Origin of the sequence: Micromonospora sonneratiae, from assembly GCF_042679305.1 — a bacterium.
Taxonomy (GTDB): domain Bacteria; phylum Actinomycetota; class Actinomycetes; order Mycobacteriales; family Micromonosporaceae; genus Micromonospora_H; species Micromonospora_H sonneratiae.
Genome location: NZ_JBHTMP010000044.1, coordinates 1 through 56459, shown reverse-complemented (window position 1 = coordinate 56459; position 56459 = coordinate 1). Strand labels below are relative to the sequence as shown.

The 56459-nt window shown below is 68.3% G+C and carries 52 protein-coding genes, 3 rRNA genes and 2 pseudogenes (1 of these 57 running past the window's edge); 35 read left to right on the top strand and 22 right to left on the bottom strand.

What is annotated here, in order from left to right; all coding sequences use genetic code 11:
• Positions 1 to 1126, bottom strand: the start of a protein-coding gene (locus tag ACFQ4H_RS24495) for an ABC transporter permease (protein ID WP_377574558.1). Its footprint begins 1181 nt before the window's first position; 1126 of the gene's 2307 nt are visible here — the first part of the coding sequence; the start codon lies at positions 1124 to 1126; its stop codon lies beyond the left edge, outside the window.
• Entirely contained in the window at positions 1123 to 1833 is a 711-nt protein-coding gene (locus ACFQ4H_RS24490) for an ABC transporter ATP-binding protein (protein ID WP_377574555.1), read from the bottom strand. The genes ACFQ4H_RS24495 and ACFQ4H_RS24490 overlap by 4 nt, the downstream gene beginning before the upstream one ends.
• Positions 1834 to 1996: 163 nt before the next feature.
• On the opposite strand from ACFQ4H_RS24490, the gene ACFQ4H_RS24485 reads away from it, so the two are divergent.
• From ACFQ4H_RS24485 to ACFQ4H_RS24435, 11 genes are all read left to right on the top strand, one after another.
• Positions 1997 to 2815, top strand: coding sequence for a sensor histidine kinase (locus ACFQ4H_RS24485; protein ID WP_377574576.1), 819 nt, complete (start codon positions 1997 to 1999; stop codon positions 2813 to 2815).
• Entirely contained in the window at positions 2812 to 3492 is a 681-nt protein-coding gene (locus ACFQ4H_RS24480; protein ID WP_377574552.1) for a response regulator, read from the top strand. The genes ACFQ4H_RS24485 and ACFQ4H_RS24480 overlap by 4 nt, the downstream gene beginning before the upstream one ends.
• 106 nt (positions 3493 to 3598) lie before the next feature.
• A complete protein-coding gene (argC, locus tag ACFQ4H_RS24475; protein WP_377574550.1) occupies positions 3599 to 4603 on the top strand; it encodes an N-acetyl-gamma-glutamyl-phosphate reductase in 1005 nt (334 codons plus the stop codon).
• 40 nt (positions 4604 to 4643) lie between these two features.
• On the top strand, positions 4644 to 5816 hold the full coding sequence (gene argJ / locus ACFQ4H_RS24470; protein ID WP_377574547.1) for a bifunctional glutamate N-acetyltransferase/amino-acid acetyltransferase ArgJ: 1173 nt from the start codon (positions 4644 to 4646) through the stop codon (positions 5814 to 5816).
• 139 nt (positions 5817 to 5955) lie between these two features.
• The gene (argB, locus tag ACFQ4H_RS24465; protein WP_377574544.1) at positions 5956 to 6867 is read left to right on the top strand and encodes an acetylglutamate kinase; all 912 of its coding nucleotides are present in this window, start codon (positions 5956 to 5958) and stop codon (positions 6865 to 6867) included.
• Entirely contained in the window at positions 6864 to 8072 is a 1209-nt protein-coding gene (locus tag ACFQ4H_RS24460) for an acetylornithine transaminase (RefSeq protein ID WP_377574541.1), read from the top strand. Before argB ends, ACFQ4H_RS24460 begins: the two co-directional genes overlap by 4 nt.
• A complete protein-coding gene (gene argF / locus ACFQ4H_RS24455) occupies positions 8069 to 9034 on the top strand; it encodes an ornithine carbamoyltransferase (RefSeq protein ID WP_377574539.1) in 966 nt (321 codons plus the stop codon). Before ACFQ4H_RS24460 ends, argF begins: the two co-directional genes overlap by 4 nt.
• A complete protein-coding gene (locus ACFQ4H_RS24450; protein WP_377574536.1) occupies positions 9031 to 9546 on the top strand; it encodes an arginine repressor in 516 nt (171 codons plus the stop codon). Before argF ends, ACFQ4H_RS24450 begins: the two co-directional genes overlap by 4 nt.
• The gene (locus ACFQ4H_RS24445; protein ID WP_377574533.1) at positions 9543 to 10754 is read left to right on the top strand and encodes an argininosuccinate synthase; all 1212 of its coding nucleotides are present in this window, start codon (positions 9543 to 9545) and stop codon (positions 10752 to 10754) included. Before ACFQ4H_RS24450 ends, ACFQ4H_RS24445 begins: the two co-directional genes overlap by 4 nt.
• Before the next feature lie 8 nt (positions 10755 to 10762).
• The gene (argH, locus tag ACFQ4H_RS24440; RefSeq protein WP_377574573.1) at positions 10763 to 12226 is read left to right on the top strand and encodes an argininosuccinate lyase; all 1464 of its coding nucleotides are present in this window, start codon (positions 10763 to 10765) and stop codon (positions 12224 to 12226) included.
• A gap of 207 nt (positions 12227 to 12433) precedes the next feature.
• On the top strand, positions 12434 to 12697 hold the full coding sequence (locus tag ACFQ4H_RS24435) for a hypothetical protein (RefSeq protein ID WP_377574531.1): 264 nt from the start codon (positions 12434 to 12436) through the stop codon (positions 12695 to 12697).
• 114 nt (positions 12698 to 12811) lie between these two features.
• On the opposite strand, the gene ACFQ4H_RS24430 is transcribed toward ACFQ4H_RS24435, so the two are convergent.
• Entirely contained in the window at positions 12812 to 13447 is a 636-nt protein-coding gene (locus ACFQ4H_RS24430) for an HD domain-containing protein (protein WP_377574528.1), read from the bottom strand.
• A 141-nt stretch (positions 13448 to 13588) separates the two neighbouring features.
• Entirely contained in the window at positions 13589 to 14407 is an 819-nt protein-coding gene (locus ACFQ4H_RS24425) for a class I SAM-dependent methyltransferase (protein ID WP_377574525.1), read from the bottom strand.
• Positions 14408 to 14475: 68 nt separating this feature from the next.
• On the opposite strand from ACFQ4H_RS24425, the gene ACFQ4H_RS24420 reads away from it, so the two are divergent.
• The gene (locus ACFQ4H_RS24420; protein ID WP_377574522.1) at positions 14476 to 15063 is read left to right on the top strand and encodes a TetR/AcrR family transcriptional regulator; all 588 of its coding nucleotides are present in this window, start codon (positions 14476 to 14478) and stop codon (positions 15061 to 15063) included.
• A 106-nt stretch (positions 15064 to 15169) separates the two neighbouring features.
• On the opposite strand, the gene ACFQ4H_RS24415 is transcribed toward ACFQ4H_RS24420, so the two are convergent.
• From ACFQ4H_RS24415 to ACFQ4H_RS24395, 5 genes are all read right to left on the bottom strand, one after another.
• Positions 15170 to 16081 (bottom strand): SDR family oxidoreductase, encoded by a 912-nt coding sequence (locus ACFQ4H_RS24415; RefSeq protein WP_377574519.1) that lies wholly within the window; start codon positions 16079 to 16081, stop codon positions 15170 to 15172.
• Positions 16078 to 16689, bottom strand: a complete 612-nt coding sequence (locus tag ACFQ4H_RS24410; RefSeq protein WP_377574517.1) for a TetR/AcrR family transcriptional regulator — start codon at positions 16687 to 16689, stop codon at positions 16078 to 16080. The genes ACFQ4H_RS24415 and ACFQ4H_RS24410 overlap by 4 nt, the downstream gene beginning before the upstream one ends.
• A 29-nt stretch (positions 16690 to 16718) precedes the next feature.
• The gene (locus ACFQ4H_RS24405; RefSeq protein ID WP_377574515.1) at positions 16719 to 16940 is read right to left on the bottom strand and encodes a hypothetical protein; all 222 of its coding nucleotides are present in this window, start codon (positions 16938 to 16940) and stop codon (positions 16719 to 16721) included.
• Positions 16941 to 17031: 91 nt separating this feature from the next.
• Complete coding sequence (locus tag ACFQ4H_RS24400; protein WP_377574513.1) at positions 17032 to 17808, bottom strand: GntR family transcriptional regulator; 777 nt, start codon at positions 17806 to 17808, stop codon at positions 17032 to 17034.
• Positions 17805 to 18344, bottom strand: coding sequence for a UTRA domain-containing protein (locus tag ACFQ4H_RS24395; RefSeq protein ID WP_377574510.1), 540 nt, complete (start codon positions 18342 to 18344; stop codon positions 17805 to 17807). Before ACFQ4H_RS24395 ends, ACFQ4H_RS24400 begins: the two co-directional genes overlap by 4 nt.
• Before the next feature lie 31 nt (positions 18345 to 18375).
• On the opposite strand from ACFQ4H_RS24395, the gene ACFQ4H_RS24390 reads away from it, so the two are divergent.
• The gene (locus ACFQ4H_RS24390) at positions 18376 to 18780 is read left to right on the top strand and encodes a hypothetical protein (protein WP_377574507.1); all 405 of its coding nucleotides are present in this window, start codon (positions 18376 to 18378) and stop codon (positions 18778 to 18780) included.
• A gap of 232 nt (positions 18781 to 19012) precedes the next feature.
• Here ACFQ4H_RS24390 and ACFQ4H_RS24385 read toward each other — a convergent pair whose 3' ends face one another.
• Complete coding sequence (locus ACFQ4H_RS24385; protein WP_377574504.1) at positions 19013 to 21190, bottom strand: MMPL family transporter; 2178 nt, start codon at positions 21188 to 21190, stop codon at positions 19013 to 19015.
• A gap of 42 nt (positions 21191 to 21232) precedes the next feature.
• Positions 21233 to 21772: a TetR/AcrR family transcriptional regulator gene (locus tag ACFQ4H_RS24380; RefSeq protein ID WP_377574501.1), complete on the bottom strand. Its 540-nt coding sequence runs from the start codon at positions 21770 to 21772 to the stop codon at positions 21233 to 21235.
• Between the two features lie 184 nt (positions 21773 to 21956).
• Between ACFQ4H_RS24380 and ACFQ4H_RS24375 the strand changes: the two genes are divergently transcribed.
• The gene (locus ACFQ4H_RS24375) at positions 21957 to 24617 is read left to right on the top strand and encodes a phospholipase D-like domain-containing protein (RefSeq protein ID WP_377574499.1); all 2661 of its coding nucleotides are present in this window, start codon (positions 21957 to 21959) and stop codon (positions 24615 to 24617) included.
• A 92-nt stretch (positions 24618 to 24709) separates the two neighbouring features.
• A complete protein-coding gene (locus ACFQ4H_RS24370) occupies positions 24710 to 25342 on the top strand; it encodes a DNA-3-methyladenine glycosylase (protein WP_377574497.1) in 633 nt (210 codons plus the stop codon).
• On the opposite strand, the gene ACFQ4H_RS24365 is transcribed toward ACFQ4H_RS24370, so the two are convergent.
• The gene (locus ACFQ4H_RS24365) at positions 25330 to 25860 is read right to left on the bottom strand and encodes a DUF4232 domain-containing protein (protein ID WP_377574494.1); all 531 of its coding nucleotides are present in this window, start codon (positions 25858 to 25860) and stop codon (positions 25330 to 25332) included. The genes ACFQ4H_RS24370 and ACFQ4H_RS24365 overlap by 13 nt on opposite strands.
• Positions 25861 to 26066: 206 nt before the next feature.
• On the opposite strand from ACFQ4H_RS24365, the gene ACFQ4H_RS24360 reads away from it, so the two are divergent.
• The 4 genes from ACFQ4H_RS24360 to ACFQ4H_RS24345 all read left to right on the top strand — a co-directional run bounded on the left by ACFQ4H_RS24360 (position 26067) and on the right by ACFQ4H_RS24345 (position 29256).
• A complete protein-coding gene (locus ACFQ4H_RS24360) occupies positions 26067 to 26657 on the top strand; it encodes a DUF4291 domain-containing protein (protein ID WP_377574491.1) in 591 nt (196 codons plus the stop codon).
• A gap of 90 nt (positions 26658 to 26747) precedes the next feature.
• Complete coding sequence (locus ACFQ4H_RS24355; RefSeq protein ID WP_377574489.1) at positions 26748 to 27578, top strand: nucleotidyltransferase domain-containing protein; 831 nt, start codon at positions 26748 to 26750, stop codon at positions 27576 to 27578.
• Between the two features lie 14 nt (positions 27579 to 27592).
• The gene (locus tag ACFQ4H_RS24350; RefSeq protein WP_377574486.1) at positions 27593 to 28078 is read left to right on the top strand and encodes a GNAT family N-acetyltransferase; all 486 of its coding nucleotides are present in this window, start codon (positions 27593 to 27595) and stop codon (positions 28076 to 28078) included.
• A gap of 182 nt (positions 28079 to 28260) precedes the next feature.
• A complete protein-coding gene (locus ACFQ4H_RS24345; RefSeq protein ID WP_377574483.1) occupies positions 28261 to 29256 on the top strand; it encodes an ABC transporter permease in 996 nt (331 codons plus the stop codon).
• Between the two features lie 157 nt (positions 29257 to 29413).
• On the opposite strand, the gene ACFQ4H_RS24340 is transcribed toward ACFQ4H_RS24345, so the two are convergent.
• The 9 genes from ACFQ4H_RS24340 to ACFQ4H_RS24300 all read right to left on the bottom strand — a co-directional run bounded on the left by ACFQ4H_RS24340 (position 29414) and on the right by ACFQ4H_RS24300 (position 36793).
• Positions 29414 to 29794, bottom strand: coding sequence for an immunity 22 family protein (locus tag ACFQ4H_RS24340; RefSeq protein ID WP_377574481.1), 381 nt, complete (start codon positions 29792 to 29794; stop codon positions 29414 to 29416).
• 91 nt (positions 29795 to 29885) lie between these two features.
• Entirely contained in the window at positions 29886 to 30110 is a 225-nt protein-coding gene (locus tag ACFQ4H_RS24335; RefSeq protein WP_377574478.1) for a DivIVA domain-containing protein, read from the bottom strand.
• 42 nt (positions 30111 to 30152) lie between these two features.
• Positions 30153 to 31328, bottom strand: a complete 1176-nt coding sequence (locus ACFQ4H_RS24330; RefSeq protein ID WP_377574475.1) for an RNA-guided endonuclease InsQ/TnpB family protein — start codon at positions 31326 to 31328, stop codon at positions 30153 to 30155.
• Entirely contained in the window at positions 31325 to 31747 is a 423-nt protein-coding gene (gene tnpA / locus ACFQ4H_RS24325; RefSeq protein WP_377574472.1) for an IS200/IS605 family transposase, read from the bottom strand. Before tnpA ends, ACFQ4H_RS24330 begins: the two co-directional genes overlap by 4 nt.
• Before the next feature lie 168 nt (positions 31748 to 31915).
• Positions 31916 to 32299: an ArsC/Spx/MgsR family protein gene (locus ACFQ4H_RS24320; RefSeq protein WP_377574469.1), complete on the bottom strand. Its 384-nt coding sequence runs from the start codon at positions 32297 to 32299 to the stop codon at positions 31916 to 31918.
• Positions 32300 to 32373: 74 nt separating this feature from the next.
• The gene (locus tag ACFQ4H_RS24315) at positions 32374 to 33219 is read right to left on the bottom strand and encodes a MerR family transcriptional regulator (protein WP_377574467.1); all 846 of its coding nucleotides are present in this window, start codon (positions 33217 to 33219) and stop codon (positions 32374 to 32376) included.
• Positions 33216 to 33989 (bottom strand): hypothetical protein, encoded by a 774-nt coding sequence (locus ACFQ4H_RS24310; RefSeq protein ID WP_377574464.1) that lies wholly within the window; start codon positions 33987 to 33989, stop codon positions 33216 to 33218. Before ACFQ4H_RS24310 ends, ACFQ4H_RS24315 begins: the two co-directional genes overlap by 4 nt.
• 61 nt (positions 33990 to 34050) lie before the next feature.
• A complete protein-coding gene (locus ACFQ4H_RS24305; RefSeq protein ID WP_377574461.1) occupies positions 34051 to 34353 on the bottom strand; it encodes a hypothetical protein in 303 nt (100 codons plus the stop codon).
• Between the two features lie 211 nt (positions 34354 to 34564).
• Positions 34565 to 36793: a HelD family protein gene (locus ACFQ4H_RS24300; protein ID WP_377574459.1), complete on the bottom strand. Its 2229-nt coding sequence runs from the start codon at positions 36791 to 36793 to the stop codon at positions 34565 to 34567.
• Positions 36794 to 36896: 103 nt separating this feature from the next.
• Here ACFQ4H_RS24300 and ACFQ4H_RS24295 point away from each other — a divergent pair, with 103 nt between their 5' ends.
• From ACFQ4H_RS24295 to ACFQ4H_RS24260, 8 genes and pseudogenes are all read left to right on the top strand, one after another.
• Positions 36897 to 37526 carry a TetR/AcrR family transcriptional regulator gene (locus tag ACFQ4H_RS24295; protein ID WP_377574456.1) on the top strand — a complete coding sequence of 210 codons (630 nt, stop codon included), beginning with the start codon at positions 36897 to 36899 and terminating at the stop codon, positions 37524 to 37526.
• Between the two features lie 60 nt (positions 37527 to 37586).
• Positions 37587 to 38495: an FtsX-like permease family protein gene (locus tag ACFQ4H_RS24290; protein ID WP_377574454.1), complete on the top strand. Its 909-nt coding sequence runs from the start codon at positions 37587 to 37589 to the stop codon at positions 38493 to 38495.
• 154 nt (positions 38496 to 38649) lie between these two features.
• On the top strand, positions 38650 to 39945 hold the full coding sequence (tyrS, locus tag ACFQ4H_RS24285; RefSeq protein WP_377574451.1) for a tyrosine--tRNA ligase: 1296 nt from the start codon (positions 38650 to 38652) through the stop codon (positions 39943 to 39945).
• 657 nt (positions 39946 to 40602) lie between these two features.
• Positions 40603 to 42119 (top strand): 16S ribosomal RNA (locus ACFQ4H_RS24280).
• 346 nt (positions 42120 to 42465) lie between these two features.
• A 23S ribosomal RNA gene (locus ACFQ4H_RS24275) occupies positions 42466 to 45575 on the top strand.
• A 75-nt stretch (positions 45576 to 45650) separates the two neighbouring features.
• Positions 45651 to 45767, top strand: a 5S ribosomal RNA gene (gene rrf, locus ACFQ4H_RS24270).
• The 16S, 23S and 5S rRNA genes sit together here, the layout of an rRNA operon.
• Before the next feature lie 1359 nt (positions 45768 to 47126).
• The gene (locus ACFQ4H_RS24265; RefSeq protein WP_377574571.1) at positions 47127 to 47945 is read left to right on the top strand and encodes a Replicase polyprotein 1ab; all 819 of its coding nucleotides are present in this window, start codon (positions 47127 to 47129) and stop codon (positions 47943 to 47945) included.
• A gap of 5 nt (positions 47946 to 47950) precedes the next feature.
• Positions 47951 to 48778 (top strand): annotated as a pseudogene (locus tag ACFQ4H_RS24260) (HAD-IIA family hydrolase); the annotation flags it as partial.
• Positions 48779 to 48889: 111 nt separating this feature from the next.
• Here ACFQ4H_RS24260 and ACFQ4H_RS24255 read toward each other — a convergent pair.
• A complete protein-coding gene (locus tag ACFQ4H_RS24255) occupies positions 48890 to 49225 on the bottom strand; it encodes an SCP2 sterol-binding domain-containing protein (protein ID WP_377574448.1) in 336 nt (111 codons plus the stop codon).
• A gap of 115 nt (positions 49226 to 49340) precedes the next feature.
• On the opposite strand from ACFQ4H_RS24255, the gene ACFQ4H_RS24250 reads away from it, so the two are divergent.
• The 8 genes and pseudogenes from ACFQ4H_RS24250 to ACFQ4H_RS24215 form a co-directional block, all read left to right on the top strand.
• The gene (locus ACFQ4H_RS24250; protein ID WP_377574445.1) at positions 49341 to 49901 is read left to right on the top strand and encodes a phasin family protein; all 561 of its coding nucleotides are present in this window, start codon (positions 49341 to 49343) and stop codon (positions 49899 to 49901) included.
• A 22-nt stretch (positions 49902 to 49923) separates the two neighbouring features.
• Positions 49924 to 50175 (top strand): hypothetical protein, encoded by a 252-nt coding sequence (locus ACFQ4H_RS24245; protein ID WP_377574443.1) that lies wholly within the window; start codon positions 49924 to 49926, stop codon positions 50173 to 50175.
• Between the two features lie 28 nt (positions 50176 to 50203).
• Positions 50204 to 51082 carry a TlyA family RNA methyltransferase gene (locus ACFQ4H_RS24240; protein ID WP_377574440.1) on the top strand — a complete coding sequence of 293 codons (879 nt, stop codon included), beginning with the start codon at positions 50204 to 50206 and terminating at the stop codon, positions 51080 to 51082.
• Positions 51079 to 51963 carry an NAD kinase gene (locus ACFQ4H_RS24235; protein ID WP_377574438.1) on the top strand — a complete coding sequence of 295 codons (885 nt, stop codon included), beginning with the start codon at positions 51079 to 51081 and terminating at the stop codon, positions 51961 to 51963. The genes ACFQ4H_RS24240 and ACFQ4H_RS24235 overlap by 4 nt, the downstream gene beginning before the upstream one ends.
• 247 nt (positions 51964 to 52210) lie before the next feature.
• Positions 52211 to 53968, top strand: coding sequence for a DNA repair protein RecN (recN, locus tag ACFQ4H_RS24230; protein WP_377574568.1), 1758 nt, complete (start codon positions 52211 to 52213; stop codon positions 53966 to 53968).
• A 117-nt stretch (positions 53969 to 54085) separates the two neighbouring features.
• A complete protein-coding gene (gene steA, locus ACFQ4H_RS24225; RefSeq protein ID WP_377574436.1) occupies positions 54086 to 55264 on the top strand; it encodes a putative cytokinetic ring protein SteA in 1179 nt (392 codons plus the stop codon).
• Positions 55265 to 55295: 31 nt separating this feature from the next.
• On the top strand, positions 55296 to 56237 hold the full coding sequence (locus ACFQ4H_RS24220) for a copper transporter (protein ID WP_377574433.1): 942 nt from the start codon (positions 55296 to 55298) through the stop codon (positions 56235 to 56237).
• A pseudogene (locus tag ACFQ4H_RS24215) lies at positions 56234 to 56459 on the top strand (hypothetical protein); the annotation flags it as partial. The gene ACFQ4H_RS24220 and the pseudogene ACFQ4H_RS24215, both read left to right, overlap by 4 nt.

The window sequence follows — 56459 nt, the reverse complement described above, 5'->3', positions numbered from 1 at the left end:
TGATCGCCCGGGCTGCGGACAGCCGGTGTGCACGCAGCGCGGGGATCAGTGCGGCGACGACGACCAGGGCGGGCATGCCCAGCAGACAGACGACGGACACCCAGGGGCTGAAACTCACGATGGCGCTGCCGGTCTCGACCCCGGAGAACGCGACCTTGAGAACGGGTTGCGCCAGCAGGGTGCCGATCAGGGAGCCGAGGGCGGAGCCGACGACCGCAGGAACGGAGATCATCGCGAGGTAGACCGCGACCACCTGGTTGGGGGTGAATCCGAGCGCCTTCAGCACCCCGATATGCCGATGACCGGAGACGACCGCCCCGCTGACCACGTTTCCGACGATCAGCACGGAGACCACGAGACCGAGGATGCCGAAGATCGTCATGAACGGCAGGAAGGCGTCAGCCTGTTCGGAGAAGGCCCGCTTGAGGGCAAGGTGGGATTGCGCGGCGGTCAGCGAGCCTGCGGGCAGCCCGTCGGTGACCACGCCCAGGCTGGCGCGGGTCTGCTCGTCCGTCGCGGCTGTGGTGAAGCGGTAGAGCATCTGGAAGGTGCTCGGGTGCAGCGCGGTCATCTGCTCGGGGGTGACCCAGGCCCCGGCGGACCTGCTCATGCTGGTGACGAAGCCGACGATGGTCAGTGGCGGGGCACCGACGGCCTTGACCGTCGAGCCGAGCCAATCCGGGTTGGGGGTGCCGTTGATGGGCCAGTTGAGGACTATCTCACCGGGGCCCGTCAACCACCGCCCCGCTACGAGTTCGAGGCGGTCCACCGGACCGGCCTGGTCAGCCCGGCCCACCACGGTGAGGGAACCTGACGGCATCCAGAGCCAGTCCTCGGGCATCTCGAGGATCGCCTGGCCGAAGGGCCCGGCGGCGGCCTGAACGCCCGGCCGCTGGACGGTCCGGGTCAACTGCGCTTCCGAGACCCTGGCCGGGTCGAAGGCGGTCACCGTATGTGCGCCGCGCTGACGGTCGAAGGCCCTGTCGAAGGGAGAGGAGGCGGCGAGGAGCAGCCCCAGGGCGAGTACGACCGTCGTGGCGGAACACAGGACGACGAGTCCGATCACGAACGTCTGGAGCCGGCGGCGTCTCACCGCTGCCCGGGAGGCGGCCCACACGGCGCTCATACGCTGGGCTCCAGTGCGCTCTCGCGGGCCACCCGGCCGTCGGCGATCTCGATCAGCCGGCTGGCGCAACGGGTGGCCAGTTGTGGGTCGTGCGTGACGATCAACAGGGTCTGGCCGATCTGGTTGAGGTCGATCAGCAGGTCCATCACCTGCTCGCCCGAGCGGCTGTCCAGCGCGCCGGTCGGCTCGTCGGCCAGCAGCAGGGCCGGACGGTTCATCAGCGCCCTGGCCACGGCGACCCGCTGGCGTTCTCCACCGCTCAGGGCCGCCGGGTAGATGTCCCTACGGCTGGCGATGCCGAGTTCGTCGAGGAGTTCCAGCGCGCGCTTGCGTGCCTGACGGGCCGAGATGCCGGTCAGCTGCGCGGCCAGTGCCACGTTGTCCAGCGCCGGCAGGTCGTCGAGCAGGTTGAAGAACTGGAAGATCATGCCGATGTGCCGCCGCCGGAACAGCGCCAGCCCGGTCTCGTTCAGTTCGCCCAGGTCCTGGCCGTGGACCTGGACCGTGCCCGAGGTCGGCCGATCCAGGCCGGCGACCATGTTCAGCAGCGTGGACTTGCCGCAACCGGACGGTCCCATCACCGCGACGGCCTCCCCGGCGCGGATCTCCAGCGACACCCCGTCCAACGCCGTGCTGTCGCCGTACTCCTTACGCAGGTCGTCGACCCGCACGACGACCTGCGGTGAGCTGTCATGATCAGTGGTCATGGCACAAACCTAGGAGCGGTACGCGGCCCTGGCGTCGTCCCCCGGATGTAACTGTCCGGGCCCGTCATCCCGGGGATGTACGGGGCTGGACCTGGGGAATGATGCGGATCATGGGGCTGGCTGCGAGGCTGAGAGGGTGTGGGGTTCCGGGGTGGGCTGGCTGATCATTGCCCTGGTGGTGGCGTGCGCTGCCGCCGGCTGGCTGGGTGGGGCGCTCATCCTGGCCCGGCGACAGCACCGGGCGACCGTCGGGGAGCGTGGCTGGCTGCTGGAGCGGGAACGGGAGAGCGCGGCGCGTGCCGCGGTCGACGCCGAGCGCGCCCGCATCGCGGCGGAGTTGCACGACATCGTCAGTCACAACGTGAGTCTCATGGTGGTCCAGGCCGGTGCCGCCCGCGAGGTGTTGGTCACGATGCCGGACGAGGCCGCAGCCGCGATGAGTGCCGTCGAGACCGCCGGGCGGAACACGATGACCGAGCTGCGGCACCTGCTCGGCCTGCTTGCGCCCGCCCCGGACGGCGAGGACGAGCCCTACGACGCGGGCCTGTCACCGCAGCCGAGCCTGAGCCGGCTCAGCGCACTGATCGACCGGATCGCCTTCGCCGGCCTGCCCGTGGAGGTACAGATCTCCGGGGAGCCACGTCCGCTGCCGGCCGGGATCGACGTCACCGCCTACCGGATCATCCAGGAGGGGCTGACCAATGCCCTCAAGCATGGGGACGGAGTGAAAGCGAAGGTGACGGTGCGATACGCGGACCACTACCTGCGGGTCGAGGTGCTGAACAGCGGGCCGACCGTACTGACGGGGGACGGCTCGGCGCCCCGGGAGCGCCCCCGGGCCACGGACCGGGCCGACGGTGCGGGGCGTGGGCTGCTCGGTCTACGGGAGCGGGTCGGCGTCTACGGCGGTGACCTGGACGCCCGTCGCCGGCTCGGCGGTGGCTACCGCGTCCGTGCCCGGATACCGCTGGACCGGCCTTGACGGCCGATGCGCCCGGTCCCCGGGTGGTGATCGCCGACGACCAGGAGTTGGTCCGCACCGGCTTCCGGCTGATCCTGACCGCCCGTGGGATCGACGTGGTGGGTGAGGCCGCCGACGGGGCCGAGGCAGTGGCAGTGGTGCGTAGGTTGCGGCCGGACGTCGTACTGATGGACATCCGGATGCCCGTGATGGATGGTCTGGAGGCCGCCCGCCGGATATTCGCGCAGGCCCCGGACTGTCGGGTGATCATGCTGACCACCTTCGACCTGGACCACTACGTCTACGCCGCCCTCGCCGCAGGCGCCAGCGGCTTCCTGCTCAAGGACGTCACCTCGGACCATCTGGCCGCCGCCGTACGCCTGGTCGACACCGGTGATGCGCTGCTGGCACCCTCGATCACCCGCCGCCTGGTCGAGCGCGTCGCCGCCACGGCGGCCCCCGGAACCCCGGCCGTCCACCGCGACCTCGCCGCGCTGACGCCCCGCGAGCGCGAGGTGCTGACGCTCATGGGCCGGGGTCTCTCCAACACCGAACTGGCGCAGAAGTTGACGCTCAGCGAGGCGACGGTGAAGACCCACGTCGCCCGGATCTTCGCCAAGCTGACCCTGCGGGACCGGGCCCAGGCGGTCGTCATCGCGTACGAGACGGGACTCGTCACACCAGGTGACTCCGGGTAGTCCGGGTCTTCGCATAAAAAATGAATGATCATGCAATTGGCTGTATGTAGTTGCACGGGGCTGGAGCCCTTGCTACCGTCTTTCGCATACAAATGCGGAGGTGGTTATGGGTATCCGGGTCGCGGTGGCCGGGGCGAGTGGCTACGCAGGCGGTGAACTGCTGCGGCTGATCGCCGGGCACCCCGAGTTCGATCTGGTGGCCGCCACCGCCCACAGCCAGGCCGGTGCGCCGGTCTCCGCCGTACACCCGCAGCTCACCGGCATCGACCTGGTGTTCGGCTCGACCGACCCGGCGACCCTGGCCGACGCGGACCTGGTCTTCCTGGCCCTGCCACACGGCCAGTCGGCAGCGATCGCCGCCGCCCTGCCGGAGACGGTCAAGGTGGTCGACCTCGGTGCCGACCACCGGTTGATCGACGCAGACGCCTGGGCCCGCTACTACGGCGGCCCGCACGCCGGCACCTGGACCTACGGGCTGCCCGAACTGCCCGGCCAGCGGACCGCCATCGCTGCGGCCAACCGGGTCGCCGCCACCGGCTGCTACGCCGTTGCGACGACCCTCGCCCTGGCACCGCTGGTGGCAGCCGGTGCCGTATCGCCCGACGACGTGGTGGTGGTCGCCTCCTCGGGCACCTCGGGTGCCGGCCGGGCGGCAAAGATCCACCTGCTCGGCAGCGAGGTGATGGGGGACCTTTCGGTCTACAAGGTCGGCGCGCACCAGCACGTACCGGAGATCAAGCAGGCCACCGGCGCGGCGAGCCTGTCGTTCACGCCGGTCCTGGCCCCGATGCCGCGCGGCATCCTGGCCACCGTCACCGCCCGGCCGGTCGACGGCGGGCCGGATCCGCGTGAGGTGCTCACCCAGGCGTACGCCGATGCCCCCTTCGTGCACGTCCTGCCCGAGGGAGCCTGGCCCCGCACCAGCGCCACCCTCGGCTCGAACTCGTGCCACCTTCAGGTCGGCACCGACGTCGACTCCGGCCGGGTGATCGTGGTCAGCGCCATCGACAACCTGGGCAAGGGCGCCGCCGGCCAGGCCGTGCAGTGCGCCAACCTGATGCTGGGGCTGCCGGAGACGGCTGGCCTGTCGGCGTACGGCGTCATGCCGTGAATGGTCCTGGTTCTCCCAACGAGCAGATCGAGGTGACAGGGTGAGCGTCACGGTGCCCAGGGGATTCCGCGCGGCTGGCGTCGCCGCCGGCCTGAAGAGCAGTGGTGCGGCGGATGTCGCGCTGGTGCTCAACGACGGGCCGGACGCGACCGTCGCAGCGGTCTTCACCGCCAACCGGGTCAAGGCGGCACCGGTGCTGTGGAGCCAGCAGGTCGTCCGGGGCGGGGTGGTACGGGCGGTGGTGCTCAACTCCGGTGGGGCCAACGCCTGCACCGGCGCGCCGGGCTTCCAGGACACCCACGCCACCGCCGAACACACCGCGGCCAGCCTCACCAGCTCGGTGCCCCGGCTGATCGTCGGTGCCGGTGAGGTGGCCGTCTGCTCCACCGGACTGATCGGGGAGCGGCTGCCCATGGACAAGCTGCTGCCCGGCGTACGGGCGGCGGTCCGTGAGCTGTCCCGGGGCGGTGGCCCGGCCGCCGCTGAGGCGATCATGACCACCGACACCACCTCGAAGATGACCGTGGTCGCCGGGTCCGGCTGGACGGTCGGCGGGATGGCCAAGGGGGCCGGGATGCTGGCTCCCGCGATGGCCACCATGCTCTGCGTCCTCACCACCGACGCGGTCGCCGGGTCGGAACTGCTCGACGAGGCGCTGCGCGAGGCCTGCCGGGTCACCTTCGACCGGGTCGACTCCGACGGCTGCATGTCAACGAACGACACCGTGTTGCTGCTGGCCAGCGGCGCGTCCGGCATCGAGCCGACCCTGGCCGAGCTGACCGCTGCGGTCACCGCCGCCTGCCACGACCTGGCCCAGCAGCTCGTCGCCGACGCCGAGGGCGCCACCAAGGAGATCGCCATCGACGTGGTCGGCGCGGCCAGCGAGGACGACGCGGTCGAGGTGGGGCGCTCGGTGGCCCGGAACAACCTGGTCAAGACCGCGCTGTTCGGCAAGGACCCGAACTGGGGTCGGATCCTCGCCGCGGTCGGCACCACGTCGGCCGCCTTCGAACCGGACACGATCGACGTCGCGGTCAACGGGGTGTGGGTGTGCCGCTCGGGCGCCGCCGCGGAGGACCGCTCCAAGGTCGACCTGTCCGGCCGGGCGGTGACCATCCGGATCGACCTGAACGCCGGGTCGTCGGCGGCGACGATCTGGACGAACGATCTGTCCCACGCCTACGTGCACGAGAACTCGGCCTACTCAACGTGAGCGCGAGGAATGTAGCGGAGCGGAGTCCCGCAGTCGCGAACCTGGTTGGTTCTGTGAGCGCGAGGAATGTAGCGGAGCGGAGTCCCGCAGTCGCGAACAAGAGCAGTTCTGTGAGCGCGAACAACGGAAGGTTGGCACGGTGACAGCGGCACTATCCCGGGACCTGAGCCAGGCCCAGCAGAAGGCGGCCACGCTCATCGAGGCCCTGCCCTGGCTGGCCCGGTTCTCCGGTGCCACGGTCGTCGTCAAGTACGGCGGCAACGCCATGACCGACCCGGAACTGCAACGCGCGTTCGCCGCCGACATGGTGTTCCTGCGGTACGTCGGGCTCAAGCCGGTGGTCGTACACGGCGGTGGCCCGCAGATTTCGGCGATGCTGCGCCGGCTCGGCATCGTCAGCGAGTTCAAGGGCGGCCTGCGGGTCACCACGCCCGAGGCGATGGACGTGGTCCGGATGGTGCTGGTCGGGCAGGTGGGCCGGGAACTGGTCGGCCTGATCAACGAGTACGGCCCGTACGCGGTGGGCCTCTCCGGCGAGGACGCCGGGCTGTTCACGGCGGTACGGCGACCCGCGTACGTCGATGGCCAGCCGGTTGACGTCGGGCAGGTGGGGGACGTGGACCAGGTCAACGCGTCGGCGGTGACGGACCTGATCGACGCCGGCCGGATTCCGGTCATCTCGACGGTGGCGCCGGACGCGGACGGGGTGCTGCACAACCTCAACGCCGACACCGCCGCTGCCGCCCTGGCCGTCGCGCTGGAGGCCCGCAAGCTGGTGGTGCTGACCGACGTGCCCGGGCTCTACGCGGACTGGCCGGACACCAGCAGCCTGATCTCCCAGCTCACCACGGACGAGTTGGCGCAACTGCTGCCGGGCCTGGAGTCCGGGATGGTGCCAAAGATGGAGGCCTGCCTGCGGGCGGTGCGTGGCGGAGTCCCGGCCGCGCACGTCGTCGACGGCCGGGTCGCCCACTCGACGTTGTTGGAAGTTTTCACTTCGGAAGGATTCGGAACCATGGTGGTGCCAGGAACGACGGTGAGCGGATCATGAGTACGCTGCTCGACCGCTGGTCGCAGTCCATGATGGACAACTACGGCACCCCGCAGCTGGCCCTGGTCCGAGGCTCGGGGGCGGTCGTCGTGGACGAAGCCGGCCGGGAGTACGTCGACCTGGTCGGCGGGATCGCGGTCAACGCCCTCGGCCACGCCCACCCCGCCGTGGTGGCTGCGGTGTCCAAGCAGGTCGCCACCCTCGGCCACGTGTCCAACCTGTTCGTGGCCGAACCACCGGTGGCCCTCGCCGAGCTGCTGCTGGCCCTGACCGGCCGTACCGGGAAGGTCTTCTTCTCCAACTCGGGAGCCGAGGCAAACGAGGCCGCCTTCAAGCTGTCCCGGCGTACCGGCCGGACCCACATCGTCGCCACCCACGGCGGATTCCACGGCCGGACGATGGGCGCGTTGGCCCTGACCGGGCAGCCGGCCAAGGCTGACCCGTTCCGGCCGTTGCCCGGCGAGGTCACCCACGTCCCGTACGGGGATGTGACCGCCCTGGAGCAGGCGGTCACCGACGGCACCGCCATGGTGATCCTGGAGCCGATCCAGGGCGAGAACGGCGTGGTCGTCCCGCCGCCCGGCTACCTGGCCGCCGCGCGGCGGATCACCGCCGAACACGGCGCGCTGCTGGTGCTCGACGAGGTGCAGACCGGCATCGGACGTACCGGGCACTGGTTCGCCCACCAGGCCGAGGGCGTGGAGCCGGACGTGATCACCCTGGCCAAGGGCCTCGGCGGTGGACTGCCGATCGGTGCCTGCCTGGCCTTCGGACGGGCCGCCGAGCTGTTCGGCCCCGGAATGCACGGCACCACCTTCGGCGGCAACCCGATCAGCTGTGCCGCCGGCCTCGCGGTGATCTCCACGATCGCCAACGAGGGGCTGCTCGACCACGTCAAGCGGGTCGGTGAGCGCCTGCGGCACGGCATCGAGGCGTTGGGGCATCCGCTGGTGGCCGAGGTACGGGGGGCCGGGCTGCTGCTCGGGGTGGCGTTGCATGCGCCGGCCGCCAACGCCGCCGCCGGTGTCCTGCGCGATGCCGGCTTCCTGGTCAACCCGGTCCAGCCGGGCCTGGTCCGGTTGGCCCCGCCGCTGATCCTCACCATCGAACAGGCCGACGCCTTCCTGGCCGCGCTGCCCTCGGCCCTCGACGCCGTGACCCCCGCCGACCTTCCTGCCCCCGACGACCTGGAAAACCCCTCGTGACCACTCATTTCCTGCGCGACGACGACCTGACCCCGGCCGACCAGGCAGCGGTACTCGACCTGGCCGAGCGGATGAAGGCCAACCGGTTCGGCTTCCGCCCGTTGGCCGGTCCCCAGGCCGTCGCGGTGCTGTTCGACAAGCCGAGCCTGCGTACCCGGTTCTCGTTCGACGTGGGCATCGCCGAACTGGGCGGCCACCCGGTCGTGGTGGACACCCAGGTGACCCACTTCGGGCGCGGTGAGTCGCTCATCGACGCCGCCCGGGTGCTGTCCCGCTACGCGTCCGCCATCGTGATCCGGACCCACGGTGACGACCGGCTGACCCAACTGGCCGCCGGTTCCACCGTCCCGGTGGTCAACGCGCTCACCGACGGCTTCCACCCCTGCCAGCTCCTGGCCGACCTGCTCACCATCCGCGAGCGGTGCGGCGGGACCGCCGGCCGGTCCCTGGCGTACGTCGGCGACGCGGCCAACAACATGGCCCACTCGTACCTGATCGCGGGCGCGACCGCCGGAATGCACGTACGGGTGGCCGGCCCCGTCGGTTACGACCCGTCGCCCGAGGTGGTGGCGCGGGCCGAGGAGATCGCCGCCGGTACGGGGGGATCGGTGCGGGTGCTGCGCGACCCGGCCGAGGCGGTGGCCGGGGTGGACGTGGTCGCCACCGACACCTGGACCTCGATGGGGCAGGAGGGCGACGGTCGGGACCGGCTCACCCCGTTCTGGCCGTACCAGGTCAACAAGGACCTGCTGGCCGGTGCGGCACCGGACGCGATCGTGCTGCACTGCCTACCCGCCCACCGTGGCGAGGAGATCACCGACGAGGTGCTCGACGGTGGGCAGAGTGCGGTGTTCGACCAGGCGGAGAACCGGCTGCACGCGCAGAAGGCGCTGCTGGCCTGGCTGCTGTCGCCCGAGTTGGCAGGTTCAGCCGGGACCGGATCGGGGGAGTCAGCGGCATGACCAGCGCGATGACCCGTACCGCACGGCACGCCCGGATCGTGGAGCTGATCCGGGAGAAGGCGATCCGCTCGCAGACCGAGCTGGCTGAGCTGCTGGCCGGAGACGGGGTACAGGTCACCCAGGCGACCCTGTCCCGGGACCTGGAGGAGTTGGGCGCGGTCAAGGTACGCGGTGGCGACGGTCCGGCCGTCTACCTGATCCCGGAGGACGGCAAGCGTCCGTTGCGCGACGCGGAGCAGGCCCCGGCCCGGCTGGTCCGGCTCCTGCGGGAACTGCTCACCGGGGTCGACTCCAGCGGCAACATCACCGTGCTGCGTACCCCGCCCGGCGCAGCGCACTACCTGGCCAGCGCGTTGGACCGAGCGGGCCTGCCCGAGGTCGTCGGCACCATCGCCGGCGACGACACCATTCTCGTCGTGGCCCGTGAGGCCGTCGGCGGTACCGCACTGGGAGCCAAGCTCTCGGCGTGGGCCGCGACTCAGGAAAACATCGAAGGGAGCACCACACCATGACCGAGCGGGTCGTACTGGCGTACTCCGGGGGGTTGGACACCTCGGTCGCTATTCCCTACCTGGCTGAGCAGACCGGCGCCGAGGTGATCGCGGTCGCGATCGACGTGGGGCAGGGCGGCGAGGACCTGGAGGCCATCCGGCAGCGTGCGCTGGACTGCGGCGCGGCCGAGTCGGAGGTGGTGGACGCCCGCGAGGAGTTCGCCGCCGACTTCTGCCTGCCCGCCATCCGCAGCAACGCCCTCTACATGGACCGGTACCCGCTGGTCTCGGCGCTGTCCCGGCCGCTGATCGTCAAGTACCTGGTCGAGGCGGCCAAGAAGTACGGCGGCACGATCGTGTCGCACGGCTGCACCGGCAAGGGCAACGACCAGGTCCGTTTCGAGGTCGGCATCGGGGCGCTCGCTCCCGACCTGAAGGTGCTGGCCCCGGCCCGGGACTTCGCCTGGACCCGGGACAAGGCGATCGCGTACGCCGAGGAGAAGGGCCTGCCGATCGACGTCTCGCACAAGTCGCCGTACTCGATCGACCAGAACCTGTGGGGCCGCGCGGTGGAGACCGGCTTCCTGGAGGACATCTGGAACGCGCCGATCGAGGACCTCTACTCCTACACCGCCAACCCGGCCGAGGCGCGCGACGCGGATGAGGTCGTGATCACGTTCGACGCCGGTGTTCCGGTGGCGATCGACGGCGAGACGGTCACCCCGTACCAGGCGATCGTCGAGATGAACCGGCGGGCGGGCGCCCAGGGCATCGGCCGCCTCGACATGGTCGAGGACCGGCTGGTCGGCATCAAGAGCCGTGAGGTGTACGAGGCACCGGGTGCGATCGCGCTGATCACCGCCCACCAGGAGCTGGAGAACGTCACCGTCGAGCGGGACGTGGCCCGGTTCAAGAAGAGCGTCGACCAGCGCTGGGGCGAACTGGTCTACGACGGCCTGTGGTTCTCGCCACTGAAGAACGCCCTCGACGCGTTCGTCGACGACACCCAGAAGTACGTCACCGGCGAGGTGCGCCTCCTGCTGCACGGTGGCCGCGCGGTGGTCACCGGTCGGCGCTCCGAGGCGAGCCTCTACGACTTCGGCCTGGCCACCTACGACACCGGGGACACCTTCGACCAGTCGCTGGCCAAGGGCTTCGTGCAGCTGTGGGGCCTGCCCAGCCGGATGGCCTCGGCCCGGGACGCCCGGTTGGGTGGCTCCGCGCAGTGACGGACAGAATGGTCGGCGTGGACGACAAGAGCCTGACCGAGAACACTGCCGGTGCCAACCGTACGAGCCTGTGGGGTGGCCGGTTCGCCGGCGGCCCCTCGGAGGCCCTCGCGCGGCTCTCGGTGAGCGTCCAGTTCGACTGGCGACTGGCCCCGTACGACCTGGCCGGCTCCCGGGCACACGCCCGGGTCCTGGCCCGGGCCGGGCTGCTCGACGCCGAGGAACTGGGCAGGATTCTCGCCGCCCTGGACGACCTGGAGGCGGCCTGCGCCTCCGGGTCGTTCCGGCCAACGGTCGACGACGAGGACGTGCACACCGCCCTCGAACGTGGCCTGCTGGAACGCCTCGGCAGCCTCGGTGGCAAACTGCGGGCCGGCCGGTCCCGCAACGACCAGGTCGCCACCGACCTGCGGCTCTACCTGCGTGACCACGCCCGGGGCGTGGCCGCCCGGCTGGTCGAGCTGGCCGACGCGCTGGTCGAACAGGCGGGCCGGCACGTCGACACCCCGGCACCGGGCATGACCCACCTGCAACACGCCCAGCCGGTCACCTTCGGGCACTGGCTGCTGGCGCACGTCCAGCCGCTGCTGCGGGACCTGGACCGGTTGCGGGACTGGGACGCCCGTACGGCGATCAGCCCGCTGGGCGCGGGTGCGCTGGCCGGCTCGTCGCTGCCGCTGGACCCGGTCCGGGTGGCCCGTGAGCTGGGGTTCACCGCCCCGGCGGCCAACTCGATGGACGCGGTCGCCGACCGTGACTTCGTCGCCGAGTTCCTCTTCATCACCGCACTGGTCGGGGTGCACCTGTCCCGCCTCGGTGAAGAGGTGGTGCTCTGGACGTCGCAGGAGTTCGGCTGGGTGGAGCTGGACGACGCCTTCGCCACCGGCTCGTCGATCATGCCGCAGAAGAAGAACGCGGACATCGCCGAGCTGGCCCGGGGCAAGTCCGGCCGGCTGGTCGGTGGGCTGATGAGCGTGCTGACCATGCTCAAGGGCCTGCCGATGACGTACGACCGGGACATGCAGGAGGACAAGGAACCGGTCTTCGACGCGGTAGACACGCTGGAGCTGCTGCTGCCGGCCCTCGCCGGGATGATCTCCACGATGACCGTACGGGTCGACCGGCTGGTCGCCGCCGCGCCGGTGGGCTTCTCGCTGGCGACCGAGGTCGCCGACTGGCTGGTCCGCAAGGGTGTTCCGTTCCGCGACGCGCACGAGATCACCGGCCGGCTGGTGGCGCTCTGTGCGGCCCGGGAGTGTGCCCTGGAAGAGGTCTCCGACGAGGACCTGGCCACGGTCAGCGAGCACCTCGACCCGGGGGTGCGTTCGGTGCTGTCGGTGCGTTCGGCCCTGGCCGCGCGGACCACGCCCGGCTCGACCGGGCCCGGTCCGGTGGCCGACCAGCTCGCCGCCGCCGCCGACAAGCTGGTCAGCTGGCGGGAGTGGGCGGCCGAGGTCGTCGTACCGCGCTGATCGGACCATTTGCGGGACCATCGGTGGTCGGCCTGACCACCGATGGTCCCGTTCGTCGTGCCACGGACGCAGGGGACATTCCCGTGGTTGCGGGGCTCTCATCGTGATCGAGACGGCAGGCCGCGCGTTGGCTGCCGAAGCGGCTCCGAGTGGTCGTGGCGCTGTCGAGGGCGACAGCGATCCGTGGGCATCGTTATGCTCGATGGCGTGCCAGTAGAACCCCGGGCTGCGGAACAGCGGGTGCGGATCGGTGCCTTCGTGGCCGTTGTGGTGACAGTCGTCTGTGCGTGCGTCACGCTGCTGGTTGCCGCTGCCACGGTCTACACCACGGTCTTCTTCGCCACCGATCACGAACTGAGCGGCTCCGCCTGGCTGGCCGTGGCCTTCCTTGTCGCACTCACCGCGATCAGCGGCTTGGCAACGTCGTACCTTGGCCGGCGCGGTATTCGAGAGCTCCGCAGGAATCGTTGAGCAACCTCGTCACCCTCACGCTGAGCAGGTCCACCCATTGTCGCGGGGCGTATCCGCACGCCCAAGGCAGGATTCGAATCTGCGATGCCGGTGCAAGTTCCCGAAAGTGCGGTCTTATCGTTGCCGGCCACCAGGTTGGGAGTAGTCGTCACTGCGGGCAGACTGAATCGGGTAGCTGACTTGGAACGCCAGCCGTGCCTCGGCGTCCTCAGCGATACGGGTGAGAGCGTCGTCGAGATGGAGGAATGCCTCCCACTGTTGCTGTCCGTCGACTGCGGCGAGTCGCTGGACGATGCGCTGTTCGAGGTCGGCGACGCGTTTACCTTTCCAGATCTTGTCAGCGAGGCTGACGAGCAGCTCCTCGGTGGTGACGTCGTCGCGGATCCATTGGGCGTGGGTGAGTGCGAACCGGGCCAGGTTCTCGGCGACGCCGTGGCGGAGTAGGAGTTGATGCCCGGCGGGTTCGTGGGCTGAGCCCGGCCCGGACAACTCCTCGGGATGCTCGACTTTGCCGATGTCATGGGTGGCCGCGCCGAACAGGACCATGTCGTGATCCACCAGGAGGGTCGGATAGTGCCGGTCCAACCAGGCGAGTAGCCGAGCCGCGACGTCGTGGACCGCGCGGAGGTGGGCGGCCAGCCGAGGCGGGGCGTGCAATGTGAACAGCAGGTCCGACACGTAGGCTGGAAGGGGCCGCAGCGGCGGCTCGGTTGGCTCGTACAGCGCTCGGCTCAGGTGGTCGGTGACCATTGACCGAAGATAGCCGCCACGGTTGTTGATCCCGGTCAGCTGCGAGGATCACTTCGACGTCGAGTCGCCGGCCGGAGGCGGTCGACTTCCCTGTCTTGTCGCGGCAGAAACAGTCGAGGTCGTGGTCGGCCGGGTCTATCGCTAGAAGTCGGTCCGGGTCGCGGTGAGGCCCCAGGTGGCGTACGGCAGCGTGATGCTGTCGCCCAGTTCGTCGACCGCCGCGCCCACGGCCGCCAGCACCTCCGCTACCCGGTCCGGTGGCAGGCTGCTGAGGCCGCCTGAGGTCGGCACCAGGTCCATGAGCTCGTCTCGGGTGTAGGAGCGTTCCCAGTCGTACCGCCACAGCTCGGGCTCGCCGAATCCGCCCGCCTCGCGGATCCCGTCCGCGGCTCTGACGTACAGCGCCTGGTACGCGTCCAGGATCGAGCCTTCCGACCGTCCGTTGAGGTTGATCGGCGAGTCGGGGGCCACCCGCCGGTACGCTGCGGCGAGGGCCTCCGCCACGGTGGATGGGAGTTGGAACGCGTGCCCGAACGGTGCCAGCACGCCGCCGGGCCGCAGGATCCGCGCCGCCTTCGTCGCGCCCGCGACCGGGTCGACCCAGTGCCATGCCGTACCGGAGACGACCGCGTCGAAGGTGCGCCCGGCCGGCTCCCACGTCTCGAAGGTCGCGACCTCGACCTCGATGCCGGTCCGTCGCGCGAAGTCGGCCATCCGCAGGTCGGCCTCGACACCGAGTACGGTGCAGCCGGCAGCCACGAACTGGCGGGCTTCGATGCCGGTGCCGCAGCCGACGTCGAGGAAGTCGGTGCCGGGGCTGGCAGCCACGATCCGCTCGATCATGGTCTCGGGGTACGGCGGCCGGTTTCGGTCGTACCGCTCGGGGTCGACTCCGAACGACTCCGCCATGCGCCGGTGCAGGTGCGGTTCCGGCCTGGACGAGGACGGCATAGTGACCATACGCCCACTCTAATGGGCGCCTGCCCACTATTACAATCTCGCTTGCTCAGTCAGGAAAGGAGTGCCCGTTGCCGACCGGTGTCGCGCTGCAAGACCCACGCCGACAACTCTTCGACGCCGCCGTACGGGTGCTGACCCGGGACGGCGTCACCGGGCTGACCAGCCGGGCGGTCACCACGGAGGCGGGCGTCGCCAAGGGCGTCCTCCACCGGCACTTCGCCGACTTCGACGACTTCCTCACCGCATTGGTGCTGGACCGCATTGCTCGGGTCGAGGCACAGGCCACCGCCCTACGGGACGCGGCCGGAACGGGCACCGTAGCCGACAACCTGACCGGTGCCCTGATGACCCTCTTCGAGCCGGTCATGGTGGCGATCGTGGTCCTCGTCATCGCCCGGGACGAACTGCGCACGCGGCTGCGCGCGGCCGGCACTGCCCGATTCCCCCTCGTCGGCGAGGGCGCGACCATGATCGCCGGTTATCTGACGGCCGAGCGCGACCACGGCCGAATCTCGTCCGAGGCCGACATCGACACGCTCGCGCCCACCCTGATCGGCGCCGCACACCTGCTCTACACCGAGCGTCAGGACAGCCCACCAGAGCCTGCGGCCGTCCGTAGGGTCGTGACCACGGTCCTGGCCAGCGCTGTGCCGTAACTGTGCGCCCACGCCCGAACCCGGCGTCGAGGGATCCGTTCATCGGCGCGGATGCGTCTCTCGGCGCCGCAGGTCCCTGGTGTCAATGCGTCTCACGCCGCCTTGATCACCGGTAGGTCCGTGGATCTACGTCAACGCCCTTGATGACGGCATCGGTGAAGTAGCTGCCCCAGTCCGGCCGGGAACCGTCCGCGTCGGTGAAGCCGTACACCTTGGCCAGCTGCCAGCTGGACAGTGACTGGCCGGTCCACCGGTGCACGTCCGGGTCGGCGGCCAGCGCCGCCACCGCCCGCCCGACGTAGGTCGGGGTCTCCGACAGGACGAAGTGCCGGTCCTTCCGTACGCCGTCGCGCCAGTTGTCCTCGGTCACCCCGAAGTGGTCGAGCATCGCCTCGGAACGGAGGAAACCCGGGGTGATCGCCAGCGCGGTGATCCCGTGTGGACGCAACTCCTCGGCCTGGGCCTGGGCCATCCGGATGACACTCGACTTGACCAGGTCGTAGAAGAAGCTGCCCCGGTAACCCTGGTCGGCGGTGCCGTCGGTGACCTCGACGACCAGCCCACGCCTGCGGGCCACCAGCAGCGGCAGGGCGTGCCAACTGGTGATGATGTGCGTGTGTACGGCCGACCGGTGCACCAGTAGCCCGTCGTCGAGGGACTGCTCCCACAGCGGTGCGTCCCACACGGTCAGCGGATCGCCGCCCCAGACGTTGTTGACCAGGATGTCCAGTTGGCCGTTCTGCTCGGTGTCGATCCGGGCGACGAGTGCACGTACCTGTTCGGCTTCCAGGTGGTCGACGGCCATCGCGATGCCCCGACCGCCGGCGGCGGTGACCAGTTCGGCGGTCTCCTCGATGGTCTCGGCGCGGTTCATCGGGGACCGGCTGTCGGCCGTCGTACGGCCGGTGACGTAGACGGTGGCTCCGGCCGCACCGAGCTGTACGGCGATGCCCCGGCCGCCGCCTCGGGTGGCTCCGGCCACCAGGGCCACCTGTCCGGCTAGTGGCTTGTCGGTCACTGTTCCTCCTTGGTACGTCGGTACGGCGAGAGCAGCGTGCCCAGGTCCCGTCGGATCGCGTCGGCCAGCGAGCCGGACCTGTTCATCGCCCAGGTCAGCTGGGTGCCGTTGCGGATCGCGTTGACCGCACGGGCCAGCGCTTCGATGTCGACGTCGGTCGACAGGTGGCCAGCCCGCACCGCTGTCCGCAGATATTCGGTGAGTTCGGCGCGTACGGCGTCGTCGTGCTCGCCCAGCAGTTGCCGGAACTCCTCGTCGGCGAGTTCAAGGTGCAGGAACGCCAGATGGTTGGCGAATTCCTCGGTGCTGACGTCGGGGCCGGCGCTGGCCGCCACCGCCTGGATCAGGCCGTCGACCGGGTCATCGGCGGCTTCGAACGCTGCCCGCATCGGTGCGACGAAGGTTGCTTCGTCCAGCCCGTGGCGGACGAAGCCCAGCAACAGCTCGCGCTTGCTGCCGTATCGCTGGACCAGCGCCCCGGTCGACACCCCGGCCTGTCGGGCGACGTCGGCCAGGGTCAGCCGTCCGGGCCCGACCCGACCGACGGCTGCGCCGACAGCGGCCATGATCTGGCGGTCGCTGATCGTCCGGGGTCGTCCTGCTGCCATCCTGCCCCCAATTACTAAATGACTGTTCATTATTTATAATGGGCGTTGGACGTGACGACAAGTTCCGCGCCGAGCGGAGACTGGCCCCGCGTCGGAGTGAGGATCGCCCGACGCCGTAGGGCAGCTCTGGTGGACGAGTGCACCTCGGCAGCTACGACCTGCTCAACGGCAAGGGGGAGGATCTTCGCGTCGAAGTAGGGCGAGTCGGCATCTCCCGGTGTGAGAGCCAGCAACGCGCGGGACTCCAGCATGCCCGGATGGGCGGCGGATGTGGTCGGCGGCGGTCCGGCGCAGCGGGCCGTCCCGGGGTATGTGGCGGACCTCTTCTCGAAGAAGCGACGTTCATTCGCCCCTGTCGCAAGGGAGGCTGTACTGGATCTCGTACTGGTGGCCTGCCTTGATGATCACAGCAACCTCGACTGGTCGATCCCCGTCGGTGTAGACCACCCGTAGTTGCCGCAACACGGGCATGTTCTCGGGGAGTTGCAGAGCAATGAACTCTTCGACCGTCGCCAAGCGAGTGCCTACTTGATCCATGGCATGTCGTGGTGGTAGACCGAGTCCAGTGAGAACGGCGGGCGTCCCACCTTGGATCTTGTGTGGGTTGGCTAGAGGGGTGCCTCGCGCAAGCTCTACGGGGAAGTACAACCAGACCAGTTCTGCTGGCTCGTCGTCGAGCAGAAGAAGCTGGTGCCGCATGACGACCGGATCACCTGTGGCGATGCCGAACGCGGCAGCCACCTGCGCCGGAGCTGGCCGCTCGCCGACGGCCAGCAATTGGCTTGACCCCCGGCGGTCACGTCGGTAGGGATCGGTGATCCACGGGTACGGTTTGCCGGGACTGGCCGGGCGTGAATAGTGGTTGGCCTGGATGACGTACGGCCGGCGGCCCGTGGAGAAGACGCCCCGCCCGGTTTGCCCCTCGATGAATCCCTCTTCTTTGAGGATGCGTAGGGCACGTTGCACGGTTTGGTTGGTGACCCCGTACTGCTTGACGAGCGCGGCGGTTGCTGGCAGTTGGTGACCGGGCGCGAGATCGCCAGAGAGGATGAGGGCACGTAGGTCTGATGCGATCTGCTGTTGCCGGTCGCGGACCTGGTCGCCGGGCGTGTCAGTCATACGGAGGCCTGAGTCTGGTAGGTGTAGCCGGCAGAGAGGCGAGCAACTGCGCGGGTGATCATATATTCGACGGGAGTGCCATTGGCGTCCCGGCTGAGCCGGTAAAGGACGAGTATCGGCTCCTGCCTGTCGACCTGTAGTAATTCGTAATCAGCTTCGGTCGGCTTGTCGGCGGTGATGTGGTCGGTACTGGCTGCCGGAGTGTGCCCGAGTTTGGCGAGTACGGCGATGGCTCCGCCTCGGATCTTGCCGCTTTCGGCAAGGGGCGTTCCGGCGGCGAGTTGGGCCGGGTAGTAGGAGTCGGCACGTTCGACGGGCCTGCCATCTTCGAGGATGAGCCGGCGTCGAACGACGACCTGGTCGTTGTCTCCGAGGTCGAGGGCCACCCGGATGTGGCGGTCAGGTCTGACGGTCTCGACGGCGAGGAGTTGTTGGGTGCCGACCCGGCCACGGGCTGCTGCCTCGTTGGCCCAGGCGTCGCCGTGTCCCGGCGTGACATATCGGTCGGACGTGTTGGTCCAACGTGGCGTGGTCATCGTTGTTACCTCCAGTCTCTGATCCCCGATCATGGTGCCGGACGTGGGTGGCTTCTTCGCCTACGTCGAGGCCACGATCGTCGCCAAACTCGTCGCCACGACCAGCCACGACCTACCAGTCGCCGCCTGCCGCGAACACACCGACCGGTTCACCCACCTCGGAGCAACCCTGACCGCCGAGCCACCAGACCTGCCCTGCCAACAACTGGCCTTCCTCGCCACCACAGACCAGACCGACGACGAAACCGCCGAGCGGCTACTCACCCATCACCACACCCGGCTCGACACGCACGAAAGTCCCGCCCACACCTTCGCCTTCGGCGACCGAGACCGGGAACTACTCAGCCACCACGGCTACCAACCCGGCCAACCCATCCACCTACCCGACCAACACACCATCGTCCCCATGCGCCGAGCAGCCCAACCCCGAACCTGAACCCGGTACGGCCCGCCATCCACCCGAACGGCAGGCCGCCGAGCAGCCGTACAACCGACGACTTCCCGCAAACACACGTCGGCCGGCTGCACGGTGCGGCGGGGGCGTAACCTCCACGCCCCCGCCGCACTCGTCTCAACCCTTGACCTATAACTGCGGAAACAGGCCCGATAGCCGTGGACCCGGCCGCGTCGTTTGCGACGGCCGGGTCCACGGTTGGGTTCGGTTCAGGTCAGACGCGTTCCGGTTCGCGTTCCGGCTCCGCCTGCAACTGCTGGCGCAGCCGCTCGCCCTCGATGTCGACGTTCGGCAGTACCTTCTGAAGCCAGCCGGGCAGCCACCATGCCCCCCGTCCGAGCAGCGACATCACCGCCGGCACGATCGTCATCCGGACGATGAAGGCATCGATCGCCACGCCGACCGCGAGCGCGAAGCCCATCGACTTGATGATCGGGTCCTCGACCAGGATGAAGCCGGCGAACACCGCGGTCATGATCAGTGCGGCGGCGGTGACCACCCGTCCGCCGTGCCCCATGCCGTTGATGGTGGCCTGCCGTGCGGTGTCGCCGTGTACGAAGTCCTCCCGCATCCGCGACACCAGGAAGACCTCGTAGTCCATGGCCAGACCGAACAGGATGCCGATGAGCAGGATGGGTAGGAAGCTCACCAGCGGACCCGGGGTGTCCAGGCCGACCAGACTGCTCAGTTCGCCGGTCTGGAACGCCAGCACGGTGAGGCCGAAGGTGGAGCCGACCGTCAGGAGGAAGCCCAGCGCCGCCTTCAGCGGTACCAGGATGGACCGGAACACCAGCATCAGCAGCAGCACCGACAGACCCACGACGAGCAGCAGGTACACCGGCATCGCGTCGGAGAGCTTCTCGGACACGTCGATGCCGACCGCGGTCTGACCGGTGAGCGCGATGTCCGCACCGTCGATCCGGGCGGTCTTGGCGCGGATGTCGTGTACCAGCGTCTCGGTCGCCTCGTCGGTCGGGCCGGTCGTCGGGATGACCGCCAGCAGCGCGGTCCGCTCGTCACGGCTCATGTTCGGCGGGCTGACCGCCAGCAGGTTCTCGGTACCCTGCACCGCCGCCGTGACGTCGCCTACGGCCTTGGCGGTCTGCTCCGGCGAACCGCTCGACACGACCAGCGCCAGCCGACCGTTGAAGCCGGGACCGAAGCCGGTGGTGATCAGGTCCGCTGCCTCGCGGGCCGGGGTGCCCTCGGCGCTGTGGCTGGCGTCGGGCAGGGCCAGGCGCATGTCCGCGGCGGGGATGGCGAGTGCGCCGAGGCCGAGTACACCGACCAGCAGCACCGGTATGCGCAGTCGGATGATGGCCCGTGCCCACCGGAACCCGAAGCCCTCTGGACGCGCGGCTGCGCCGGCGGCCTGGGCACGACGCTGCCTGCGGGACAGGACCCGCTGGCCGACGAAGCCGAGCAGCGCGGGCAACAGGGTGATGGCGACCAGGACGGCGATCGCGACGGTTGCGGCGGCGGCCAGGCTCATCAGGGCCAGGAACGGAATGTTGACCACGGCCAGTCCGGCCAGCGCGATGACGACGGTGGCACCGGCGAAGACGACGGCAGAGCCAGCGGTGCCGACCGCCCGGCCGGCCGCGTCCTCGGGCTCAAGGCCGTCCATGAGGAACTCCCGGTACCGGGACGTGATGAACAGCGAGTAGTCGATACCGACCGCCAGGCCGAGCATGAGTGCCAGTACCGGCGTGACGCTGGTCATCTCGATGGTGCTGCTCAGCGCGTACAGCCCGGCCATGCCGACGCCGACCCCGATCAGGGCGTTGAGCATCGTCATGCCCGCCGCGACCAGCGAACCGAACGTCACGATCAGTACGACCAGGGCGATGACGACGCCGATGGCCTCACTCCCGCCGATCTCCGGCTCGCCGTTCATCACCTCGCCGCCGTGCTCCACCCGCAGACCGGCCGCCTTGGCTGCCGCGCCGGTGTCCTCGTACGCCTGGCGTTGCGCGTCGGTGACCCCGTCCACTCCCTCGGCGAACTGCACCTGGATCAGCGCGTACTGCCCGTTCGGTGAGACGGAGCGGGCCTGGAACGGATCGAGTGCGCCCACCACCCCGGGCAGGGAGTTGGCCTCCTGGACCAGGGCCTGCACCTGCGCCATCTGCGTTGGCGTGGTCAACTGCTGATTGTCCGGGGCGGCCACGACGATCGTGCCGGTCGCGCCGCTGGCCTCGGGGAACTCCTGCTTCAAGCGGTCGATCGCGCGCTGGGACTCGGTGCCCGGCATCGTGAAGTTGCTGGCCGTCGGGCCCATGAACGCCGCTGCCGCGCCACCGAGCGCGGCCAGCAATGCCAGCCAGAGGATCACCACCAGCGTCCGGCGTCGGAACGAGGCCCGACCCAGTCGGTAGAGGACAGTTGCCATGTACCGCTTCCTTTTCGAGAGTTAGCTGTTGGGCAGCCGAGGTCAGGTGTGGGGCAGCAGCGCCCGTTTCGCCACGCCGACGAGGATCGGGCGCAGCTCGACGTCGCCCTCCTCGCTGCGGTCGATGACGATCGCGGAGACGCCCGCAAGCAGCACTTCTGTGGCGATCCGCGCCGCCGGGTCGGTCGATCGGCCCGCGATGGCACTGGCCAGGTTCTCGATGAGTGGCCAGTAACCAGCGAACGCGGGTTGCTGGAACAGTTGCCGGCCGATGCCGAAGATGATCGCCACTTCCTGCCGGTAGCGCAGTACCAGGTCGACGAAGCCCTCGATGGCCACCTCGCGGGCCGTGTCCGAATCGAGTTCGCTGATTCGCGCGTCGAGTTCGACCAGGTCCCGTGCGGCGGGGGCGATGAGCGTGCCGAGGATGGCTTCCTTGCTGTCGAAGTGGTAGAGCAGGGTCGCCTTCGAGCAACCCACCTCCACCGCGATGTCGTGCAGCGAGGTGCCCCGGAAACCGGTGTGGGCGAACTGGTGGGCCGCCGCGGCCAGGATCCTGTCGCGGGTCTTGCTGAGGGCCATCGTCTACCTCCGCCACACAGCATGCCTGACCGATCGGTCAGAGCCTGACCGATCGGTCAGAATGTGAGGTACGTAACGGTCGGTAGTCGAGTTTGCGGTGGTCGATCTCTTCTGGAGATCGATGGATATCATGCGCTGGGCGGCGATCGGCCCGACTGCTTCGTTTACTGCCAGGGGGTGCCCCGTGGTCCACCGCTCCTGCGTCACGCCGCGTGCGTTTGCCAACCGGAACCTGCTGGCTGTGCTGCTGGCTGCGGTCGTCGTACCGCTGGCGTTGGTCGCCGGGCCGGTCGACGCGTCGACCGCTACCACGGTCAGCGGCAGTAACAGCGTGCTGTTTCTCCGGCCCAACCTGGATCCGGTGCCGGACTCGGCCTACGCTGCGCCAGACCGATCCCCACTCGGGGTCTATCAGGACCCCCGGCTGCGTGACGAGATCGCCGCCTTGGTCAAGGCCACCGTGCCGGGCTCCACCCTGTACGCCTCGCTGTACACCTTCAGCGATCAGGGAATCACCGACGACCTGCTGGCCGCCCACGCCAGAGGAGTCAGGGTCAGGTTGCTGGTCGAAGCCTGCACCGGCGGGGACCCGGCCGCCTGCCGCCAGTCGACCCAGGTTGGTGCCCTGGTCACCGGACTACCCAGCTACACCCCCTCGGCGACCGGCTCCTGGGTGAAGCAGTGCTACGCGTCCTGCGCGGGTGGCGGCGTAGGAGTCAACCACAGCAAGTTCTGGGTCTTCAGCGAACTGTCCGATGGTCGTACCGACGTCACCGTCGTCACCTCGGCCAACCCCACGAAGCCGCAGCAGCAGATGTGGCAGGACCAGCTACGGATATCCGGCAACAGCGCGTTGGCCACCGCGTACCGCAGCTACGTCCACCGGAAACTCGAGGTCACCGGAACCGGCAAGGTGTACGAGAGCGGACACGTCGACGCCGGCGCTTTCCGGATCTGGTTCTCGCCCCGCAACTCACCGAGCGCTGCGGAGGACGCGACGATCAACGCGTCGTTCAACCCGCAGAGTACCCGGCACGATGTCTTCGCGGCGGCGATCGACGACGTACAGTGCTCCACCGGCCGTACCGACGACATCATCCAGGTCGCCATGTGGGGGTTCCGCGCGGCTCGGCCCGAGGTGATCGACGCGCTGGGGGACAGGTTGGCCGCCGGCTGCACGGTCGAGGTCGCCACCGGTGAGCACCAGGACGCGCTGCCCGCCCTGACCGCCCGCGGAATCCCGGTCTACTCGATGGACCCCGGTGGATGCCGACAGTCCTTCTTCAGCGTGGGTAACGGAGTCAACTCCGAGTGTTCGGACGGCAGCATCCATTCCAAGTACCTGGTGACCCAAGGGGTGTCGCGAAAAGACCAGCAGATGCACCGGTACGTCTACACCGGCTCGCACAACCTCACCAACGGAGCGCTGAAGAAGAACGACGAGATCCTGATGCGAGTCGACGACCAGAGCCTCTTCGACGCGTACGTCGCGGACTTCACCGCGATCAGGCAGGCCGCGGTCGTCATTGCCCCGAACCGGTACCCGGACGCCACGTTCGCCACCGCCAACGCGGTCGACACCGGTGACCAGTTCGCCCCGGCGGTCGCCTCGTACCGGGACCCGGACGGCCGGCACCGGTCCGTGCTGGCCTACGCCTCCGGTTCCCGAAGCGGGCTCAACAACGAGATTCGGCTGGGCCGGTTCGTCGACGGCGTACGTCAGTCCGACGTCGTGGTACGCACCGGCGGCAGCAGTACGGCGTGGAACTACCGCACCCCGGACGTCGGCCTCACCTCGACCGGGGAGGCCGTGGTGGTGTGGGCCGACGACGGCAACGGCAACGGCGGGTACGAGATCCGGGCCCGCCGGGTGCGCGCGGACGGCACCATGGGCCCGGTGCTGAACGTCAACAGCCAGGCCGACGGTGACCAGAGCGAACCCTCCGTCGCGGTGCTGCCGGACGGACGGTTCGCCGTCGCCTGGCAGGACAGGTCCACGGCCGGTGCGAGTTCCATCCGGTATGCCGGCTTCTCCGCCACCGACACCCGGCTGTCCCAGGTGACCGGTGGTTACGACGTTGCGGTGCAGGCGGTCAGTGGGGGCACGTACCGTAAGCCGGACCTGGCGGTCGACGCGGCCGGCACCGCAGTGGTGGCCTGGGAGGACGACGCGGACGGCAACGGCGGCTACAGCATCCGGGCCGCCACCGGCACCGTCGACGGGGTGTTCGGCGGCATCATCGCCGTGCATACCGGGACCTTCTCCGACGGGCAGCAACTCGAACCCACGGTGGCCAGCACTGCGTCCGGCAAGTGGTACGTGGCCTGGACCGACTACTACGACCAGCGGACCGGCTACGACGGCCGACCCCAGTCGATGATCTACCTACGTGCCTTCGCCGGCTCGACGGCCCTCTTCGCGCCGAAGACGGTCAGCGGCCCGATCCACCGGTGGACCACGAACACCTCCGGGCAGTACGTGGTGACCAGCCAGACGCCGTACCAGTCGGACCGGGTCGGCCGGCAGTTTCACCCGGACGTGGCGGTGGACGCCGCCGGCAACGCCGTGCTGGTCTGGCAGGAGAGCGGCCAGTCCACCGGGCTGACCAGCGCCCGCAGCGGCACCGAGGTGTGGGCGCGGGGGATCGACGCAACCGGCAGCACCGACAACCTGTTCCCGGAGTACCGACTGAGCGTGTTCACCGCGAACCAACAGGACGCGCCGGCGGTCGGGATGGACCAGTCCGGCGTGCTGACCGCCGTGTACGTCGACGACTGGGACGGCAACGGCGGCACCCAACTGAAGATCAGGTACGGGCTCCGCAACTGCGCGCAGCGCTGCTGAGCCGGCTCGTGGCGGACGCTGGTCGTTGATGGCGTACGCCACATCGCCGTCATTGGTTTGCCGAACCCGGCTGGTCGTCGTTTCCTTGACCGATGGACTATCCGTGGCTTCGCCGACCAGCCGCCGAGGTGCCCGAGACCGCACAGACGCTGCTCGGTTGGGAGCTCTCGGCCGGCGGTGTCCGGATCAGGCTGACCGAGGTCGAGGCGTACGCCGGAACGGGCGAAGATCCGGCCTCGCACGCCCACCGGGGACCGACACCCCGGACCAGGGTCATGTTCGGGCCGGCGGGACACGCCTACACCTACTTCGTGTTCGGGGTCCACTGGTGCCTGAACGTCGTCTGCGGTGGCGACGGCGAGGCGGCGGCGGTGCTGCTCCGAGCGGGTGAGGTCGTGGCGGGATCGGAGACCGCCCGAACGCGTCGCGGGGCGGTGGCCGACCGGGATCTGGCGCGGGGTCCGGCCCGGCTGGTGGTGGCGCTCGGGATCACCTCGGACGCCAACGGCACCTCCATGATCGATGGAAGTGGCCCGCTGCTGTTGACCCCGCCGACCCGGCCGGTCGACCCGGCGCTGATCGTCGCGGGGCCACGCGTCGGGGTGGCCGCCGCCCACGACGTGCCGTGGCGATTCTGGATCACCGGTGACCCGAGTGTCAGTCCGTACCGGCGGCACGTCCCACGCCGTAGGCGGTCGGGGTCTCCGCTACCTCAGTCTTCCTGAAGCGGAGCCCACGGGCTCACCCCCAGCCGGCCGGTGGTGCCGAGGTCGACCCCACCGTTCGGCGAAACGATCTGCGGACTCTGCCCGCCGGCCGGTGTGATCTCCAGATCCTTACCGGTCGTCGGGGACACCGTCGCGTCCGTAACCGTGTTACGCCAGACCAGTACGGCCTTCGCGCGCTGGCCGGGAAGTAGCGTGACGGGCTTGGGCGGGGCGTCCAGGCCCTTGATGACGGCGATGGACGAGGTTCCGTCGATCACCTTGACCGGCAGCGGGTTCCGATCCTCGTCGAGCACGCGGACCATCGGATAACCCTGCACCGCGTAGCTCTGACCGCCGCAGTTGATCATCTCCACGGTCATCGCCCGCAGCCCCATCGCGGTGTCGACCATGCCGTTCGTGATGAGCACCCCGGACTGCGGGCACGCGGGCGAGGCGCTGCTGGTGGCCGACGGTACGGGCTCCGGCCCCGGGGCCGGACCCGGTGGGGAGGTACAGGCGGTCGCCAGAGCGGTCACTGCCAACAGGTGCCCCAGGCGGCCGACCGGGAGTCGACGAGCCGGGACTGGTACTTGATCCACATCATGATTCTGTAACCGGTCACCCGGAAACGGGAACCTCGCCGCAGGTGAGGGAAGTGTGATGTTTCCGTGGCGATCGCGGCTGCGGCCCAGCGGAAAACCGATCGCCGACCGGTCGGCGGCTGGGGAGGATGATCGCCGTGATGCCTGCCTACCGTCAGATCCGAGCCAGCTACGACGACTCGACCGTCACGGTCTACCAGGCGTATCCGCCGCACATCGCCGTACCGACAGTCGAGCAGGGACGCTTCCCCACCTGGTACAACCGGGACCGGATGACCTGGATCAAACCGTCGTTCCGCTGGATGATGTACCGCAGCGGCTGGGCGACCAAGCCGGGGCAGGAACGGGTGCTGGCCATCCGGATACTGCGCAGCGGGTTCGAGTGGGCGTTGACCCGTTCCGCCCTCAGCCACTTCGAACCGAAAGTGCACGCCAGCCGGGAAGCCTGGCGGCAGTTGCTGCGCGAGGCGCCGGTACGCATTCAGTGGGATCCGGAGCGGGACCTGCACTTCGCGCCGTTGCCGTACCGGGCGATCCAGGTCGGGCTCTCCGGTCCGGCCGTGCATCGTTACGTCGACGAATGGGTCACCGCGATCGAGGACGTCACGGACCTCGCTCACCGGGTACACGGCCTGGTACGGTCCCGAGACCTCAAGGCCGCCCAGCAGCTTCTGCCCGGCGAGCAGGTCTACCCGGTGCCGCCCGCGGTGGCCGCTGCGTTGGATTGTTAGGAAGGCCCCCTTCTTGTCGCGTTCTGGAAGGGGCCCTTCCTGACAACGGAAGTTTGGGTAACAGCGGAAATCGGGGCAGACTGCGGAGTCGTGGTAGTTCCTCCGGGTGCGGATGAGGCGATCGAGGCGTATTTCGCCGCTGTCGATGCTGAGGCGCCCGGACTGGTCGAGGGCATCTACCTGGTCGGTTCGGTGGCCCTGGACGACTTCCATCCGGGGGCGAGCGACATCGACTTCGTTGCGGTCACCGGGGACGTGCTGTCGGACGCCGACGTTGCCGCGCTGGAACGCGCGCACGTCGCGCTCACCCCGTACCTTCGTCGGCAGTTCTTCGACGGGCTGTACGTGACCTGGCGGGACCTGGGCGACGACCCGGCGCGCTCGCGGCCCGGGGCGTGTGTCGAACAGAACCGCCTGCGCCGCCGAGTCGCCGGCACGGGTGACCCGGTGGCCTGGCACACCCTGGCCTCCCGTGGGGTGACGGTCCGTGGACCTCGTCGCGAGGAGGTCCGGATCTGGACCGACCGGACGGTGCTGGCCGCGTGGACGCACCGCAACCTGGACGAGTACTGGCGCGTCTGGCTGCGCCGTAGCTCCCGGCTCAGGTCCCGGCCCGGACTGGCCACCCTGGCCCCGACCGGACCGGTCTGGGGCGTGCTCGGGGTCAGCCGGCTGCACTACACCCTGGCCACCGGGAGGATCACCTCCAAACGGGGCGCGGGGGAGTACGCCCGGCAGGCGTTCGACGTACGGTGGCAGCGCATCGTCGACGAGTGTCTGCGGATCCGTACCGGTGCTCCGGGACGGTCGCGGTACCGCAGCCCGCTACACCGCCGCCGGGACGCCCTGGACTTCGTCGCCATGGCGATCGAGGACGCCCACCGGATCGATGATTTCGCTGGCCCCGACGTCGACGAGTGAGTAGGGTCGCCCGGATGATCATTCGAGTAGCCGAGGACCGGGACTGGCCCCTGGTGTTCCCGTTCTTCTCCCAGATCGTGGCCGACGGGCAGACGTACGCCTATCCCGAGGGGCTCACCCTGGCCACGGCCCGGTCGTTGTGGATGGAGCAGGCCCCGGGACGGACCGTGGTGGCCGTACGCGGTGACCAGGTGCTCGGATCGGCGAAGATGGGGCCGAACCGGCCGGGGCGGGGCGGGCATGTGGCGACCGCGAGTTTCATGGTCGACCCGGCGCACCAGGGCGCCGGTGTGGGACGGGCCCTCGGTCGCTACGCGGTCGAGTGGGCACGGTCCGCCGGCTACCGGGCCATGCAGTTCAACGCGGTCGTCGAGACCAACACCGTGGCGGTACGCCTGTGGCAGTCCCTCGGATTCGAGATCATGACCACCCTGCCGGAGGCGTTCGAGCACCCGGAGTACGGCTTCGTCGGCCTGCACGTGATGTACCAGCGGTTCTGATCCGGCCAGCGCGCTCCGGACACTGCGATCTCGTGTCAGCTCAAGTGCCGGGCGAACACTTCAGCGAACCGTCCAATTCGAACGACAGCACATCTCCGTGCCTCCCGGGGGTGGCGTACGGCGTCTAGAGTGGACCGCGCCGCGTGGGCAGCCGCCGTTCGTAGCCAAAAAGGAGTGTCGAGATGACCGTCCTTGCGCCGCCCGCAACGACCCCTCCCGCACCGCGTCCGCGCCGGGTCGCGGACCTGGCTACACGCCTCGGCTGGGAGGCGGTCCTCTTCCTGTTCACCGTCGTGGCTGCGGTGATCGTGCTGGTGCAGAGCGACGGCCGCGGACTCGGCCTGCCCTTCTGGCTCAACTTCGCGGCCACCGGACTGCTCGCCAGCGGCTTTGCGCTGTCACTGCGTACGGCCACCCCCAACCTCGCGGTCGGTTCCCTTGCCATGCTCTCCGGCCTGTTGTACGCCGATCTGCGCGCCGACGACTGGCCCGGGTTCGTCGCCGCCGCCATCGGTGTGGCCGCCGTGACCGTCCTCGGTCTGATCCTCGGTGTCGTCACCGGGTTGACCTCCACCCCGTCGTGGGCGGTGTCCCTCGCGGGTCTCGCGGTGCTGCAGGCGATCGCGTTCGGCGTCTACGGCCCGCCCGGCGTGCTCACCCAGGCCGGACGGTCGGAAACCTGGGAGGCGGTCGTCTGGTCGACGGTGTTCGTCCTGGGCTCGCTCGTCGGCGCCGCGCTGTTCCTCATCGCGCCCGTGCGCAGGTTCCTGAGCGCCAACCGGACCAGCGGCGACCCGGCGTCGTGGCGGCCAGCCCGGCTGGTCGGCGCCATCGTCGGATTCGGCGGATCGAGCCTGCTGGCCGGGCTCAGCGGCGTCGTCCTGACCGGTTACCTCCGGGTGGCGCTGCCGACCGGCGACTTGCACCGCACCCTGACCGCCGTGGCGATCGCGCTGCTTGCCGGGGTGAGCATCTTCGGCCGCCGCGGCGGTGTTGCGGGCATCGTGCTGGCGACCTCGCTTGTCCTGCTGGTGATGCACTACCTGCGGCTGGAGGGAGCGGCGAGCTGGAGCGACGCCCTGGTCCTTGGCCTGGCGATCCTCGGCGGCGCTGTCGTCAGCTGGGCGCTGGAGAAGATTGGCGGACCTGAGCCGGTCCAGGAGCCGATCAGCTCCTGACCGGAACCCGCCCCGGACGGGTAGGCGCTCGTGGCCGACGCCCCGACACGGCGGCTTCGAGGGCCGGTCCATCCTCAGGCAGAGGAACCCTGGGGGACTGTGGTGCCAGTCGTGTTCGCAGGTTCCGTCGTCACCGGCCATCGGTACCGGTATTGGATCATGACTTTCGATAGTCGAACGAGTTGACGAACACCACCGGCCCGACCGGCTCTGCTGGTGTCCCCTGGTAGTCGGCGTCGTAGAGCACGATGACGGCGTTCGCGTCGACTGTCGGCCGGTCAGCGAGCACGGCGGCCACCGGTGCGGCGAACGACTTCCACCAGGAGTGGCCGAAAACTGCCTGGTCGGCGGTGATCCCGTTGGGGTGGAACTCGGCCTCGAGGAAGTCCTCGTCGAACCAGTCGACCCCGATGTCCGACCAGAAAGGACAGCTGGCCTCGTCCCCGACATGGCCGACTTCGACGTACGTCCGCAGGGCGTCCTCGTCAGCGAGCCGGCCGACCCAGACCGACACCCGGCCATCCTGCTTCACCAGCATCAGCCGAGCCTATCGACATGCGGCCCAACCGGGCGAACATGCGGCCCACCCAGTCGAGCAGACATGCGGCACAACCGGGCAGACACGCGGCCTAACCGAGCAGGTCTGTGACCCGGCGGAGGTGGTCGTCGACCTGGAAACGGTCGTAACCGCGCAACTTCACCGGCAGGCTGACCTCGCGCAGTTCGGACAGCACCGCAGCCCGTAGGGCGGGGTCGCCGGAGACTCGCGCTTCGGCCGCGCGTCGTACGACCGCATCCACCTGGGCGATGTCGTAGCCGCGCAGCACGATCGTGAAGTCGGGCAGAGAATCCATCGCTCGAGTGTGACTCCTCTGACGCATGAATGCGTCAGCTTCTCAGGCCGCGCAAGCGGCCTGACGGGCAAGCCCTGCCCGAAGAATGTTGCTGGCGGCCACCACGTCCGCGTGCCCGGTGTATCCGCAGGCAACGCACACGAAGTCGGCTTGAGTGGTGCGGTTCTCCCGTGTGCAGTGCCGGCAGGCGGGGCATGTACGGGAAGTGTTGGCAGGGTTCACCGCGACCACTGTCCGTCCGGCGCTTTCAGCCTTGGCGGACAGGATCGACAGGAACACCCCCCAACCCGCATCCAGAATCGAACGGTTCAGACCCGCCTTCGCGGCCACATTGACGCCAGGGGCGTCAATGTGACCGCGTGCGGAGCGAGTCATGTTGGCGATGCGCAGGTCTTCGTGCGCGATCAGGTCGTGGTGACGCACCAGCCACAGGGCGGTCTTATGCGCGTGATCAACGCGCTGGCGGCGAACCTTGGCGTGCAGCGCGGCCACACGCTCGCGGACTTTACGTCGACGGTTCGACCCACGCTTGCACCTCGACAACGCGCGCTGCGCCTCGGCCAGCCGGTCACCGTTGCGACGTCCGTGCCGGGGGTTGGGGATCTGCGCCTCGTCGGAGGTAGTCAGAAACGACGCGATACCCATGTCGATCCCCACGGCGCTGCCGGTATGCGCAAGCAGCTTTGCGGGTACGTCATCGCAGGACAGCACCACATACCAGCGCTTGCCTTCGCGTTTGACGCTGATCGTTTTGACGTTGCCTTCGACCTTGCGGTGGGCGTGTACCCGCACATGCCCGATGCCTTGCAGGTAGACGCGGGTCTGGCCACTGTCGGGAGCGGAGTCCCAGCGGCATCCGTCGCGGTCCTTGGGCCAGATCACCGTGTCGAACCACGCCACGCCCTTGAACCTCGGGTAGCCGGGTGTCAGGCCGGCTTTGACCCGGCGGAAGAACGCCGCGAACGCCTTGTCCAGCCGACGCAGGGTGGCCTGCTGGGAGGAAAACGACCACGCCCCGATGTCCGGTCGGGCCGAGCGAATGTCTTTGAGCTGCGCGGCCTGATCCCCATACCGGACCGACACCTTCGCCTTTCGGTAGGCGTCTCGGCGCTCTTGCAGGGCGGCGTTGTACAGCTCTCGGTGCGCGGCCAGGCACGCGGTCAGCGCTTGAGTCTGCTTGACCGTGGGACGCAGCAGGAACTTGTACGCGCGCCTCACCCGGTCTTCTCCTTGCGCCACGGCCGCTCGTACTGGGTGTCGATGTACCGGCGGACCGTCTCGGCCGAGACCGACCCGACGGTAGCGGCGAAATACGACCGAGACCACAGGGTGGGCAGCCGGGAGCGCAGCGACGCGAACTCTTCCCGCAACACGCGGGAAGTGAAACCCTTGATTTGGTTGGCGATATGCGCTGGGGAGTCTTTGGGGTGTGCCTTGACGAACAGGTACACGTGGTCGGGCATGACCTCCAAAGCCATGATCTGCCAGTCGTGCTCGCCGCACTTGGCTCGGATCAACTCTTCGCACCGCTGCGCGACCATGCCGGTCAGCACGGGGCGACGGTACTTCGGGCACCACACCACGTGGTACCCGAGGTCATACACGCCCCCGGCTGAAACCTGCACAACGCGAGCCATCACACGAATCTATACAACCCCTGTGTCTACTAGTGATATGGGTTGGTGGCAGACGACGACGCTGACGCGTCGCCTTCCCTTGTCCCGCTACGCGGGCTGCCCGAATCCCCTGCCGCCTAAAGGCGACAGTCCCACCGGAGGTATTCGATGGCGGTCCTGATCAATAGCTCAACTCGGGTCGGAAGTGCGGTGGGTACGCCGTACGGCCTCGTCCAGGGCCTCCGGGGTCCGGCCGACCAGTGCCGAACCGTCGTCGAGCAGGAGGATCGGGCGTTGGATCAGTTCCGGTGACTCCACCATCGCGTCGATCCAGCGTTGCACGTTCGCCTCGTCGCGTGGCCAGTCCGCGATGCCACGCGCCACGGCGGCCGGTTCACCGGTACGGCAGATGTCCCACGGCTGGGCGTCGAGCCGGCGCAGCACGTCGGCCAGTTCGGTCGCGGTTGGCGGCTGGTCCAGGTAGGCGCGTAGCCGGTAGGGCACCCGGGCGGCAGCCAACGTGTCGCGGGCACCGGCACACTTCGAGCAGGACGGGTTGTTCCACAGCTCCATGCCGACGATCCTCGCAGACGGCCAGAGGTCGACCCCGTACCGGTGGACACGCCGTGGCAGACCAGGCGGAATGCTCAGCTGCGCCGCAACGCCATCGCCACCTCGACCCCGACACTCTCACCCGCTTCGAACAGCCCGATCTGCCGCAGGCTGGACAGGTCCACCGCCGCACCCCGAGCCTCGGCCTCGACCAGCAGGGCCACCACCGCCGGGTGGGTGGCTCCCTCGACCAACGGGATCGGATCGTCATGGCGCCACCGCACCACCAACTCCGTCCCGGCTGACACCTGACCGACCTCGGTCGTCCAGCCGGGCACCGACCAGTCCGCTGGTACGGGCCGGGCGACCGGCCAGCAGCACAGCAGGTCGATGGTCGTACCTTCCTCGGTGCCTGGCCGGAACGACGACCAGAACGGGCCGATCGGAGCGTTGCCCTCGGCGGACAGGGCATGCCACAGCGCGGCGAAGCCCTCGTTCGCCCGTTCATCGGCCGCTTCGATGTCGCCTTCGTCGTTCGCCGCGACGTCGGTCACCGGTAGCCGGACACCCACCCAGTGCTGGGCGGTCGACCGGCGCTCCTCGACGGTCCAGCGCCAACCGTCGCCACCCAGCAGCGGCTGGAGGACGGCCAGCGCGGCGTCCTGCCGCTGGCGTTCGGCGGCGATCCGGGCCCGGTGTTCGGCCAGCACCACCTCGGCCTCCCGCGGGTCGTCGAGTGCGCGGGCGGCGTCGGCCAGGGAGACCCCGGCCGCCCGCAGCGCCTTGAGCCGGATCGCCGGGGCCAGTTGTGCGGGTGTGTAGCGCCGGTACCGGGACCAGGGGTCGACCGCCGCCGGTACCAGCAGCCCTCGTTCGTCGTAGAGCCGCAGCGCCTTCACACCCAGCCCGGTCAGCTCCGCGAACTCCCCGATGTTCATCATGCGAACCAGTCTGGAGTCTCCTCCTGGGGCAGGGTCCAACTCGCTGCCGAGAAACGTGGCGGACGGTCACCGGGTGAGCATGCCGACCAGTTGGGCCGCGTCCAGCAGGTCGACCCGGTTGGCGTCCAGCTCCGCCCGGTGCAGGGCGTACACCTGTGAACCGCAGGCGCGGCATCGGCGACCGTCGACACCAGGGCGTCACCATCATCGGTACGACCGGCCAGCGCCACCAGCCGGCGGAGCAGCTCACCCGGACGTTGAGCGGCCAGTCGTACGACGGTCTCCAGGTCGCCGGCGTTCATGGCCGCCTCGACCCGCGCTGCCCAGCCGCGCAGCCGCAGCCGGTTCCCGTCGCGGCGCAGCACCTCCGAGTGTTCGTGGGCGGTCTGCGCCAGCAGCCGCCCGAGCCGGGTCGACTCGTTGACGGTGGTACGGCGCAGGACAGCGAACGCCACCGCTGCCCGGGGGTGCCGGTGCGCCTGTTCGAACGGGTGCAACTGCTCGGCCGCGTGCAGCCAGCCGGTGCGGTGTCGGCGCAGGTCCTCCGCCACCGCGGCCAGTGTCAGCGTGTCGAGCCGGTCGAGCAGCGCCCGGCGTACCCGGCGCGGCAGCGAGTGGTGCCGCTGCGGCGGGTCGACCAGGCCGGGGTCGCCGCCGTGCAGCACGTACAGCAGGCGCAGCACGTCGGTGGCCGTGCCGATGTGCGTGGCCAGCAGATCGGGCAGCCGCCGGGTTATTGCCCGGTCCGTGCCGGTAACCGTGACCGGCACGGACAGCCGAACGTGGTGAGACACCGTCGATGATCAGCCGGACCAGCCGGCCGTGCGGTGGTCAGCCGCAGGTGAAGTTCGTCGACGACCGGCCGCCGGAGAACGTCACCCGTACGCTGTGGCTGGTGCCGGGCGTGCAGCTGCCGCCGGCGGAGGATTGGTCGTTGGCACCCGGCTGGAGCACGCCGTCGTAGTACCAGCGCTGGCTGCTGTAGCCGCTGGGGAGGTAGCAGTCCCAGTAGCCCGTTTCGCTTTCACATTCGACCAGCGACGCGGCCGATGCCGGTCCGGGTACCAGAGCTGCGGCTGCCCCGGCCGCCAGGGCCGCGATTGCCAGAGCGGCGATGCGAGCACGTACTGCCATAGCGTCTCCCTCTACACCAGCGAAACAACCACCGCCCCGGCTGGGACGCCGGAGACGGTGGACCGTGGCAGCAATGTAATTAAATATCGAGATGCCTACAAGGGTCGTTGGTTTCTTTCATGTCGATGACCGAGCTGGTAGGCGTCGGTGGCCGCGCCGACAGGTCGAGACCCCGGTGTCCGGTCAGCGGATCCCCGAAGGGATGGCCCCGCTACCGCTCGAGTGGGGCGGGCAGGTCCCGACTGTGCAGGATGTCCAGACGGGATACGGCCCGGGTCAGCACCACATAGAGCCGGTGGGCCCCGCGCGGCTCGGCCGCCACGATGTCGGCCGGTTCGACGACGACGACGTGGTCGTATTCGAGCCCCTTCGCCAAGCCAGCCGGCAGCACGGTAACCCGGCCGACGGCGTCCGTCCGGCCGGTGGCTGCGGTATCCGCCGCCGTAGTGGCGATACCGGCCGAGCGCAGCGCCTCGGCCAGTCGGGGCAGTTCCCGGTCGGTGGCGATGACGGCGACGGAGCCCGGCTGGCGCAGCGCGGACCGTACGGTAGCGACCGTGGCCGCCGGCAGGTCGGCGACCCGCTCGACGTGCAACTGACCGTCGGAGCGCAGCGAGCGGGCCCGGGGCACGTCCACGTCGAGTACGGCCAGTAGACGGTTGGCCAGGTCGAGCACGGCGGCCGGAACCCGGAATCCCGTGGTGAGGGGGAGTACCGGCGCGTTGGGCTTACCGAGGTGGACGAGCTGTTCCGCCCAGGTCCGTGCGGCCCACGGGGTGGTCGCCTGAGCCAGGTCACCCAGCACGGTGAGTGAACCGTGCTCGTTGCGTCGGGCGATCGCCCGGCACTGCATCGGGGAAAGGTCCTGTGCCTCGTCGACGACGATGTGGCCGAAGCCCTCCGGGCGTTCGACCAGTCCGGCGGCCTCGTCGACGAGGAGCAGGTCGGCGCTGGTCCACGCCGCACTTCTCGCTTTGACCGGCCGACGCCACCGGATCGTCGCCTGCTCGTCGACGCTCAGTACGCCGTCGGCGGCCCGGGCCAGCACCGCCGGGTCGCCGAGGACGGACGCGACCAGGTCCTCGGGGCGTACGGCCGGCCACACCGCGTCGAGGAATGCGGTGACCGGACGGCAGCGGCTCATCCGGCGTACCCAGGCGGCACCGGGAGTGTCCCGGGTCTCCGCGTGCCGTTGCAGCATCGCCACCGTACGGGCCCGTAGCCGTTCCCGGCCCAGACCGTACGGGAGTTCCTCGTCGCGTATCTCGGCGACCAGGCGGCGTAGCGTCTCGGTGGAGACCCGCCAGCGGAACGACCCGTCCGGTACGGTCAGCGGCTCGGTCGGCTCGACCAGGTGGGCGTAGAGCGCGCGACGCAGCACGGTTGCCATCCGTACGTCGTGTTTGACCGCCACCGCCGCGGTGCTGTCCTCGCCACGGACCGGATGGCGGGCCAGCAGGTCCTCCAGCGTCGACTGCCGGATGTCGACCTCGCCGAGCGCCGGGAGTACGCCCGAGACGTAGCGGAGAAAGGCGGTGTTCGGTCCGAGGACCAACACACCTGCCCGGTCGAGTCGTTGCTGGTACGTGTAGAGCAGGTACGCCGCCCGGTGCAGTCCCACCGCCGTCTTGCCGGTGCCGGGTGCGCCCTGCACACAGAGCGACTCGTCCAGCCCGGCCCGCACCAGCCGGTCCTGTTCCGGCTGGATGGTGGCCACGATGTCACGCATCGGGCCGACCCGGGGTCGCTCGATCTCGGCCTGTACCAGCCGGCTCAACTCGCTGGCGACATCAGGCCCGGGCTGCTGCCCGCCGGTCGGGGGCAGGTGTTCGTCCGGCCCGGTCAGGTGTTCGTCCTCGAAGCCGGTCAGCTCCGCCGGGCGGTTTCGCCGGGTCGTCCAGCCGAACCTGCGGCGGACCCGTACGCCCTGCGAATCGGTCCGGCTGGCCTGGTAGAACACCCGGGACACCGGGGCGCGCCAGTCGAGCACCAGGGGTGTGCCGGCCTGGTCGGCAAGGTGTCGGCGGCCGATGTAGTAACGCTGTCCGCCGTGGTCGCCGGCTTCCGGTCCGGTCCCGAAGTCGAGCCGGCCGAAGTACAGCGGGCTTCCCGGTTCCTCCGTCAGCACCTTTGCCTGGCCACGCAGCATTCGGCCGAGGGTCTCGGCGGTGTAGCCGTCGCCGGCGATGTCCGCCCCGGTCGCGGCCCGCATACGTGCCGTCTGGATCAGGTGGTCCAGGGCGGCCCGCGCGGCGGAGAGATACCGGTGCTCGCTGGCGAGTTCCTGGTCGAGGCCGCCGAGCCCATCGGCTCGGTCGAGTTGGTGGTGGTCGTCGGGTCGCTCGGGTTGGTGGTGGTTCTCGGGTTGGTCGTGCTTCTCGGGTCGGTAGTGGTTCTCGGGTCGCTCGTGGGCGAGCGGCCGGGTGTCGGGTGAAGCCATGGGTGACCTTCCATCTGCAACGAGCGGCAGTCATACTTTACCCGGTTAAAAAACTGACTTGGAAAAGTTTCTAACCGAGTATGGTCAGTGCTACCTTCGGTCTGTGCAGACACCGACCGGCCTACGCGAGCGCAAGCGGGAGCGGACGCATCAGGCGATCTCGTCAGCGGCCATCTCGCTGTTCCTCGCCCGGGGGTTCGACCAGGTCTCGGTGGCCGAGGTGGCAGCCGCCGCCGAGGTTTCCAAGCCCACCCTGTTCAAGTACTTCCCCACCAAGGAGGACCTGGTCCTGCACCGGATCGCCGACCATGGCGAAGAAGCCGCCCGGGTGGTCCGGAATCGTGCTCCCGGCGAGCTGCCGCTGACCGCCCTGCACCGCCACTTCACCGACGGGCTCCGCCGTCGGGATCCGGTGACCGGGCTCAACGACCACCCCGAGGTGCTGGCCTACCACCGAATGGTCTTCTCGACGCCCAGCCTGGTCGCCAGGATTGCCCAACACGCCGAGTGTGACGAGTCGGCCCTGACGCAGGCGTTGGTCGAAGCGGGCCTCGCTGACCTGACCGCACGGCTGGTGGCCGGCCAGGCAGTGACCGTGCAGCGAATCCTCGCCCGGCGCAACTGGCGTCAACTCGCCGACGGGGCCGGCGCGGACGACGTCTACCCCGGCGCGGTGCGGGACGCCGACCAGGCATTCCAGCTTCTGCAAGCGGGGTTGGCCGGCGTCGAGTAGGTCGCTTCGCGTTACTGCGACTCACATCCCCGCCGAGCCCACGACGGTGCGCCCACCCGCATGGGCCGGTTCGCGGCGAACCTACCCCTGGCCGGCCGGCTCGCCCTGCGACACGCGGCCCGGCGCCGGCTGCGGAGCGGAGCTGCCGTGGCGGCGTCACCGCCGCAGTCGCCAGCAGTGTGGCGTTGCCCCTGGTCGGCGGTGCTCAGGGCGAGACGCCACCGGCACTATCGTCGGCCCGCCCGGGGACAGATCCTGCCGCCCGCCGAAGTCAGCGATCTGCTCGGTTCGGACGGGATACGACGACTGGCACAGGCCCTGCCGACCCGGGCGGCAACCCAACTTCGACTGGTCACCGACTCCCCGGATGGTGATGTCCTCATCCCGATCTTCAACGGTCCGGCAACGGCCGAGACACCCACCGCGATGAACGCCATGGACCAACCGGAGATCACGATCGGTGGCGCCGAAACCATCCGGACGGTCACCGGGCGGGAGGCCACCGTGCTGCTGCGGGCACAGCTCGACGCCAGCCCGGTTCCGGCCGCGCCGATCGCGGTCAAGTTGGCAGACGGGCGAGTCGCCACCGGTGAGACAAACGCGATGTACTACGTGCTGGCCGCGATCAGCGTGGCGATCACGGTGACGGCCGGTATCGCCGCGGTCGGCTTGGCCGCCTCGGAGCTGCGTGGTGACCTGTCCACCATGACCGCGGTCGGTGCCACGCCCCGGGTACGCCGGCGGATGGCCGCCGCACAGGCTGCCGTGGTCGTCGGGTTCGGCGCTCCGCTCGGGTCGTTGGCCGGGATCGGCCCGGCCGCCGAGCACGTCGCCTACAGCACCGAGATCGACTGGCACCCGCCGTGGCTGGCCCTGCTTGCGGTCGTTGTGCTCCCCCCGTTGCTGGCCGTACTGGTTGCCCCGGTGCTGAGCCGCGACCGGGTACCGCCGGTGCGGCGGATGGCCTGACGCGTCGCGGCCCTCGATCATCGGTCCAGGGCTCGTCGGGCCGCGGCCGAGGACGCAAAACCGGGGAACCGGGAGCGGATACCGGCCCGGTCCGCGTTGCTGACCTGCCGAACCGGGTACGGCTGGACATGCCGGATGGGGGAGAATCCCCACCGTGACCGATAGCAGCCTTCCACCCGCCGAGCACCAGGGCGGGGACCAACTGATCGACGACCTGCAGTGGCGGGGCCTGATCCAGGACTCCACCAACATCGACGAACTGCGCCAGCAGTTGGCCGGTGGCCCGGTGACGTTCTATGTCGGCTTCGACCCCACCGCATCGAGCCTGCACGTCGGCCACCTGGTGCAGGTCCTGACCGCGCGACGGTTGCAGCGGGCCGGTCACCGTCCGTTGCTGCTGGTCGGTGGTGCGACCGGACAGATCGGCGACCCGAAGGAGGCGGGCGAGCGGGTGCTCAACCCGCCGGAGGTCGTGGCTGGCTGGGTGGAACGGATCCGGCAGCAGCTCGACCCGTTCGTCACCTACGACGGGGAGAGCGCCGCTCGGATGGTCAACAACCTCGACTGGACCGACACCATGTCGGTGGTCGAGTTCCTCCGTGACGTCGGTAAGCACTTCCCGGTCAACAAGATGCTGGCCCGCGAGGTGGTCAAGGCCCGGCTGGAGGCCGGCATCAGCTTCACCGAGTTCAGCTACCAACTGCTCCAGGCCAACGACTTCTTCGAGCTGCACCGACGGTACGGCTGCACGCTCCAGTTCGGCGGTTCCGACCAGTGGGGCAACATCACCGCCGGGGTGGACTACATCCGACGCCGGGGCGGGGGACCGGTCCAGGCCTTCGTGACCCCGCTGGTCACCAAGGCCGACGGCACCAAGTTCGGCAAGACCGAGGGCGGGGCGGTCTGGCTCGACCCCGCGATGACCAGCCCGTACGCGTTCTACCAGTTCTGGATCAACGCGGATGACCGGGACGTGGTCCGCTACCTGCGCTACTTCAGCTTCCGGTCACGTGAGGAGATCGAGGAGCTGGCGAAGGCGACCGAGGAGCGCCCCGCTGCCCGGCTGGCCCAGCGCGCCCTGGCCGAGGAACTGACCACGCTGGTGCATGGCGAGGAGGAGACCCGGCAGGCGGTGGCGGCAAGCCAGGCACTGTTCGGACGGGGCTCACTGGACGAGTTGTCCCCCGAGACGCTGCGGGCGGCGTTGTCCGAGGCCGGTCTGGTGCAGTTGGCCGAGCTGCCTCCGGTGGCGGCGCTGCTCAAGGAGACCGGGCTGGTGAGCAGCCTGAACGAGGCCCGTCGGGCGATCACCGAAGGTGGCGCGTACGTCAACAACCAGCGGGTTTCCGACGTCGACGCGACCGTCGGCGCCGACGCGCTGCTACACGGGCGGTTCCTGGTCCTGCGTCGGGGCAAGCGTTCGTTTGCCGGTGTCGAACTCGCCGGATAGTCAGATGTCATTGGTGTGACGCGGAACGCGGCGGGCGGATTTGACGATCATTCTGTCCGCCGCGTAACTTTCTCTCTGCCCGCAGGGAGACGGACGAACCGGAGCGAAACGCAACGGGAGGCCGGCCTGGGGGACAACCCCAGGATCGAACGAGCGGGCGACCGCAGTACGATGCTGGACTGGGCGGTGTGGCGCCAGGCGAACCGGAACTCGGGTCGATTTGGCGTTGCGAGACCGACCAGGTATGGTTGACGGTCGGCAGGGCACCGGGCGAGCGTGCGGGTCACTTCGAACCGCAGAGACCGGCCTGCTAAATTCCAAAGAATAGGTCGACGAGATTTCGTTGCGCCGATTTTGAGGAATTGGGACCGGCCGTTAAGTCGGCAGATTCGGGTGAGACCGGATTTGACAGACAGAAACGGTGAGGTAAAGTAGTAAAGGCGCCCGGCGGAAACGGCGGGAGCGGAACGAAAGCCCCGGATGGCGGGCCTGCTGAGCGGGTTTGTTTGATGGTGTGTGTTTGTTCTTTGAGAACTCAACAGGGTGCTTGATAAGCCAGTGCCAAGTTTTTGAAACCCCGGCCAGGCTGGTTCTTCGGGATTGGTTTGGTTGGATTCCTTTGGCAACTATGTTGCCGGGACGCTTTTCCAAAGGTTTTTGTTGGAGAGTTTGATCCTGGCTCAGGACGAACGCTGGCGGCGTGCTTAACACATGCAAGTCGAGCGGAAAGGCCCTTCGGGGTACTCGAGCGGCGAACGGGTGAGTAACACGTGAGTAACCTGCCCTAGGCTTTGGGATAACCCTCGGAAACGGGGGCTAATACCGAATATGACTTCCTGCCGCATGGTGGGGGGTGGAAAGTTTTTCGGCCTGGGATGGACTCGCGGCCTATCAGCTTGTTGGTGGGGTAACGGCCTACCAAGGCGACGACGGGTAGCCGGCCTGAGAGGGCGACCGGCCACACTGGGACTGAGACACGGCCCAGACTCCTACGGGAGGCAGCAGTGGGGAATATTGCACAATGGGCGAAAGCCTGATGCAGCGACGCCGCGTGAGGGATGACGGCCTTCGGGTTGTAAACCTCTTTCAGCAGGGACGAAGCGTAAGTGACGGTACCTGCAGAAGAAGCGCCGGCCAACTACGTGCCAGCAGCCGCGGTAAGACGTAGGGCGCGAGCGTTGTCCGGATTTATTGGGCGTAAAGAGCTCGTAGGCGGCTTGTCGCGTCGACTGTGAAAACCCACAGCTCAACTGTGGGCCTGCAGTCGATACGGGCAGGCTAGAGTTCGGTAGGGGAGACTGGAATTCCTGGTGTAGCGGTGGAATGCGCAGATATCAGGAGGAACACCGGTGGCGAAGGCGGGTCTCTGGGCCGATACTGACGCTGAGGAGCGAAAGCGTGGGGAGCGAACAGGATTAGATACCCTGGTAGTCCACGCTGTAAACGTTGGGCGCTAGGTGTGGGGGGCCTCTCCGGTCCTCTGTGCCGCAGCTAACGCATTAAGCGCCCCGCCTGGGGAGTACGGCCGCAAGGCTAAAACTCAAAGGAATTGACGGGGGCCCGCACAAGCGGCGGAGCATGCGGATTAATTCGATGCAACGCGAAGAACCTTACCTGGGTTTGACATGTTCGGAAATCCGGCAGAGATGTCGGGTCCTTCGGGGCCGTTCACAGGTGGTGCATGGCTGTCGTCAGCTCGTGTCGTGAGATGTTGGGTTAAGTCCCGCAACGAGCGCAACCCTCGTTCGATGTTGCCAGCGCGTTATGGCGGGGACTCATCGAAGACTGCCGGGGTCAACTCGGAGGAAGGTGGGGATGACGTCAAGTCATCATGCCCCTTATGTCCAGGGCTTCACGCATGCTACAATGGCCGGTACAATGGGCTGCGATACCGTGAGGTGGAGCGAATCCCAAAAAGCCGGTCTCAGTTCGGATCGGGGTCTGCAACTCGACCCCGTGAAGTCGGAGTCGCTAGTAATCGCAGATCAGCAACGCTGCGGTGAATACGTTCCCGGGCCTTGTACACACCGCCCGTCACGTCACGAAAGTCGGCAACACCCGAAGCCGGTGGCCCAACCCCTTGTGGGAGGGAGCCGTCGAAGGTGGGGCTGGCGATTGGGACGAAGTCGTAACAAGGTAGCCGTACCGGAAGGTGCGGCTGGATCACCTCCTTTCTAAGGAGCACCATCCGTCGAAGGACGGTATGGAGCCCGCGACCTGCGAATGTCAGGTTGGGGTGCTCATTTGGCGGAGACACTGGTGAGTCTGCTGTTGGCAACGGCCGGCCTTTTCTAGTACAGCCACTTTGTGGTGGGAACGATGTGGGTTGGTGCGGCTGGTGGTGGGTGTAGAGCATCCTGTTGGGTCCTGAGGGAACAAACACTTGTGTTTGGTTCTTCTGGTTGTTTGCCAGGCATGGCCTGGTGCCGCATACCGTCCATGTTGGTGGGTTGGTGTGGTGCCGTGGGTTGTGGGTTGGTTGTTTGTTGAGAATTGCACAGTGGACGCGAGCATCTTTGTGGTCAAGTTGTCAAGGGCGAACGGTGGATGCCTTGGCACCAGGAGCCGATGAAGGACGTGGGAGGCCGCGATAGGCCTGGGGGAGCTGTCAACCAAGCTGTGATCCCAGGGTGTCCGAATGGGGTAACCCGGCACCAGTCATGTGGTGTCACCCGCACCTGAACTCATAGGGTGTGTGGAGGGAACGCGGGGAAGTGAAACATCTCAGTACCCGCAGGAAGAGAAAACAAAATGTGATTCCGTGAGTAGTGGCGAGCGAAAGCGGATTTAGGCTAAACCGGCTGCGTGTGATACCTGTCAGGGGTTGCGTGGTTGGGGTTGTGGGACTCTGCTGGGTGAGCTGACACTCATCCGAGAAGTTACAAAGCCAGTTGCTAGCCGAATGGTGTGGAAAAGCCAACCGTAGGCGGTGATAGTCCGGTAGGTGAAAGTGGCTGGTCTTCTGTGGATGTTCCCGAGTAGCGGCGGACCCCTGTAATCTGCCGTGAATCTGCCAGGACCACCTGGTAAGCCTGAATACTACCTGGTGACCGATAGCGGACGAGTACCGTGAGGGAATGGTGAAAAGTACCCCGGGAGGGGAGTGAAATAGTACCTGAAACCGTTCGCCTACAATCCGTCGGAGCCTTTAGGGGTGACGGCGTGCCTTTTGAAGAATGAGCCTGCGAGTTAGTGGCATGTGGCGAGGTTAACCCGGGTGGGGTAGCCGTAGCGAAAGCGAGTCTGAACAGGGCGTTCAGTCGCGTGTCCTAGACCCGAAGCGGAGTGATCTAGCCATGGGCAGGCTGAAGCGTGGGTAAGACCGCGTGGAGGGCCGAACCCACCAACGTTGAAAAGTTGGGGGATGACCTGTGGTTAGGGGTGAAAGGCCAATCAAACTCCGTGATAGCTGGTTCTCCCCGAAATGCATTTAGGTGCAGCGTCGCGTGTTTCTTGCCGGAGGTAGAGCACTGGATGGTCTAGGGGGCCTACAAGCTTACCGAAATCAGCCAAACTCCGAATGCCGGTAAGTGAGAGCGCGGCAGTGAGACTGCGGGGGATAAGCTTCGTAGTCGAGAGGGAAACAGCCCAGATCACCAGCTAAGGCCCCTAAGCGTGTGCTAAGTGGAAAAGGATGTGGGGTCGCATAGACAACCAGGAGGTTGGCTTAGAAGCAGCCACCCTTTAAAGAGTGCGTAATAGCTCACTGGTCAAGTGGTTCCGCGCCGACAATGTAGCGGGGCTCAAGTACACCGCCGAAGCTGTGGCATTCACATTTTTACTCGGCATTGCCTTTCGGGGTGGTGTCCAGGTGTGTGGATGGGTAGGGGAGCGTCGTGCCGGGGGTGAAGCAGCGGGGTGACCCAGCTGTGGACGCGGCACGAGTGAGAATGCAGGCATGAGTAGCGAAAGAAGGGTGAGAAACCCTTCCGCCGGATGACCAAGGGTTCCAGGGCCAGGCTAATCCGCCCTGGGTGAGTCGGGACCTAAGGCGAGGCCGAGAGGCGTAGTCGATGGACAACGGGTTGATATTCCCGTACCCGCGAAGGAACGCCCATGATGAACCTCGTTGTGCTAACCACCCGAACCGGGGGCGGTCTTCGGACCAATTTCGGGGAGCGTGGGAACCTGGCGGGTAGTAGTCAAGCGATGGGGTGACGCAGGAAGGTAGCTGATCCCGGCCGGTGGTTGTGCCGGGGTAAGCGTGTAGCCCGCACCATAGGCAAATCCGTGGTGCATGTGGGTGAGACGTGATGCCGAGCCGATTCAGGTGAAGTCAGTGATCCTATGCTGCCGAGAAAAGCCTCTAGCGAGTTCCGAGCGGCCCGTACCCCAAACCGACACAGGTGGTCAGGTAGAGAATACCGAGGCGATCGGGCGAACTGTGGTTAAGGAACTCGGCAAATTGCCCCCGTAACTTAGGGAGAAGGGGGGCCGGAGACGTGAAGCAACTTGCTTGTGGAGCGTTGTATGGCCGCAGAGAGCAGGGGGAAGCGACTGTTTACTAAAAACACAGGTCCATGCGAAGAAGTAATTCGATGTATATGGACTGACGCCTGCCCGGTGCTGGAACGTTAAGGGGACCGGTTAGCTCTTTTGGGGGCGAAGCTGAGAACTTAAGCGCCAGTAAACGGCGGTGGTAACTATAACCATCCTAAGGTAGCGAAATTCCTTGTCGGGTAAGTTCCGACCTGCACGAATGGCGTAACGACTTCCCCACTGTCTCAACCACAGGCCCGGCGAAATTGCATTACGAGTAAAGATGCTCGTTACGCGCGGCAGGACGGAAAGACCCCGGGACCTTTACTATAGCTTGACATTGGTATCCGAATTAGCTTGTGTAGGATAGGTGGGAGCCGGTGAAGCTCATACGCCAGTATGGGTGGAGGCAAGCTTGAAATACCACTCTGGTTGGTTTGGGTATCTAACTTCGGACCGTGATCCGGTTCAGGGACAGTGTCTGGTGGGTAGTTTAACTGGGGCGGTTGCCTCCTAAAGGGTAACGGAGGCGCCCAAAGGTTCCCTCAGCCTGGTTGGCAATCAGGTGTTGAGTGTAAGTACACAAGGGAGCTTGACTGTGAGACTGACAGGTCGAGCAGGGACGAAAGTCGGGACTAGTGATCCGGCACTTGCGAGTGGAAGCGGTGTCGCTCAACGGATAAAAGGTACCCCGGGGATAACAGGCTGATCTTCCCCAAGAGTCCATATCGACGGGATGGTTTGGCACCTCGATGTCGGCTCGTCGCATCCTGGGGCTGTAGCAGGTCCCAAGGGTTGGGCTGTTCGCCCATTAAAGCGGTACGCGAGCTGGGTTTAGAACGTCGTGAGACAGTTCGGTCCCTATCCGCCGTGCGCGTTGGATACTTGAGAAGGGCTGTCCCTAGTACGAGAGGACCGGGACGGACGAACCTCTGGTGTGCCAGTTGTCCCGCCAGGGGCACGGCTGGTTGGCTACGTTCGGAAGGGATAACCGCTGAAAGCATCTAAGCGGGAAGCTCGCTTCGAGATGAGGTATCCCACCCACTTGATGGGGTAAGGCCCCCAGCTAGACGACTGGGTTGATAGGCCGGAGATGTAAGCTCGGTAACGGGTTGAGTTGACCGGTACTAATAGGCCGAGGGCTTGATTACAAAGATTCTGCGCGTCCACTGTGTGATTCCTGGCAAACAAACAGCCCTGGGGGTTGTTTGATATGTCGATAGTGTTACGGCGGTCATGGCGGAGGGGAAACGCCCGGTTACATTCCGAACCCGGAAGCTAAGCCCTCCAGCGCCGATGGTACTGCACTCGGGAGGGTGTGGGAGAGTAGGACGCCGCCGGACTTCTTCTAGTTGTGGGCCACCCGGCATCCGGGTGGCCCACAACTGCGTTGCTCCGGTTGTAGCGCCATCAGGAAGGATTTACCCGTGAGTTCAGGACCGCAGGACGGAGACCGTCCGCGTCGTTACGACGATCGGCCCCGCCGTGACGACGGCCGGGGCTGGGCTCCGCGTCGCGATGATCGACCGCCGTATCGAGGTGACCGCGACGCCCGGGGCGGTTCAGGCGAGCGGGAAGGCTACCGAGGCGGTGGCCAACGTGGTGGTTCCGGTGGGGATCGTGACCGTCAGGGCGCTGGCCGCGAGGGTGGCTTCCGTGGTGGAGACCGTCGTGAGGGTGGTTTCCAGCGTGATGACCGTCGTGAGGGCGGTTTCCGTGGCGGGGATCGCCGTGAGGGTGGCTTCCGCCGCGATTCCGACTCGCGCGATGGTGGTTTCCGTGGTGGGCCGCCGCGTCGTGAGGGTGGTTTTGGCGGGGATCGTGACCGTCAGGGCGCTGGCCGTGAGGGTGGTTTCCGTGGTGGAGACCGTCGTGAGGGTGGTTTCCAGCGTGATGACCGTCGTGAGGGCGGTTTCCGTGACGGAGACCGTCGTGAGGGTGGCTTCCGCCGCGATTCCGACTCGCGCGATGGTGGTTTCCGTGGTGGGCCGCCGCGTCGTGAGGGTGGTTTCCAGCGTGATGACCGTCGTGAGGGTGGTTTCCGTGACGGGGATCGCCGCGATGGTGGTTTCCGTGGTGGGGATCGTCGTGAGGGTGGTTTCCAGCGTGATGACCGTCGTGAGGGTGGTTTCCGTGGTGGGGACCGTCGTGAGGGTGGTTTCCGTGGTGGAGATCGCCGTGAGGGTGGCTTCCGCCGCGATTCCGACTCGCGCGATGGTGGTTTCCGTGGTGGGCCGCCGCGTCGTGAGGGTGGTTTTGGCGGGGATCGTGACCGTCAGGGCGCTGGCCGTGAGGGCGGTTTCCGTGGTGGGGACCGTCGTGAGGGTGGTTTCCGTGGTGGGGATCGCCGTGAGGGTGGCTTCCGCCGCGATTCCGACTCGCGCGATGGTGGTTTCCGTGGTGGGCCGCCGCGTCGTGAGGGTGGTTTCCAGCGTGATGACCGTCGTGAGGGCGGTTTCCGTGACGGAGACCGTCGTGAGGGCGGTTTCCAGCGTGATGACCGTCGTGAAGGCGGCTTCCGGGGCGACCGTGCCGAGCGGCCGCGTCGCGACGACCGGCGTGGCTTCGACGAGCGGCAGCGCGAGGGTGGCTACCGGGGCCGAGGCGAGGAGCGGCGGGACCGTTCCCCCGAGGGGCAGGGTGCCGGTCGGGCGGCGGCGCCAGCGGGTCCGGCCCTGCCAGATGAGATTGTCGCAACGGACCTGGACAGCACGGTCCGGGCCGAACTCCTGTCGCTGGCCAAGCCGGTCGCGGAGACGGTTGCGCGACACCTGGTCGCTACGGGCCAGCTGATCGACGAGGCCCCGCAGGAAGCACTGGCGCATGCGTTGGCCGCACGCCGCCTTGCTTCGCGTATCGCTGCCGTCCGCGAGGCGGTGGGGCTGGCTGCGTACCACGCTGGCGAGTGGCAGACGGCGATCGCTGAGCTGCGGACGTACCACAGGATGAGCGGTCGGCAGACGCACCTGGCCGTGATCGCGGACTCCGAGCGTGCGTTGGGCCGCCCGGAGCGGGCGATCGACCTCTACCGGGGGGCCGACCGCGAATCGCTGGACCAGGCCGGAGCCATCGAACTGCTGATCGTGGCCGCCGGTGCCCGGGGAGACCTGGGTCAGGGTGACGCGGCGGTGGCAATGCTCCAGGTACGTGAGCTGACCGGTGACGCGACCGAGCCATGGGCAGCTCGGCTGCGCTATGCCTACGCCGACGCGCTGCTGGCCGTCGAACGTCGGGAAGAGGCCCGCGAATGGTTTGCCCGGGCCGCCGACGTCGACGAGGAGGGCGAGACCGACGCCTCCGAGCGCCTGCTCGAACTCGACGGCGTCGTGCTCGAGGGGGACGACGAGACGGACGCCGAGACGGGGGAGGATGCCGACGACAGCACCGAGCCGGAGACTCTCCAGGACCGGGAGGCTGAGGCGGCGGCCCCGGAGCAGCCGGCAGCCGACGACGACCGGGACGACACTGATTCTGCCCGGCCGCAGCGGTCCGAGGACGGTTCGGAGTCCGAGCGTTCGTGAACGACGTGACCCGGGAACGGCTGGTCGACAGTTACGACCTCGTCATCTTCGATCTTGATGGCGTGGTCTATCTGATCGATCGGCCGATTCCCGGCGCAATCGAGGCGATTGCCCGGCTGCATGCCGAGGGACGGCCGCTGGCGTACGCGACGAACAACGCCTCCCGCCGCTCGTCCGAGGTCGCCGAGCTGCTCACCGGGATGGGCATTGCCGCCCGTCCCGATGAGGTGCTCACCTCGGCAGCAGCCGCCGCGCAGGTACTGGCCGACCGTCTGCCAGCGGGTGCCTCGGTGCTGGTGGTGGGAGCGGAGGCGCTGCGTGCCGAGGTACGGGCCGCCGGTCTGCTCCCAGTTGCCCGAGCCGACGAGGAGCCGCAAGCGGTCGTCCAGGGGTACGGGCCGCAGGTGGGCTGGAGCGAGCTGGCCGAGGCGGCGGTGGCGGTACGCTCCGGGGCGCTCTGGATTGCCACGAACGCTGACCGCACCCTGCCCAGCCCCCGAGGCCCCCTGCCCGGCAACGGTTCACTGATCGCGGTGTTGCGTACGGCGCTCGACCGGGATCCCGACCTGGTGGTCGGGAAGCCCGAACCCGCACTGTTCCACACGGCGGCTCAGCGGATCGGGGCCAGCCGTCCACTGGTCGTCGGTGATCGTCTGGACACGGACATCGAGGGCGCGGTACGGGCGGGAATGGACAGCCTGCTGGTGCTCACCGGGGTGAGTTCGCTGGCGGATCTTCTCGACGCGCCGCCCTCGGCCCGGCCCACGTTCGTGGCACGTGATCTCGGTGGACTGTTTGAGATGGACGGTGTGGTACGGCTGCCCGACCCCACTGTGGGCACCGACGCGGTCCGTGAGGCGTTGCGTCAGCTGGCACCCGTCGACGAGTGACGGCCGGACCCATGGCTTCCGCCGGGCCTGCCGGCCGGGCGGACGGCGTACCCGCTAGAGCAGCTTGCGGAGTTTGAGCAGGTCGAACGGGCTGGCGCTGATCGACACCCGGCGGTTGGCCAGCGCCCTTGGAAGGTCGAGCCGGCCCTGGATCAGGGCGATCAGGTCGTCGCTGGTCGTACTGAGAGCGATCTTCGCTTTCGGGTCGTCGCCGTCTTCGAGGCCGAGCAGCCGTCCGTTGCTGAGCCGGCCGTGGAACGCGGTACCGAGGTCGGTGATCCGGCAGGCCAGGGTCCGGTCGAGGTTCACCAGGGCACCTGCGTTGGCATTGGCCTCCAGACGGCGCGCCAGCTCATCTAACGCCTGCCGGCACTCGTCCACGCTGGCCACCGTTGCCTCCTCGTCCGACACAATGTCCGTTCCCGGGCACCGTACCGCACCGGGTATCAACCGGCGCCCGGTAGCGTGACAGCCGGACATAGTCGGCATCGCGAAGGGAAGTGGCATGCAGGACGCGTGGCGGGCCTATCTGGAGCTGGCCCTGGGGTTGACGGAGGCGTCACGGAAGCGGGCGCAGACCGTCGCCCGGAAGGTGGTCGGGTCCAGCGGTGCCACGGCTGCGCAGCTGCAGGCGTTGGCCGAGGAACTGGTGTCCACCGGCCTCGCCAACCGGGAGGCGCTGACCAAGATCGTTCGGTTCGAGGTCGATCGGGCGTTGGGGGTGGTGGGTCTCGCCACGGCCGACGAGGTCGCCGCGTTGACCAAACGGGTGCACGAGTTGGAGCGGGAGCTACGCGAGGCCAGGACCGTGGCGGAGGCGGCTGCCGCCCAGTCGGGTGCCGCCGGGACGGTGGCTGGGCCGACGACAGCGACCAAGCCGGTGGCCAAGAAGGCCGCCGTCAAGAAGGCGGTCGCGAAGAAGGCGGTAGCCAAGAAGGCCGCCACCGAGAAGCCTGCGGCCACGATTGTGGCGAAGAAGACCGTGGCGAAGAAGGCCACGGCCAAGAAGACTGTGGCCAAGAAGACCACAGCCAGGAAGCTGCCACCGGGGACCGGTGTGGCATGAGCGGACATTGTCAGGTGACAGCATGAGCGCCCCCGTACCCGGCCCCTTCCGGGGTGGATCGTCCTTCGCCGTACCGTTGTGGTCGGCTCAACCCCCGGGGTTCCCGCAGGCATCGGCTCCGGGCGACGGACCGGGCTCCGGGCACCCGGCCGTCGACGCGGCCATCCAGGCGATCATCAACGCCGCTGGCCTTTCCCCGGCGGACCAGATCGCCCAGTTCGAGGCCGCGCACCACACGCTGCGCGAAACCCTCGCCACCATCGACCACACCTGACCTGACCGAGTTCCCGGAGATCCGCCCCATGGCACGTCGTACCCGGCTCGATGCCGAACTTGTCCGCCGAGGCTTGGCCCGATCACGCGAGCAGGCCGCCGCGTTGGTCGAGGCCGGGCGGGTACAGGTACGCGGGGTACCGGCCCGCAAGGTGGCCGCCATGGTCGATCCCGCCGATGCCGTACGGGTGGTGGGGGAGGACCCCACCCAGGACTACGTCTCCCGGGGCGGGCACAAGCTGGCCGGAGCGCTGGCGGCATTCACCCCCGAAGGGCTGGGTGTGGCCGGTCGGCGTTGCCTCGATGCGGGCGCTTCGACCGGTGGCTTCACCGACGTGCTGCTGCGGGCCGGCGCCGCCGAGGTGGTCGCGGTCGATGTCGGCTACGGTCAGCTCGCCTGGTCGCTGCGCGGTGACGATCGGGTACGGGTCTTCGAGCGCACCAACGTCCGTACCCTGACGCCGGAGATCATCGGCGGCCGGGTGGATCTCACCGTGGCGGATCTGTCCTTCATCTCGTTACGTCTGGTGTTGCCGGCGCTGGCCGGGTGCACGGAGCCGGACGGGGACCTGGTGCTCATGGTCAAGCCGCAGTTCGAGGTCGGCAAGGAGCGGGTCGGCGCGGGCGGGGTGGTCCGTGATCCGCAGCTGCGGGCCGAGGCGGTGCTCGACGTCGCGGCCACCGCCCTCGAACTCGGGCTCGGCCTGGCCGGGGTGGCAGCCAGCCCGCTGCCGGGGCCGAGCGGAAACGTCGAGTTCTTCGTCTGGTTGCGCCAGGGGGCGCCGGCGGCTGACGAGCAGCGGGTGCGGGCGGTCGTGGCCGCTGGTCCGGTGGGTTCGGTGCCGGGGCCGTCTGCGGCCGGAGAGTCGCTGGTTGAGGGGCCGCCGGCGGGGGAGATGAGCAGATGAGCCGTACGGCACTGTTGGTGACGCACACCGGTCGGCGGCGCAGCACCGAACACGCCCGTACGGTCGCCGCGGACCTCATCGCGGCCGGGTTCGAGGTACGGGTCGTCGCCGAGGAAGCCGACGATCTGCACCTGCCCGGGGTGCTGCCGGTGAGTGGACCGGCTGCCGCCGAGGGAGCGGAGATCGTGGTCGCCCTCGGCGGTGACGGCACCTTCCTGCGGGCCGCGGACCTGGCCCGTCCTGCCAAGGCGCCACTGCTGGGCATCAACCTCGGCAAGGTCGGCTTTCTCGCCGAGGCGGAGATCGACGATCTGGACCTGGCGGTCCGCGACGTGGTGAGCCGTAGCTACACAGTGGACGAGCGGCTCACCCTCGACGTCACCGCCGAGTTCGAGGGCGGGCCGGTCATCCACTCCTGGGCGTTGAACGAGGTCAGCGTCGAGAAGGGCGAGCGTGCCCAGATGCTGGAGCTGCTCGTCGATGTGGACGGTCGGCCCCTGTCCCGGTACGGCTGTGACGGCGTGGTCTGCGCCACCCCGACAGGTTCGACCGCGTACGCCTTCTCCGCTGGCGGTCCGGTGGTCTGGCCGGAGGTGGAGGCGCTGCTGCTGGTGCCGATCAGTGCGCATGCGCTGTTCAGTCGCCCGTTGGTGACCGCGCCGACCTCCACTTTCTCGATCACCGTGGACCCGTTCACCACCCTGGCGGTGCTCTGCTGCGACGGTCGGCGGGTCTACGACCTGCCGCCGGGAGCCAGGGTCACCGTGCGGCGGGGAGACCTGCCGGTGCGCATCGTACGGCTGCGGCCACGGCCGTTCTCCGACCGGTTGGTGGCCAAGTTCGGTCTACCCGTGCACGGTTGGCGGGGCAGCCGCCGCTGAGCGGCAGTGCCGGTGTAGCAGACGGTCGGTGTCGAGAAGTTAGCCGGCGGTGTCGAGAAGGTAGCCGGCGGTGTCGATGAGTGGCCCGCCAGCTCCGGAAGGCAACCGGACCGCAGCGGGAAGGCGATCCGAGCGTTGCGGGAAGGCGATCCGACCGTAGTCGGAAGGTACCCGGCCAGAGTCGGAAAGCGCCCGCCAGCCGCGTCGGGTGGTCAAGTGTCGGGCCCCACTACTACTGTCGGTGGCTGTGCTGGAAGAGCTGCGCATCACCGGACTGGGCGTCATCGAGGACACGACACTGCCGTTGGCCGGCGGTATGAACGTCATCACCGGCGAGACCGGTGCGGGTAAGACGATGGTGGTGACCGGCCTCGGGCTGCTCTTCGGTGGCCGGGCCGACGCCAGCCGGGTGCGTTCCGATCCCGGTCGCGCCGTGGTCGAGGGGCGACTGCGGTTGGCCGGCCGTACGGCCGCCGTGGTGCACGCGCGCATCGCCGACGCCGGCGGGGAGGCCGACGACGACGGGACGGTGCTGCTGAGCCGTACGGTCACCGTTGAGGGGCGCTCGCGGGCCCACGTGGGGGGCCGGGGCATGCCGGTCTCGATGCTGGGCGAGGTCGGCGAGCAGGTGGTGGCGGTGCACGGCCAGTCCGACCAGTTGCGGTTGCTCCGCCCGGCCGAGCAGCGGGCCGCCCTGGACCGGTTCGCCGGTCCGGAGCACGAGAAGCTGTTGGAGGCGTTCCGCGAGACGTACACCGAGTGGCGACGGATTTTCGACGACCTTGCCGATCGTCGCCGCAACGCGCGTGAGCGTCACCAGGAGGCCGACCTGCTGCGGCTGGGGCTGGACGAAATCACGCGGGTCGACCCGCAGCCCGGCGAGGACGACGAGCTCAAGGCAGAGGCGCAGCGACTGGAGCATGCCGAGGGGCTGCGTACCGCGGCGCAGATGGCCCAGCAGTGTGTGGCCGGTGCGGCGGAGGTGGCTGACGACACTCCGGACGCGACGGCGTTGCTGGCCATGGCGCGGCGGGCACTCGAGGCACAGGCCGGGGTCGACCGTACCCTCGGCGATTTGGCGGTCCGGTTGGAGGAGGCTGCGACCCTGATCGGCGATGTCGCCGCGGAACTGTCGACCTATCTCGGGGTGCTCGATGCCGATCCGGCCCGGTTGCAGGCCGTGTACGAGCGTCGGGCCGCGTTGCGTGCGTTGACCCGTAAGTACGCCGACGACGTCGATGGGGTGATCGCCTGGGCGGACCGGGCCCAGCGACGTCTGTCCGAACTGGACACCTCGGACGAGTTGCTGGACGAGTTGGAGCGGGAACGGGAACGACTGGCCGGTGAGGTGGCCGAGCTGGCTGAGCGGCTGTCGGCGGCACGTCGGGAGGCCGCTGGCCGGTTCGCCGAGCAGGTCAGCGTCGAGCTCGCCGGGTTGGCCATGCCGCATGCCCGGATCGAGGTGACCGTGTCGCCCCGCCCGGCGGGGCGGGGGGAGCCGACCCTGTGCGTCGGCGGTGGTGAGGCGGGTGTCGGTCCGGACGGGGCCGACGAGGTGGAGTTGCGTCTGTTGGCTCACCCTGGTGCGCCGTCCCTGCCGCTGCAACGGGGGGCCTCCGGGGGTGAGCTGTCCCGGGTGATGTTGGCCATCGAGGTGGTGTTCGCCGGTTCGGGTGGCCCGCCCACCCTGGTCTTCGACGAGGTCGACGCCGGTGTCGGCGGTCAGGCGGCGGTGGAGATCGGTCGCCGGCTGGCCCGGCTGGCCCGTAGTCACCAGGTGTTGGTGGTGACCCATCTGCCGCAGGTCGCGGCGTTCGCCGACCGGCATCTGGTGGTGGCCAAGGACACCGGCGGCGCGGTGACCACCAGTGGGGTCCGAGTGGTGGAAGACACTGAACGGGCCAGGGAACTGGCCCGGATGTTGGCCGGTTTGCCGGACTCTGACCTGGGTATCGCCCACGCTGAGGAACTCCTGGCCGTGGCTGCCAGGGAGAGGCGTCCGTGAACCGATAATGTAACCACTGCCACGCCCGGGTAGTGTGGGTGTTCTTCCGTGGGGTGGCGGCCCTGCTCAAGGCATGTCGCGACAGAAAACCCTGCCTCACATGCCAGGATGGTCACGATGCGTCTACCCACCTTGCGCCGGAACCGGAGCGCGGAACCAGGCACGATTGTCGGCACCGCGCGCCTTGATCGCCGGACGAAGCGTCTGGTCGGTCGGCTGCGCCCAGGTGAGATCGCCGTGATCGACCACGTCGACCTCGACCGGGTCGCGGCGGACTCGCTGGTCGCGGTTGGGGTGGCCGCCGTACTCAACGCCAAACCGTCGGTTTCCGGTCGCTATCCCAACCTTGGGCCGGAAGTGCTGATCAACGCCGGTATCCCGCTTCTCGACGACCTCGGGGAGAGCGTCTTCCAACAGATCCGGGAAGGCGACACGGTCCGGATCGAGGGCAACACCGTCCTGGTCGACGGTGAGCCGGTGGCGCATGGCAGCCTCCAGGACGCCGAGACCGTGGCAAAGGCGATGGCCGACGCCCGGGAGGGGCTTTCCGTGCAGTTGGAGGCATTTGCCGCCAACACCATGGAATACCTCAAACAGGAACGTGATCTGTTGCTCGACGGTGTCGGTGTGCCCGACATCGAAACCCACATCCAGGGCCGGCACTGCCTGATCGTGGTACGGGGCTACGACTACAAGGCCGATCTCGACGTGCTGCGGCCCTACATCCGGGAGTACAAGCCGGTACTGATCGGCGTCGATGGCGGCGCGGATGCGCTCGTCGAGGCCGGATACACCCCCGATATGATCATTGGCGATATGGACTCGGTCACCGACGACGTGTTGCGGTGCGGTGCCGAGGTGATCGTGCATGCCTATCCCGACGGGCGCGCGCCGGGCCTGGAACGCGTACAACAGCTCGGCGTCCGGGCCGAGACGTTTCCCGCCGCCGCCACCAGTGAGGACCTCGCCATGCTGCTGGCCGACGAGAAGGGCGCGACCCTGCTGGTCGCGGTCGGCACCCACGCCACCCTGGTCGAGTTCCTCGACAAGGGCCGGGGCGGGATGGCATCGACGTTCCTCACCCGCCTCAAGGTCGGCGGGAAGCTGGTCGACGCCAAGGGCGTCAGTCGGCTCTACCGGCAGAGCATCTCCGGATCCTCCCTGTTGCTACTGGTGCTTTCAGCCGTGGCCGCGATGGCATCGGCGGTGGCGGTTTCCACCGTCGGTAAGGCATACCTCGGCGTCGTCTCCGAATGGTGGGACAACCTAGTCTTCCAACTCGGACAGCTCTTCTAACCCCCCACGAACCGACCAAGAGGCTGTAGGTGTGATTAATTTCCGGTACCACGTGGTGTCGCTCACCGCGGTCTTCCTCGCCCTGGCGATCGGACTGATAGTCGGGACCGCGGCCCTCAACGGACCGGTCGCCGACTCGCTCAACGAACGGGTCGCGATGTTGAGCAAGAGCAACGACCAGTGGCGTGAGAAGGTCGCCGACCTCGAGAAGGAACTCTCCCTCGAAGAGGACTTCGCCGTCGAAGCGGCGCAGATCATGCTGCCGAACACCCTGACCGGTCGTCGGATCCTGGTGCTGGGGCTGCCCAGCGGACGTGACTACGTCGAGGGCGTCCTGGAGATGCTGCGGCTCACCGGGGCCACCATCACCGGTCGGGTCGACATACTCGACAAGTTCGTCGACCCGGACAACAACGACGCCCTGCTCGAGTTGGCCCTGCGCGCCGCGCAGCCCACGGTGCCGGCCACCGGGCTGCCGGGCAACAGCGACGGAGCCGAGACCTCCAGCGCCCTGCTGGCCAGTGGACTGCTGGACTCGGCCCCGGGCGCCCCGGCGGTCACCGAACCCGACCGACGGGCACTGCTGAACGCCTACAGCAACGCCGGCTACCTCACCGTCGACGGTAAGGTCAGCGGCCCGGCCGAGGCGGTGGTGGTGGTCAGCGGACAGGCCTACGTCGACAAGAACGCGGACAAGAAGGACCTGTCGGTGGTTCGGATGGTGGCCCAGTTCGACAAGGCGGCGTCCCTCGTCGTCGCCGGCAGCGGCTCCGCCGACGGCAACATCGTCGCGACCGTACGCAAGCAGCCCAACCTCGCCCAGAGCATCTCCACGGTCGACAACTCCAACACCCCCCAGGGGCAGCTGACCGTGGCACTGGCAACGGTCGAGCAGGTGGCCACCAAACGGGTGGGCCATTACGGCATCGGCGCTGGCCGGGCCTCCCTGCTGCCGCCGAAGTCCACGTCGTGACCGCGCGGGGGATCACCGGGCGTCTGCTGGCCGCCGGCGTCGGCGCCCTGGCTGCCCGAGCCGTGCTACGGGCGGTGACAGCGAGTCCGCGTGCGGCGACGCTGGAACGCACCAACTTCCGGGGCCGTACCGTCACCCTCGCGGCCGGACCCGCGTTCTCCGTCGGAGCCGCCGTGGCCGGCGCGCTCGACGCGCCGAGCCGGCCCGCCGCCGCCGCGGCAC

What these genes read in the sequence shown, in the direction of transcription:
- ACFQ4H_RS24490 (WP_377574555.1), bottom strand. Translation starts at nt 1,833, where the DNA reads ATGACCACTGATCATGACAGCTCACCGCAGGTCGTCGTGCGGGTCGAC.
- argC (WP_377574550.1), top strand. Translation starts at nt 3,599, where the DNA reads ATGGGTATCCGGGTCGCGGTGGCCGGGGCGAGTGGCTACGCAGGCGGT.
- ACFQ4H_RS24460 (WP_377574541.1), top strand. Translation starts at nt 6,864, where the DNA reads ATGAGTACGCTGCTCGACCGCTGGTCGCAGTCCATGATGGACAACTAC.
- ACFQ4H_RS24450 (WP_377574536.1), top strand. Translation starts at nt 9,031, where the DNA reads ATGACCAGCGCGATGACCCGTACCGCACGGCACGCCCGGATCGTGGAG.
- ACFQ4H_RS24445 (WP_377574533.1), top strand. Translation starts at nt 9,543, where the DNA reads ATGACCGAGCGGGTCGTACTGGCGTACTCCGGGGGGTTGGACACCTCG.
- argH (WP_377574573.1), top strand. Translation starts at nt 10,763, where the DNA reads ATGGTCGGCGTGGACGACAAGAGCCTGACCGAGAACACTGCCGGTGCC.
- ACFQ4H_RS24430 (WP_377574528.1), bottom strand. Translation starts at nt 13,447, where the DNA reads ATGGTCACCGACCACCTGAGCCGAGCGCTGTACGAGCCAACCGAGCCG.
- ACFQ4H_RS24425 (WP_377574525.1), bottom strand. Translation starts at nt 14,407, where the DNA reads ATGGTCACTATGCCGTCCTCGTCCAGGCCGGAACCGCACCTGCACCGG.
- ACFQ4H_RS24410 (WP_377574517.1), bottom strand. Translation starts at nt 16,689, where the DNA reads ATGGCAGCAGGACGACCCCGGACGATCAGCGACCGCCAGATCATGGCC.
- ACFQ4H_RS24405 (WP_377574515.1), bottom strand. Translation starts at nt 16,940, where the DNA reads ATGCTGGAGTCCCGCGCGTTGCTGGCTCTCACACCGGGAGATGCCGAC.
- ACFQ4H_RS24400 (WP_377574513.1), bottom strand. Translation starts at nt 17,808, where the DNA reads ATGACTGACACGCCCGGCGACCAGGTCCGCGACCGGCAACAGCAGATC.
- ACFQ4H_RS24395 (WP_377574510.1), bottom strand. Translation starts at nt 18,344, where the DNA reads ATGACCACGCCACGTTGGACCAACACGTCCGACCGATATGTCACGCCG.
- ACFQ4H_RS24390 (WP_377574507.1), top strand. Translation starts at nt 18,376, where the DNA reads ATGGTGCCGGACGTGGGTGGCTTCTTCGCCTACGTCGAGGCCACGATC.
- ACFQ4H_RS24385 (WP_377574504.1), bottom strand. Translation starts at nt 21,190, where the DNA reads ATGGCAACTGTCCTCTACCGACTGGGTCGGGCCTCGTTCCGACGCCGG.
- ACFQ4H_RS24380 (WP_377574501.1), bottom strand. Translation starts at nt 21,772, where the DNA reads ATGGCCCTCAGCAAGACCCGCGACAGGATCCTGGCCGCGGCGGCCCAC.
- ACFQ4H_RS24370 (WP_377574497.1), top strand. Translation starts at nt 24,710, where the DNA reads ATGGACTATCCGTGGCTTCGCCGACCAGCCGCCGAGGTGCCCGAGACC.
- ACFQ4H_RS24360 (WP_377574491.1), top strand. Translation starts at nt 26,067, where the DNA reads ATGCCTGCCTACCGTCAGATCCGAGCCAGCTACGACGACTCGACCGTC.
- ACFQ4H_RS24350 (WP_377574486.1), top strand. Translation starts at nt 27,593, where the DNA reads ATGATCATTCGAGTAGCCGAGGACCGGGACTGGCCCCTGGTGTTCCCG.
- ACFQ4H_RS24345 (WP_377574483.1), top strand. Translation starts at nt 28,261, where the DNA reads ATGACCGTCCTTGCGCCGCCCGCAACGACCCCTCCCGCACCGCGTCCG.
- ACFQ4H_RS24340 (WP_377574481.1), bottom strand. Translation starts at nt 29,794, where the DNA reads ATGCTGGTGAAGCAGGATGGCCGGGTGTCGGTCTGGGTCGGCCGGCTC.
- ACFQ4H_RS24335 (WP_377574478.1), bottom strand. Translation starts at nt 30,110, where the DNA reads ATGGATTCTCTGCCCGACTTCACGATCGTGCTGCGCGGCTACGACATC.
- tnpA (WP_377574472.1), bottom strand. Translation starts at nt 31,747, where the DNA reads ATGGCTCGCGTTGTGCAGGTTTCAGCCGGGGGCGTGTATGACCTCGGG.
- ACFQ4H_RS24320 (WP_377574469.1), bottom strand. Translation starts at nt 32,299, where the DNA reads ATGGAGCTGTGGAACAACCCGTCCTGCTCGAAGTGTGCCGGTGCCCGC.
- ACFQ4H_RS24315 (WP_377574467.1), bottom strand. Translation starts at nt 33,219, where the DNA reads ATGATGAACATCGGGGAGTTCGCGGAGCTGACCGGGCTGGGTGTGAAG.
- ACFQ4H_RS24305 (WP_377574461.1), bottom strand. Translation starts at nt 34,353, where the DNA reads ATGGCAGTACGTGCTCGCATCGCCGCTCTGGCAATCGCGGCCCTGGCG.
- ACFQ4H_RS24300 (WP_377574459.1), bottom strand. Translation starts at nt 36,793, where the DNA reads ATGGCTTCACCCGACACCCGGCCGCTCGCCCACGAGCGACCCGAGAAC.
- ACFQ4H_RS24290 (WP_377574454.1), top strand. Translation starts at nt 37,587, where the DNA reads ATGGGCCGGTTCGCGGCGAACCTACCCCTGGCCGGCCGGCTCGCCCTG.
- ACFQ4H_RS24250 (WP_377574445.1), top strand. Translation starts at nt 49,341, where the DNA reads ATGCAGGACGCGTGGCGGGCCTATCTGGAGCTGGCCCTGGGGTTGACG.
- ACFQ4H_RS24245 (WP_377574443.1), top strand. Translation starts at nt 49,924, where the DNA reads ATGAGCGCCCCCGTACCCGGCCCCTTCCGGGGTGGATCGTCCTTCGCC.
- ACFQ4H_RS24240 (WP_377574440.1), top strand. Translation starts at nt 50,204, where the DNA reads ATGGCACGTCGTACCCGGCTCGATGCCGAACTTGTCCGCCGAGGCTTG.
- ACFQ4H_RS24235 (WP_377574438.1), top strand. Translation starts at nt 51,079, where the DNA reads ATGAGCCGTACGGCACTGTTGGTGACGCACACCGGTCGGCGGCGCAGC.
- steA (WP_377574436.1), top strand. Translation starts at nt 54,086, where the DNA reads ATGCGTCTACCCACCTTGCGCCGGAACCGGAGCGCGGAACCAGGCACG.